Annotated in this window: 48 protein-coding genes, 1 tRNA gene and 4 pseudogenes (1 of these 53 running past the window's edge); 24 read left to right on the forward strand and 29 right to left on the reverse strand. The window is 45.8% G+C overall.

The window, feature by feature from the left end; all coding sequences use genetic code 11:
* The 8 genes and pseudogenes from QUA01_RS27425 to QUA01_RS13870 form a co-directional block, all read right to left on the reverse strand.
* A partial coding sequence (locus tag QUA01_RS27425) for a transposase (protein WP_442922021.1) occupies positions 1 to 289 on the reverse strand: 289 nt, incomplete at its 3' end.
* A pseudogene (locus tag QUA01_RS13840) lies at positions 270 to 1,498 on the reverse strand (ISAzo13 family transposase). The pseudogene QUA01_RS13840 and the gene QUA01_RS27425, both read right to left, overlap by 20 nt.
* Positions 1,499 to 2,321: 823 nt before the next feature.
* Complete coding sequence (locus QUA01_RS13845; protein ID WP_333093037.1) at positions 2,322 to 2,522, reverse strand: hypothetical protein; 201 nt, start codon at positions 2,520 to 2,522, stop codon at positions 2,322 to 2,324.
* A 324-nt stretch (positions 2,523 to 2,846) separates the two neighbouring features.
* On the reverse strand, positions 2,847 to 3,308 hold the full coding sequence (locus tag QUA01_RS13850; RefSeq protein ID WP_333093036.1) for an ABC transporter substrate-binding protein: 462 nt from the start codon (positions 3,306 to 3,308) through the stop codon (positions 2,847 to 2,849).
* Positions 3,305 to 3,670: a hypothetical protein gene (locus tag QUA01_RS13855; protein WP_333093035.1), complete on the reverse strand. Its 366-nt coding sequence runs from the start codon at positions 3,668 to 3,670 to the stop codon at positions 3,305 to 3,307. The genes QUA01_RS13850 and QUA01_RS13855 overlap by 4 nt, the downstream gene beginning before the upstream one ends.
* 33 nt (positions 3,671 to 3,703) lie before the next feature.
* Entirely contained in the window at positions 3,704 to 4,267 is a 564-nt protein-coding gene (locus QUA01_RS13860) for a protein kinase domain-containing protein (protein ID WP_333093034.1), read from the reverse strand.
* 50 nt (positions 4,268 to 4,317) lie between these two features.
* Positions 4,318 to 4,611 (reverse strand): protein kinase domain-containing protein, encoded by a 294-nt coding sequence (locus QUA01_RS13865; protein ID WP_333093033.1) that lies wholly within the window; start codon positions 4,609 to 4,611, stop codon positions 4,318 to 4,320.
* A gap of 967 nt (positions 4,612 to 5,578) precedes the next feature.
* Complete coding sequence (locus QUA01_RS13870; protein WP_333093032.1) at positions 5,579 to 6,817, reverse strand: HetZ-related protein; 1,239 nt, start codon at positions 6,815 to 6,817, stop codon at positions 5,579 to 5,581.
* 137 nt (positions 6,818 to 6,954) lie between these two features.
* Between QUA01_RS13870 and QUA01_RS13875 the strand changes: the two genes are divergently transcribed.
* Positions 6,955 to 7,155, forward strand: a complete 201-nt coding sequence (locus tag QUA01_RS13875; RefSeq protein WP_333093031.1) for a hypothetical protein — start codon at positions 6,955 to 6,957, stop codon at positions 7,153 to 7,155.
* 331 nt (positions 7,156 to 7,486) lie between these two features.
* On the opposite strand, the gene QUA01_RS13880 is transcribed toward QUA01_RS13875, so the two are convergent.
* From QUA01_RS13880 to QUA01_RS13905, 6 genes and pseudogenes are all read right to left on the reverse strand, one after another.
* Positions 7,487 to 11,590 carry an AAA domain-containing protein gene (locus tag QUA01_RS13880; protein ID WP_333093030.1) on the reverse strand — a complete coding sequence of 1,368 codons (4,104 nt, stop codon included), beginning with the start codon at positions 11,588 to 11,590 and terminating at the stop codon, positions 7,487 to 7,489.
* A gap of 147 nt (positions 11,591 to 11,737) precedes the next feature.
* Positions 11,738 to 12,208: a D-aminoacyl-tRNA deacylase gene (gene dtd, locus QUA01_RS13885; protein ID WP_333093029.1), complete on the reverse strand. Its 471-nt coding sequence runs from the start codon at positions 12,206 to 12,208 to the stop codon at positions 11,738 to 11,740.
* Positions 12,209 to 12,460: 252 nt separating this feature from the next.
* Positions 12,461 to 13,615 carry a CobW family GTP-binding protein gene (locus QUA01_RS13890; protein ID WP_333093028.1) on the reverse strand — a complete coding sequence of 385 codons (1,155 nt, stop codon included), beginning with the start codon at positions 13,613 to 13,615 and terminating at the stop codon, positions 12,461 to 12,463.
* Between the two features lie 124 nt (positions 13,616 to 13,739).
* Positions 13,740 to 14,093 (reverse strand): annotated as a pseudogene (locus tag QUA01_RS13895) (glycosyl transferase group 1); the annotation flags it as partial.
* A 15-nt stretch (positions 14,094 to 14,108) separates the two neighbouring features.
* Positions 14,109 to 14,903 (reverse strand): hypothetical protein, encoded by a 795-nt coding sequence (locus tag QUA01_RS13900; RefSeq protein ID WP_333093026.1) that lies wholly within the window; start codon positions 14,901 to 14,903, stop codon positions 14,109 to 14,111.
* A gap of 454 nt (positions 14,904 to 15,357) precedes the next feature.
* Positions 15,358 to 15,759: a fasciclin domain-containing protein gene (locus QUA01_RS13905; protein WP_194070943.1), complete on the reverse strand. Its 402-nt coding sequence runs from the start codon at positions 15,757 to 15,759 to the stop codon at positions 15,358 to 15,360.
* Positions 15,760 to 16,255: 496 nt separating this feature from the next.
* On the opposite strand from QUA01_RS13905, the gene QUA01_RS13910 reads away from it, so the two are divergent.
* Positions 16,256 to 17,293 carry an aldo/keto reductase gene (locus QUA01_RS13910; protein ID WP_333093025.1) on the forward strand — a complete coding sequence of 346 codons (1,038 nt, stop codon included), beginning with the start codon at positions 16,256 to 16,258 and terminating at the stop codon, positions 17,291 to 17,293.
* A 292-nt stretch (positions 17,294 to 17,585) separates the two neighbouring features.
* Here QUA01_RS13910 and QUA01_RS13915 read toward each other — a convergent pair.
* Positions 17,586 to 18,435, reverse strand: a pseudogene (locus QUA01_RS13915) (IS630 family transposase).
* 575 nt (positions 18,436 to 19,010) lie between these two features.
* Here QUA01_RS13915 and QUA01_RS13920 point away from each other — a divergent pair.
* The 4 genes from QUA01_RS13920 (at position 19,011) to QUA01_RS13935 (ending at position 21,214) form a co-directional block, all read left to right on the forward strand.
* Positions 19,011 to 19,271 carry a ParB N-terminal domain-containing protein gene (locus tag QUA01_RS13920; RefSeq protein WP_194069975.1) on the forward strand — a complete coding sequence of 87 codons (261 nt, stop codon included), beginning with the start codon at positions 19,011 to 19,013 and terminating at the stop codon, positions 19,269 to 19,271.
* A gap of 95 nt (positions 19,272 to 19,366) precedes the next feature.
* Complete coding sequence (gene dps, locus QUA01_RS13925) at positions 19,367 to 19,918, forward strand: DNA starvation/stationary phase protection protein Dps (RefSeq protein ID WP_194069977.1); 552 nt, start codon at positions 19,367 to 19,369, stop codon at positions 19,916 to 19,918.
* Between the two features lie 164 nt (positions 19,919 to 20,082).
* Positions 20,083 to 20,670 (forward strand): helix-turn-helix domain-containing protein, encoded by a 588-nt coding sequence (locus QUA01_RS13930; RefSeq protein WP_228050239.1) that lies wholly within the window; start codon positions 20,083 to 20,085, stop codon positions 20,668 to 20,670.
* Between the two features lie 217 nt (positions 20,671 to 20,887).
* Positions 20,888 to 21,214 carry an STAS domain-containing protein gene (locus tag QUA01_RS13935; RefSeq protein WP_194011010.1) on the forward strand — a complete coding sequence of 109 codons (327 nt, stop codon included), beginning with the start codon at positions 20,888 to 20,890 and terminating at the stop codon, positions 21,212 to 21,214.
* Between the two features lie 56 nt (positions 21,215 to 21,270).
* On the opposite strand, the gene QUA01_RS13940 is transcribed toward QUA01_RS13935, so the two are convergent.
* Complete coding sequence (locus QUA01_RS13940; RefSeq protein WP_194011011.1) at positions 21,271 to 22,407, reverse strand: PP2C family protein-serine/threonine phosphatase; 1,137 nt, start codon at positions 22,405 to 22,407, stop codon at positions 21,271 to 21,273.
* A gap of 528 nt (positions 22,408 to 22,935) precedes the next feature.
* On the opposite strand from QUA01_RS13940, the gene QUA01_RS13945 reads away from it, so the two are divergent.
* Positions 22,936 to 23,445: an ATP-binding protein gene (locus tag QUA01_RS13945; RefSeq protein WP_333093024.1), complete on the forward strand. Its 510-nt coding sequence runs from the start codon at positions 22,936 to 22,938 to the stop codon at positions 23,443 to 23,445.
* Positions 23,446 to 23,461: 16 nt separating this feature from the next.
* Here the strand turns inward: QUA01_RS13945 and QUA01_RS13950 are convergent, their stop codons facing one another.
* Positions 23,462 to 24,229, reverse strand: coding sequence for a DUF1350 family protein (locus tag QUA01_RS13950; protein ID WP_333093039.1), 768 nt, complete (start codon positions 24,227 to 24,229; stop codon positions 23,462 to 23,464).
* 278 nt (positions 24,230 to 24,507) lie between these two features.
* A complete protein-coding gene (locus tag QUA01_RS13955) occupies positions 24,508 to 25,509 on the reverse strand; it encodes a glycosyltransferase family 2 protein (protein ID WP_333093023.1) in 1,002 nt (333 codons plus the stop codon).
* An 846-nt stretch (positions 25,510 to 26,355) separates the two neighbouring features.
* Here QUA01_RS13955 and ggt point away from each other — a divergent pair.
* Both ggt and QUA01_RS13965 read left to right on the forward strand, forming a co-directional pair.
* The gene (ggt, locus tag QUA01_RS13960; RefSeq protein WP_333093022.1) at positions 26,356 to 28,083 is read left to right on the forward strand and encodes a gamma-glutamyltransferase; all 1,728 of its coding nucleotides are present in this window, start codon (positions 26,356 to 26,358) and stop codon (positions 28,081 to 28,083) included.
* Between the two features lie 301 nt (positions 28,084 to 28,384).
* The gene (locus QUA01_RS13965) at positions 28,385 to 29,242 is read left to right on the forward strand and encodes a choice-of-anchor L family PEP-CTERM protein (protein ID WP_333093021.1); all 858 of its coding nucleotides are present in this window, start codon (positions 28,385 to 28,387) and stop codon (positions 29,240 to 29,242) included.
* A gap of 264 nt (positions 29,243 to 29,506) precedes the next feature.
* On the opposite strand, the gene QUA01_RS13970 is transcribed toward QUA01_RS13965, so the two are convergent.
* From QUA01_RS13970 to QUA01_RS13985, 4 genes are all read right to left on the reverse strand, one after another.
* Complete coding sequence (locus QUA01_RS13970) at positions 29,507 to 30,649, reverse strand: pentapeptide repeat-containing protein (RefSeq protein WP_333093020.1); 1,143 nt, start codon at positions 30,647 to 30,649, stop codon at positions 29,507 to 29,509.
* Positions 30,650 to 30,757: 108 nt separating this feature from the next.
* Positions 30,758 to 31,606: an alpha/beta fold hydrolase gene (locus QUA01_RS13975; RefSeq protein WP_194069995.1), complete on the reverse strand. Its 849-nt coding sequence runs from the start codon at positions 31,604 to 31,606 to the stop codon at positions 30,758 to 30,760.
* A 490-nt stretch (positions 31,607 to 32,096) separates the two neighbouring features.
* Positions 32,097 to 32,822, reverse strand: coding sequence for a DUF3120 domain-containing protein (locus QUA01_RS13980; RefSeq protein ID WP_333093019.1), 726 nt, complete (start codon positions 32,820 to 32,822; stop codon positions 32,097 to 32,099).
* Entirely contained in the window at positions 32,815 to 33,399 is a 585-nt protein-coding gene (locus QUA01_RS13985) for a hypothetical protein (protein ID WP_333093018.1), read from the reverse strand. The genes QUA01_RS13980 and QUA01_RS13985 overlap by 8 nt, the downstream gene beginning before the upstream one ends.
* 338 nt (positions 33,400 to 33,737) lie before the next feature.
* On the opposite strand from QUA01_RS13985, the gene QUA01_RS13990 reads away from it, so the two are divergent.
* From QUA01_RS13990 to QUA01_RS14010, 5 genes are all read left to right on the forward strand, one after another.
* The gene (locus QUA01_RS13990) at positions 33,738 to 34,931 is read left to right on the forward strand and encodes a ferrochelatase (RefSeq protein WP_333093017.1); all 1,194 of its coding nucleotides are present in this window, start codon (positions 33,738 to 33,740) and stop codon (positions 34,929 to 34,931) included.
* 320 nt (positions 34,932 to 35,251) lie between these two features.
* Positions 35,252 to 35,377 (forward strand): hypothetical protein, encoded by a 126-nt coding sequence (locus tag QUA01_RS13995; protein WP_333093016.1) that lies wholly within the window; start codon positions 35,252 to 35,254, stop codon positions 35,375 to 35,377.
* Between the two features lie 26 nt (positions 35,378 to 35,403).
* Positions 35,404 to 35,715, forward strand: a complete 312-nt coding sequence (locus QUA01_RS14000) for a DUF433 domain-containing protein (RefSeq protein ID WP_194063589.1) — start codon at positions 35,404 to 35,406, stop codon at positions 35,713 to 35,715.
* Between the two features lie 6 nt (positions 35,716 to 35,721).
* A complete protein-coding gene (locus QUA01_RS14005; RefSeq protein WP_333093014.1) occupies positions 35,722 to 35,850 on the forward strand; it encodes a hypothetical protein in 129 nt (42 codons plus the stop codon).
* 26 nt (positions 35,851 to 35,876) lie between these two features.
* Positions 35,877 to 36,110 carry a hypothetical protein gene (locus tag QUA01_RS14010; RefSeq protein WP_333093013.1) on the forward strand — a complete coding sequence of 78 codons (234 nt, stop codon included), beginning with the start codon at positions 35,877 to 35,879 and terminating at the stop codon, positions 36,108 to 36,110.
* Between the two features lie 123 nt (positions 36,111 to 36,233).
* Here the strand turns inward: QUA01_RS14010 and QUA01_RS14015 are convergent, their stop codons facing one another.
* Positions 36,234 to 37,385 carry an aminotransferase class V-fold PLP-dependent enzyme gene (locus QUA01_RS14015; RefSeq protein WP_333093012.1) on the reverse strand — a complete coding sequence of 384 codons (1,152 nt, stop codon included), beginning with the start codon at positions 37,383 to 37,385 and terminating at the stop codon, positions 36,234 to 36,236.
* A gap of 224 nt (positions 37,386 to 37,609) precedes the next feature.
* On the opposite strand from QUA01_RS14015, the gene QUA01_RS14020 reads away from it, so the two are divergent.
* The 5 genes from QUA01_RS14020 to QUA01_RS14040 all read left to right on the forward strand — a co-directional run bounded on the left by QUA01_RS14020 (position 37,610) and on the right by QUA01_RS14040 (position 42,258).
* Positions 37,610 to 39,469, forward strand: coding sequence for a TM0106 family RecB-like putative nuclease (locus QUA01_RS14020; RefSeq protein ID WP_333093011.1), 1,860 nt, complete (start codon positions 37,610 to 37,612; stop codon positions 39,467 to 39,469).
* Between the two features lie 66 nt (positions 39,470 to 39,535).
* Complete coding sequence (locus QUA01_RS14025) at positions 39,536 to 40,663, forward strand: esterase-like activity of phytase family protein (protein WP_333093010.1); 1,128 nt, start codon at positions 39,536 to 39,538, stop codon at positions 40,661 to 40,663.
* A 56-nt stretch (positions 40,664 to 40,719) separates the two neighbouring features.
* Positions 40,720 to 40,793 (forward strand) — tRNA-Asp (locus QUA01_RS14030).
* A gap of 162 nt (positions 40,794 to 40,955) precedes the next feature.
* On the forward strand, positions 40,956 to 41,621 hold the full coding sequence (locus tag QUA01_RS14035) for a Uma2 family endonuclease (protein WP_333195097.1): 666 nt from the start codon (positions 40,956 to 40,958) through the stop codon (positions 41,619 to 41,621).
* 43 nt (positions 41,622 to 41,664) lie between these two features.
* Positions 41,665 to 42,258, forward strand: coding sequence for a nucleotidyltransferase family protein (locus QUA01_RS14040; protein WP_333093008.1), 594 nt, complete (start codon positions 41,665 to 41,667; stop codon positions 42,256 to 42,258).
* A 152-nt stretch (positions 42,259 to 42,410) separates the two neighbouring features.
* On the opposite strand, the gene QUA01_RS14045 is transcribed toward QUA01_RS14040, so the two are convergent.
* Positions 42,411 to 42,620, reverse strand: a complete 210-nt coding sequence (locus QUA01_RS14045) for a hypothetical protein (RefSeq protein ID WP_333093007.1) — start codon at positions 42,618 to 42,620, stop codon at positions 42,411 to 42,413.
* Positions 42,621 to 42,739: 119 nt separating this feature from the next.
* Entirely contained in the window at positions 42,740 to 43,216 is a 477-nt protein-coding gene (locus QUA01_RS14050; RefSeq protein ID WP_333093006.1) for a thiol-disulfide oxidoreductase DCC family protein, read from the reverse strand.
* 324 nt (positions 43,217 to 43,540) lie between these two features.
* On the opposite strand from QUA01_RS14050, the pseudogene gltX reads away from it, so the two are divergent.
* Positions 43,541 to 44,962: pseudogene (gene gltX, locus QUA01_RS14055) on the forward strand (glutamate--tRNA ligase); the annotation flags it as partial.
* A gap of 366 nt (positions 44,963 to 45,328) precedes the next feature.
* Entirely contained in the window at positions 45,329 to 45,763 is a 435-nt protein-coding gene (locus QUA01_RS14060; RefSeq protein WP_333093038.1) for a CAAD domain-containing protein, read from the forward strand.
* A 470-nt stretch (positions 45,764 to 46,233) separates the two neighbouring features.
* Here QUA01_RS14060 and QUA01_RS14065 read toward each other — a convergent pair whose 3' ends face one another.
* Positions 46,234 to 49,872, reverse strand: a complete 3,639-nt coding sequence (locus tag QUA01_RS14065; protein WP_333093069.1) for a CHAT domain-containing protein — start codon at positions 49,870 to 49,872, stop codon at positions 46,234 to 46,236.
* A 478-nt stretch (positions 49,873 to 50,350) separates the two neighbouring features.
* Positions 50,351 to 51,622 (reverse strand): aspartate aminotransferase family protein, encoded by a 1,272-nt coding sequence (locus QUA01_RS14070; RefSeq protein ID WP_333093068.1) that lies wholly within the window; start codon positions 51,620 to 51,622, stop codon positions 50,351 to 50,353.
* Positions 51,623 to 51,842: 220 nt separating this feature from the next.
* On the opposite strand from QUA01_RS14070, the gene QUA01_RS14075 reads away from it, so the two are divergent.
* On the forward strand, positions 51,843 to 53,111 hold the full coding sequence (locus tag QUA01_RS14075) for a ribulose bisphosphate carboxylase small subunit (protein ID WP_333093067.1): 1,269 nt from the start codon (positions 51,843 to 51,845) through the stop codon (positions 53,109 to 53,111).
* A 366-nt stretch (positions 53,112 to 53,477) separates the two neighbouring features.
* On the opposite strand, the gene QUA01_RS14080 is transcribed toward QUA01_RS14075, so the two are convergent.
* Together QUA01_RS14080 and QUA01_RS14085 are read right to left on the reverse strand one after the other, a co-directional pair.
* Positions 53,478 to 54,065 carry a hypothetical protein gene (locus tag QUA01_RS14080; RefSeq protein ID WP_333093066.1) on the reverse strand — a complete coding sequence of 196 codons (588 nt, stop codon included), beginning with the start codon at positions 54,063 to 54,065 and terminating at the stop codon, positions 53,478 to 53,480.
* A gap of 241 nt (positions 54,066 to 54,306) precedes the next feature.
* A complete protein-coding gene (locus QUA01_RS14085) occupies positions 54,307 to 54,696 on the reverse strand; it encodes a DUF1830 domain-containing protein (protein WP_333093065.1) in 390 nt (129 codons plus the stop codon).
* 471 nt (positions 54,697 to 55,167) lie between these two features.
* Between QUA01_RS14085 and QUA01_RS14090 the strand changes: the two genes are divergently transcribed.
* Both QUA01_RS14090 and QUA01_RS14095 read left to right on the forward strand, forming a co-directional pair.
* Positions 55,168 to 56,739, forward strand: coding sequence for a photosystem II high light acclimation radical SAM protein (locus QUA01_RS14090; RefSeq protein WP_333093064.1), 1,572 nt, complete (start codon positions 55,168 to 55,170; stop codon positions 56,737 to 56,739).
* 809 nt (positions 56,740 to 57,548) lie between these two features.
* Positions 57,549 to 57,671 carry the 5' end (the start) of a hypothetical protein gene (locus tag QUA01_RS14095; RefSeq protein WP_333093063.1) on the forward strand. Its footprint extends 327 nt past the window's final position, so the window shows 123 of its 450 coding nt (coding positions 1–123); its start codon is at positions 57,549 to 57,551; the stop codon falls past the right edge of the window.

Here is a 57,671-nt window from a genome sequence, read left to right on the forward strand (position 1 = left end):
TCATTCTTTGTCCATGTTTCCGTGGTCTGCCGCGACCACTATAGGCTGGTGGTGCTGACCACAAGCAGGCATTGCTTCGGACTCTCATTAAACAATCAGCTTGAATTTCCGATGGAGCTAATACCCAACTTGCATTGCCATATTCTCGGTCTAAGACTGCTAAGACTGGATTGATGCTCTGTTCACAAACAAATTTGAGTTGGGAAGCTGCTTGAAGTATCGCTGAAGACCCACTATTAGGGACTACCAAATAAAAAACTCGTCCAAAATCAAGCAGTACTGTAAACAATATCTATAAACCACTTACCGAGATTGGGGAGGCTATCCCCAACAGGTTGGGACAGACGCTGAATCTGAGTTTCAACTTCAGCCATTTCCCGAGTTGTGAGCTTAACCCCAGTTTGATAAGTCAAGGTCACGAGTTTGACTATCGGATGTTTACCCTTCCAAGTCATCGTTTCAGCCAAATGCAGCATGGTGGTAATATCATCAAGGATATTACCGTTCCAGTGGTTTTCCAACACTCCCTTTCGTCCGCTCAATAGCATTGTATTTACTGTGGTATGGCGGGTAGTAGGCTAAACGCAGATTCAACTGGTGCTTACTGACAAACTCCACAAGACGTTTCATCAATTGAGTTCGTCGGGAATGGTTCTCAGGTCCGTTGTCTTGATTGAGTAGTAAGGTGCGGATATGAGTAAAACGGTGACGGTTACTCTCCCACCACGATTCCAAAATATCAACGATGAAGTCGCTAGTCACCTTTGATGTGGTGAAATATAAAAACAACTCATCTAATTGGGGCAAAAAAATTCCATAGGGAGTCAACTTGGCTTTTGGGGCGAAGTCGTGATCACAGGCAAAAGTTGGCACCCGGTTCTTACCTCCTCTGGAGAAGAGACCAATTTTCACCGTGGCTTTGGCATCAAGTGAGAGTCGGAGAGTTGTCGGGTCATTATCAGCTTGCTGATTAACTTGACTCAACTGCTCAAATATGGCATCGGTTTCGGGAATTTTTTTTGAGGCTGAGTCTTCGCTACCTTGGCCGGGCGTTATCCCAACTGATTCAACCGCTGACGGATGGTTTCGTTGCTGGGTAGTTCAGCTTCCTGGTAGTGCTTTTGTTCTACCAGTTGTTGCCTGACTTTGGCGGTACTCACTCGTGTATACAAACGAGTGCTTTTGAAGCTCGGGTCGGTCTGACTTTGACTATCCACGATGGCTTTGATGTCTTCACTTAGAGTCGGCAACTTGCTTTCCACTGGTTTTCGGCCCCTGGCAAAAGAAGGCATCGATACAACGAGAGCCCTGTTTCTAGCTCTCGTTGTCCTTTTCTGATGGTATCTCGACACCACCCCAGTTCTGTTTGAGCTTGGCGTTGACCTCCTGTGCCTAATTCTTGGACTATCTGGGGCATAAATCTTCGCCGCTGTGTACCTTTGAGCGTTTTCGCTGTTTGCCACAGACAAGCTTTGAGGGTTTCAGTTAGTTCTAGCACGTTGAGTTTTTTTGTGCGTTAGCCTTACTTAATTCAGTTTACCCTCTCCGGGGACTGGAAGAGTTTATTTCTTGGATGTCCCTTAATTCGTTCATGTAGTAGGGGTAGGGTCCAACTTCCTTGAGATTCGGGTATCCACGCAAGGGTACTGTACCCTTGTCCAATAATTACGCCTCCCTGATATTCATGGGTTCTGTCTTTTAATGTTTTGGCATCTGGTCTCCGCCATGCAGTATGATCGATTGCAACTAATATGTGTTCCGTTGGGGGTGCTTCCTCCTGTAATTGCTCCAGATACAGCAACATCAGTTTTTTCCGGTCTGGCCTACAGTCTTGCAATGCCTCGTAGACGCTTGACCATTGACGATGGAATAATGGATTGAGCGAAAATTCCGCCAAACAAGCCGCATTCGGGCGTGGTCATCACTGCATCCATGAGCTCGAATGTTGCATAGGAGAGCTTTCACCAATAACTTGTATGCTGCTTGACGAAAGTCCTTTAATCTTCACTGTTCATTTAAGGAGTGGAGGGGTTTATTTTTCACCCTCATTCTCTCCTGGCGCGGTGGCTCTAGTTCTTCTGAAAGCCACCGTTCTCATCTTTATTTAGTCTAAACTCCAGTTATAATAATCGACCAGAAATGATCTGACTAATGACAGATGACTACCCTTCGACTTCGCTCTTCGGGCAAGATGACTAATGACTTCTTGTTTATCAATTCAATCGCACTTTAAACCTGCCGCTGCGGCTGTGGGAAATTCGATCGGTACAAAGGTAAGGCTAAATTGTTTTTTAGCACAGGGTACAATATGCGCCAATGCTTTAGGAGAGTTTTTTCCGATTTCCAGTCTTCGACTCAAATTCAATTATACCCGTAGCTCCCTCGGCTTTAAAGTTAGGATCGGCCATAGTTTTTTGCATTCCTTCGCGGCTGGGTTCCGGCTGCATTTCTATAGCTTTAATCAGCGTTTTTGCTGCATCGTAGGTTAAGGCAGAGCGAGTATTTACCGGGCCTCTCCACAATTTTTGTGCGTTTACCGGAAATTTTTTATCAAAACTGATTAACGGATGCCAAAATACAGATACGCGGAGTTTTTTAACAGACTTTAGTTATGTTGCTAGTTTTAGCGTTCTCTGCTCGTACAGCGTCCAAGACCCGACAATCCAATTGCGATCGCCGTTAGCTTTAATCATCTCGATCGCATTTTCCAGCGAATTAGTGACTTGACCGTCGGGAACTACAAGTAAGGCGGTTTTGGGAAATTTTTCAACTTCTGCGATCGCAGCTTTGGTGTCTAAATTATCTTTAGATAAATCGTAATAATTACTGCTCCTAAAAGTCGTTCCTCATCGGGATTCAAATTGCTTTTTAAATTCTTCCCACAAAGAAGCGCTGAAGGGAATGTTGGGATTGTAAAAAGCGGCAACTCGTTTTTGCCCTACTTTCAATAGTTGATTTACCAAAGCTTCAGCTTCGATGCTAGTTGTCGGAGCCGTCCGAAAGAAATATTTTCGAGGTTTGCGCGTCAGTTCTTCTGTGGTGCTTCCCGGAGAAATTGCGACGAGTTTATTTCGATTGTAAATATCTACTGTTTCTACGGTCATGTCGCTGGTGTAGTGTCCGATGACTGCGAGAATATCTGGCTGAGCGACTAGGTAATTTGCCGTTTGTTTGGCGTATGATTTGATATTTCCGTCATCAGCAATGATGACTTTTAGACCTTTTTTTATAATAGCTTGTGGTTGCAGAAAGCCTTGACCTGGAAAATCTCGATTGGTGTCAGTTGCAGGGAGGATACCTAAATTCACTTCGGTTTGAGCTTGGCGATACCTCGCAGCAGTTCTTCTGCTAAGTTGGCGTTGAGAATGCTCCCATCTAGATTTCTGCGGATGGGCACAACGATCGCGATCGTGTAATATTCTGCATTGATAGCTTTTAGCAGAGCATTGTTGATGTAAATTAAAGTTTCGGGGTCTCTGCGGTCTTCTCGCCAGGACTGTTTGAGCAATTTTAAAGCTTCGGGGTAATTTGAGTCGGCAAATTCATTAATACCCCTTTGTTTTGACCACAGGGCGGAGGTTTGGACTAGGAGTTTTTCGCCAGAACTTACACCATCTGCTGGAAGCGTTTGTCGCGGCAAAATTTTGGGGATTAAAAGTACGATCGCCAATCCGATCGCAATTCCAGCAAAGCCTAACAGCGGCTAGGGAAAGCGCGATCGCTTTTGAGGAGCAATTTTGCGTACAGGCGGCGGTGCGATCGCATCCAAGTCTTCTAAAACCTCAGTAACAGATTGGTAGCGTTCAATAAAATGGAAACGCACCATCTTACTAACAATATTTTTTAGACTGTCGCTAACTTGTAAAATCTGTTTATTGTGCGTCGAGTAATCCCAGACAATTTCACAAGTTTGGGGGTCTTGCGGGAGATTCGTAGGAAGCTTACCGGTGAGGGCTTGAATCACAATGATTCCTAAAGCATAAATATCGTTATAAGGTTGCGGGACAGACCTCGGATTGTATTGTTCCGCCGGCATATAACCGATTGTACCGATCGCCTGCGATGTTAATATTTCACCCGTAGAGTTAGCCGTAAAGGTGCTGATTTCTTTAACAGCCCCAAAATCTATCAAAACAATTTTACCATCCTTGGAGCGCCGAATTAAGTTAGCCGGTGTAAGATCGCGGTGAATAATATTTGCTTGGTGTACAAAATTTAAAATTCTAGAATTTCTCGTAAAAAGGCGATCGTCTGTGATTCCGTCCACTGCTGACCTGCCGGCAAAAATTCCTGACTTAGGGGTGTTCCTTCAATATATTATTGAACTAGATAAAAATGTTTTTTTTCTTCAAAGCGATCGAACAATTTGGGAATGCGCGAGTGATTTCCGAGAGTCTGCAAAGCCCTAACTTCCCTTTGAAATCGCTCCCGGCATTTTTCCAATACCCGGAGTTCGTCGCATTCAGGAAAAGGAATTTCCTTAATCGCGCAGGGAGGATTTTCGGATTTTTTTATATCTTGAGCCTTGTAGGTTCTAGCAAATCCTCCCTGTCCTAATTGATCAATAATTCTGTAGCGTTCAGCCAGTATATCTCCGGGATTGAGACACATAAATTTTATAGTTCATCTTGGGCTTCGACCGTTGATGTTGATTATAATACAAAATCTGGGTTCACTACTTCATGGATGGGATTTAGCGGTTGCAACTTATCTCAAATATAAAAAATAATCCTAGATATTGGATAGTCCCCTAAATCGCCTTTGACAAGGGGGACTTAAAATTAAGTGTTGTTCCCCCTTTTTTGAAAGCTTGTCATTACCCACATCTCCTAAAAGCGCTCGCGTGACGCGCGATACCGCCAGGGAATAAATTCCCTGACTAATAGCTTAAGTCAGTTAAAACTGACTAATTTATTAGTGTGTTTAGTGATTTGTTAAGTGAATGCAAACTCGCTTCCCCTAGGTTGGAACAAAAGCAGGACTCTTAGGTAAATGAAAAGTTTAAAAACCGGGAAATTACCAGCTTTTGAATAGGTAATAGAAAGCAATAATTCGGGGAATTTCTGCCATTTGTAGCAAATATTTAGATAATTGATATCGTGTCCAATAAATTGACCTTTGTCGAATTGGTTCGCAAATTGGAGCGTATGCAAGTTCGCATTAACCTTGCTGATTGCGGTCAATCGACAGGATATGATATCAAATGCGGTAGCATTGGAATGATGTTGACTGTTGACTGTTGACTGTTGGCTGTTGACTGTTAACGGTTGACTGTTGGCTGTTGACTGTTGACTGTTGATTTACTATTCCGATGTTAACGGATTTGATATTCTTTTTAATAACGAGAATCTTCCAAATTCCTAACAAAAAAAATCCCAGGTTGTTCCTGGGAATCATAAATATTAAGAAAAATTAGTGCTATTTTAATATATTTAATTAGCTCAAAAGCTGTCATAATCCAGCATTCCCAGTTGGAGAGTTGAGAGCGGAAAGCGGGGCGGGCGTTCCCGTGCAGATGCCGCACCCGATCGCATTTTCCAGTCTCCAGAAAACAGTTGCATTCATTTTGCATCACCCGTTAAGCTTGGTTGCTGTTGCGAGTCTGGCTTGCCAGCTCCAACAGTTGTGCCCAGCGTTTTTGGACTTGTTTGGGAGTGCAGTTAAGTGCTGTGGCGATCGCCTTGTCGCTTTCTTGATTCTGCTTCATTTCCAACAATTCCAGCATTTGGGGAGACAGCCCTGCGCGAAATGCTTCCCATTTGTCGGAAGTCATTCCCAGCTTTTGATCCACATCAGCACCCAGCCATTCGTGTACGAGTTTCCAGTTTTGAGTGCGGGCAAATTTTTCGACGTGGTACTTAAACCGTTGTTGCAAGTAGTCGCGCTGGCGGGAAGACAAACCGAGAACGCGATCGATTTCCGAAGCCGAAAGGTCTTGCAATTTCAACATTAAGTAGTTCACGCATTCGGGCTGATTTTGAGCTTCCAGATAAGCGATCAATTCAGCGACTACTCGATCGCGCAGCACAGCATCAGCCGGATCGACAGTTTCCGAAACCATTTGTTCGCGCACTTGTTGCAGCGCCGGAGAACGGCTGTACATTTCGGCATCTTCTCCCTTGCCGGACTCTACAGCCATTTCAATGTCGATCGCAGTTTCGGGAGGCTGGCCCTTGGCAAATCCTTGAGCGCGAAGCACGATCAGGCGCTGGCGGTTGCGGCCGGGCAAACCGATTTGGCGCTTGGCGTAGTGTTCGGTAAAAGCCATGTACTCAGCCAATTCAATTTGCGTGCGGGGAGTGTAGTTGAGATCGAGTTGGTGTTCGCGGCGGAAAGCTCGCAAAGCTTCGATGTAAAAGCCTTGCAAAAAGTCTTCAATCATGTTGTAACGAGCTTGGAAGTTCAAGTTCGAGCGGAAAGATGCAACATGGCGGTAAATCATCGATGCGAGGTGAGAGTGCAGTTCGACGCGGCCGCTTTTGGAACCGAGGCGGTAGAATTGCAGAGTTTTTTGCAACCGGTGTTCGGCCAAGGTGATTTGCCAAGCTTCTACTTCGCCGGAAACTTGGATGCGATCGCTTTTTTGGCAAATCCGTTCAACTTCCTTAGCAATCCGCATCGCCACTGCTTGAGCGCTGCGGCTGGGAGCTTTCATGGAGGCTTGCAATTCTTTCAGGGCGAATTCAGCCAAAGCCAGAACATCGATGCTGGGAGCAGTATTGATTTCGGCGGTTTGTGCGCCTGCTGCAGCAGGAATGAAGTTGAGGCCAGAAGCGGTGTTGCAGTTGACGGCGTTGGTGGCAGTTTTGACAGTCATGGCGTTTATCTCGTGGTAGCGCACAGCGTGCGAGGACATTTGTCAGGGAGCGAGGCGGCAGTTGCTGGCGGTTTCGCTTGCTGTGCTGATTCAACTCTCTATACATTGAATATAGGGAAATAGAGATAATCGCAGTGATGCCACTGTTCCACTCTCTCATGCAACAGTTTTTGGCTGCTGAATCTGATTCTAAGCGCTGGCTGTGGGAGATTGGTTTTATTGCCCTTAAAGCCTTATTGTACAAGCATTCTGAGCTGTTATGCGGGTGTGGCGATCGCTCCTTTGACAGACGGTGTTCTGGGGCCTCTGAGTGGACAATTTACCAACTGGCCTTTTGAGGGGGTTTTCGGCGTTGGAGATTGTGGAATCAAGAGTCGGCAGAGTGTAGCGAACTTCACTATCTTCAAAACCTACGCCACAGAAGTTAGGAAACCCGGTGAATTTAGAAATTTGCTCTGATGGCAGAAGGCAGGTTTATTGACCGAAGCCAGATTTCTGGCTCCAAAGCGAGGCCCGAAGCGATGTATTTTATTAAATCAGCCCGGTTGGTTTGATGACGGCAGGTAAGTCCTTACAGAAGTTTAGACCCGCAAATTGACAACAGCGATGCTGAGTCGATCGAATTAAATATTAAAGGTGATAATTCCTCTCAAGCTGAAATATGCAATTTTAAGTACGCGACAGGTTTTCGAGAATATCGGGTGGTGGCTTAAAAAATTGTACCTGATGCCCATCCACAATCTCAGTACCGATGAGCTGCGAACACACAGCTCGTAAAGACTTCCAAAGCATTGTCTCCTCGTAATGTTCTAATTCGGCTGGAATGTGATCTAGCAGAGTTTGAGAGCAGACCACAATCAGTTGTTTCTGAGCCCGAGAAAAAGCCACATTAGACCGATTGAGGTCTAAGATAAATTCCACATTTTTACTAATTGCTGAGGGGTCGCTGGCTGTTGCCGACACAATGATATAAGGTCGCTCGTCACCTTGTAAGCTTTCAACAGTATCAATTACATCGATCAGGTCGCCGGAGTCCTTCAAATAACTTTTAAGCAGTGTGCGCTGCGCTCTGTGTGGAGTGACAATAGCTACAGAGTTGTTTTCTATTGCTCTTCTATTTTTTGCAGCAGCAATAATTTTCTCAATAATCCGCACCTCAAGCATATTGCTGCGTTTTGACAGGCGCTCAGAATGAAGAACAAGAATTAGACCTTTTGACTCCTCCTGCAAAAGACTATTTGAATCGGGCAACCTTCCTTTTAGTTCAATATTATCCAGTTGGTAAATACGAGAAATTAAATTACAAATCAGCGGTGGCAAACGGAAAGTAAAACTCAACGCAGAACTCATAATGGCTGAATCTGAAACTCCTGTAATTTTAATATTTTTAACCGCATCATATGCACTCACATAAGGCTTGTAAAATTGACTTGGCGGACGGTCTTCCTGCTCCCAATTATGAGCAACAATTGGTGAGAGCTGCCGATGATCTCCGGCAAGCATGATTTCTCCGTCACTTTTTACTAATGTAGCCAGTGACAAAAAGTGTGGAAACACCATCATGCTTGCTTCATCAACGATTAGTGTAGGTACTTGGATACCTTTCATTTCCAGCGATAATTTCAAAAGAGCACTGGTTGTGCCGCCGATGACCACGACAGCATTTGAACGCATTTTATTCAACCGGGCTGCACAAGACTTAGAGGCAAAACATTCAATATTTTTTTCGATATACAACTCACCCTGTTTCGGGTCAACTCGGCTAAGTTGTATCGGGGGTACTGTTAATCCCGATTTATCTGCCTGTTGCTGAAGGATTGGTAAGAGGCTATCGAGGCGCAAAAGCAAGTTGTTTACAGCAGTATGGGTAGGCGCTGCGATGAGAACGATATCTCCGATCAAACAACGCGCCAAAATTCTTAAAAAAGTAGCGATCGCAGTTGTCTGTGTCTTGCCAGTTCCTGGGGGCCCCTGTAAAAGTTGAATTCTAGCGGTTAAGCCACTGACAGCAGCAGCTACTTGATCGGCATCCAACTTCTGCGCGTTAGGCAATTTTAGAGACTCTAGCAAATTCTGGTATTGTTCTAACTTGTCTGTGGCTGGAGACTGTTGCAGAGGGATCTGAGGACGCTCGGGATCGAACCATTGACATACATGACTTCCCAAACCACTTATTAGTCTATTGTCAACCTTTCCGGCTACAAAATTAGAAATAGTTTCATCTAAAGTAGCATGGGAAAAAATGTTTTCATTTTGCTTATTATAAAACCGACTGAGGAGTTTATAGCCGTCTCGTTCCTTTGTTAGTATTACTGAAAGCTCAATTTGTCCGGTCTCCCAGTCAATATTATCCACAACACACGTACTTCCACCGCGTAGAAGTTGAGCTAATGTTTGACCGCGATGCGGATCGTTAAAACAGGGGCTAAGCCTTACAAAGTTGCCTTTTTCGATCGTGCAGTTAGTCTCGAAAACTTCATAATTAATACCGTACCCATCAAGGTTGATAGTGGCTGTCAGCCTATTATTGCCGTGGGAGACAACATCACTAATAGGAATAGTGCGCCCTAGAGGGACGCGATAGACAGGCGGGACTAGGTGAGTAGCAATCCAGTTTGTCACTTTAACGTGATGATCCAGCCGGAGATAGTCAATCCCCGCCTGAGCTGCATTATCTACCCCAAGCGTGAATTCCAGCAACTTAGCGATGACAAGAGATGGTTTTACTATATCTGGGTTCTTAAACCGAATGCTTTCTTCAACCCATCGCAGCGCGTGTACGCGGGCGCGAAAATAATCCTTGAGATAGTTAAGTTTCCCGGCGCTGTTGTAACGCTCAATTGCCTTAGCAACTGCTGGCGATAGATTTGGGTCTTTTGGATCTGGCAATTTTCGCCAGTAGGCGCGCCAGTAGGGTGCTGTTAAGGAATCAAAAAAGCGACTGCGGATTTCAAACTTGTGCTTGCTGGCTTGCTCAGAAGGTTTAGCTGCCCACTTCCCCTGAGCATCTAAATCCAAATCAGTCTTAAAATCGAAGATATCCTGTGTAAAAGCTTGCTCGAGATCGACCTCGGCACCAGACACCCGTCGCCGCCAGTGATAACGCCTCCCAAACCACGACAGAGAAGTAACCACAGCTAAGCCTCTCCCTGTCCATCCCAAAGCAAAGCGCTGATCGACTTCATCGTGCAAGCAAGAATAGATGAGTTGCTCTAAACTCTCGCGGCATCCTAGCAGTTCCCGGAGGTGGCCGAGCAACTGCGAGCTGACGCGCGAGCATCCTTCGACCAACTGATCCATCTCGGATCGAGACCAGACATAAAAGTGAATAGGAGCGGTTTCGGCCTCGGCTACCTCATCAATAGCCTCAACCAGCTTCATTAGAAACCCTTGAATTAGCTGTTTCTCAGCGCCTGTGTCTTCTCTGTATTCCCCCGTCCACGGGGAGGTTTGAAACTCAATAACTTCTCTACCTTGGAGGGAACGCTCTTCATAGACTGGGCGATTATTTTGATCGCGCCCTACCTCCCACCGTTCCTTTACCGTGGGGTCTGGCTGCCAGTGTCCATTTACCTGCGTGAAGCTTGTATGTAATTTTCCTTCGCTCTTGGTCACATGAGCTGCGAGCGCTCCTATCCTGTTTTCTACATAGTCGTAATCCACAGAAAGGTAAACGCGAATCAGCCGTTCACCATTAATTATGTGCTCTGGAAGTTGACCTTGACCTGCATAAGGTAGCGACTCTACTTCATAGGAATCTGGGTTAATATTCCCGCCTGGAAGTGTACGCCTCCGAGTTTTTGCTTTTAACTGGATAAGTTCTAGGTTATCGCTAAAGCTTGGATCTTGCCGCACTTTAACTGCCTGCTGTCCGGCTAAGTCGAGTTCAGCCAAGTCATCGATTTTGTGAATCCCTGCCTCTCGCAAAACTCGTACTGCTGATGGATCTAAGCCTATTAGTTCAAGGCGACGCAATCTGGCACTTTCTGATAGGCAATGAATATTGAAAACACAGCCATCACACTTCGGATCGATTTGATAGTCTAAATCAGCTAAATCAGCCTGAACTACGCGGTTTAGTGTGCCCTCAGATGCCAGAAGGCGATTAATGTCAGCTTCTTCTGTATCTAGCTTAAACGGTTTTAGATCGAGGATGAGCTGACTTTTATTTGTACTTTCATCAATCCTAGCGACCACGCATTCGATATCTTCTGGTCTGAGTTCTACGCCACAGATTGCCACTGGACTCGCTTGGATAAGCAGCCGTACTAGCATCCGGTATAGAGCAACCTGCACGCGGTGGTAGGTACGGTCTCGACGACTGGCTTTGCATTCAACAATTCGCAGCTTTGGTCGATTGTCTTCCCACAGGATTAGTACAAAGTCAATTTGGCCTTTGATCTGGAAAGCTCCCTCGTCTGCTTCGACGGAAATTTCGCGTCCATATGCTCTTTGTCCTGAGCTTATACCTTGCAATTGTGCGACAAAGGTAGTCCAGGGTGTCTTCTTTTCATCAGCAGACTTTTGGCTGTACAAAGTGAGGTCAATGAGACCATTTTTTTGGAGAGAAGTTTCCCATTCGTTCTCCCTCAATCGCCCCGCCTCTTGGAGAACTGGATCTAAGGAGTTGAAGAGGCGTTCTGCAAAGGGAAGCTCTCGGGCAAGCTTTCGGTTATTATGCTCTAGCTTAAAGCGGCGATCGCAAGATTGATAATGGATGTACTCGCCGATTTCGGTAACTCGGACAGATGGTTTAGTTACTGGGGTTAACATAAATTTAAAAATAAAATGTTTAAATTAGTCAGACTGGCATAAACTCTGCAAATCGACTAAATTTGAGTAATCATCTCACAATTAACTTAGCGGTTACATGACAATAATCACCTTTAATTGTGACACTACTCACTGCAACTATTTTTATTATAAATTCATAACTCGCCCCGATTCTCTCTCCAATACCAAAGTCACAGGCCCGTCATTCTCTATCAAGACTTGCATCTGAGCTCCAAACACGCCTGTTTTGATTTTTAAGCCGCTCTGGCGCAACTTTTCGACAAATTTATCATAAAAAATTTCGGCTCGTTCAGGAGCTGCCGATCGGTCAAAGGAAGGTCGCCGACCTTTGCTGCAGTCCCCGTAGAGGGTAAACTGACTGACCACCAGCAACTCGCCGCCGATGTCTTGTACGGACTTGTCCCAGCGGCCGCCCTCGCTGGCTGAGTCGGGAAACAAACGCAGTTCCAGGCATTTGCGAGCCATCCAGTCGAGTTCTGCTTCGGTGTCGGTGTCTGCAATAGCGACAAGCAAGTTAAGTCCGCGGCCTATTTTGCCGACAATTTTACCGTTAACTTCGACTTGAGATGATTTGACTCGCTGGATGATGACTCGCATTTGAGATTAGAAATATTTAAAGCAAAAACTCAAAATCAAAAAGTAAACTTCCGTTTTCAACAGTCCTGGACGCATCAATACTAAAGAAACCGGGTTTTTAACCAGCATTAAAAGCATTGATGCCGTTTTTTGGTTAAAAACCCGGTTTCTCGCCACCCGTGCGTAAGTGTTTTTTTCCTGAGTAAAAGCGACGCAGAGCCTCTAGACATCGGTTCCCAGGCTCTTGGCCGGGGAACCAGTAATATTTTACTGTTAGTTTTTCCCAAAACCTTTGCCGCGATTGGTTGAAGGCATACAAAGACAGTTTTCGATTTGCGATCGCAAAGTCTCGCTATCCAAACCCTGACCGATCAAAACAAGCTGGTTTTTGCGATCGTCGCCTTTCCACTCGTCGTCGTCCATCGAAAATCGCTTGCCGCTCAAATGGAAAATATGCCGTTTCGGACTTTCTTCAAACCACATAATCCCTTTCGCACGAAACACGTTTGTTGGCAGTTGGTTGTCTAAGAAATATTGAAATTTTCTCAGAGAAAACGGCTTGTCGCTTTGGAAAGAAATTGAAGTAAATCCGTCATTTTCTAAATGGTCGGAGTGGTCGTGATGGTCGTGGTCGTGATGGTCGTGGTCGTGGTCGTGATGGTCGTGGCCGTGGTCGTGATGGTCGTGGCCGTGGTCGTGATGGTCGTGGCCGTGGTCGTGATGGCCGTGGTCGTGATGTTCGTGACTGCTAGCAGTTTCCTCAGATTGGAAATATTTGTCCGACTCAAACAACCCGACACTGAGGACTAGCGGTAGGGGAACTTGCGATTTTACTGTTCGCAAAATTCTAGCACCTTCTTTGATATCGCGAATCTTAACTTCCAACAAATCTAAATCTGCTTCTTCAACCAAATCTGTTTTGTTGAGGATAATTATATCGCCGTAAGCTATTTGACTGTAAGCTGCTTCTGAGTTAAACAAATCTAAGCTATAGTTAGCTGCGTCTACTACTGTCACTATCGAATCTAGACGGGTCAGGTCGCGCAATTCTGTGCTTAAAAAAGTTAGAGCAACTGGCAGGGGGTCGGCGAGTCCGGTTGTTTCTACTACTAGATAATCGAGGTTTTCTTGACGTTCTAAAACTTTGTAAACTGCATTTACCAAGTCTTCATTAATTGTGCAGCAAATGCAGCCGTTGTTCAGCTCAACCATGTTGTCGTCGGTGGTGACAATCAGTTCGTTGTCGATGCCGATTTCGCCAAATTCATTGACTAAAACTGCTGTTTTCAAACCTTGCTGGTTGGTCAGGATGTGGTTGAGCAGGGTTGTTTTGCCACTACCGAGAAATCCTGTAATGATGGTAACGGGCAAGCCGTGTTTGGGAGCGTCCATCGCCTGCTCTGTCTCGGACTGAGTTGTAGATTGCATAGCTTGAATGTCAAATAACGTCTGAAGCTTAAACTTGTTGTCCTATTGTATCTTATATTAATTCCGAACAGCGCATTACAAGTGCTAATTATCGGAAATTGCTAAGTGTTCGATCGCACCCTGTTTAATTTGGCGATCGAATACTTGGCAAAAGTACCTCTAGGAGTTGGTCTGCAACGTGTTTCCAGGTAAACCCAGCCGCTACAAAATTGGGGCCTGCTTCGCGAGAGCGATCGCACAACTCCGGCTGTTCTATAATGTTTTTCATTAAGGCGATCGAATGTTCTAAATCTGGCATCAGGCGAAATATCGGCATACCGTTAGAAGTACCTTCTTGAAACGTGCTTTCGACGTGCCAAGCAAAATCTGGAGTTGTAAAATCATCCGTCGGGCCGCCTTTAGTGCAGATTAGCGGCAAGCCACAAGCAATTGCTTCTAGTGCTGGCAAATTGAACCCTTCTGCTAAATAAAGAGATACGTAGGCATCGGCGGCTTAATAAAGTTGAGCCATTTTTTCAAAAGGCAGTGTTTCTCCTATATAAGCCATGCGCGGCAAAACTTGTTCTGCTTCGTCAAAGGTTAATTCGTCTATGTTTTGAGCGATCAGAGAATCCGACTCATATATTGATTCTTCTCCTTTCAATACTAATCTGGCTTCGGGATAACTTTCAACTACAACTGCGAAAGCTTTTAACAATAAATCGATGCCTTTATTGGGAGATCCTGCACCGATATTCAAAAATACAAATCCTTCCCATCCTAGCTGTTTTCGCAAAGCTTCGCGTTCCGATTTTGTTAAAGGTTTGTATATATTCGGATCGATGCCGCAAGGTATGACAATTGTGCGATCGGGATTCGCACCGCTGCGGATAAATCCGGTTTTCGACCAATGGGAAGGCGTAATAATAATTATATCAGAGTTGCTGTGTCCTTCGCGGAGGGAAGCTGCGCCCGTTATTCTAAAGTTTTCGTTGTGCAGAATTCCCCATTCTGTTGTGGCAAACAAGCACGTCCGTTTTGTATTTGAGGGTGCAAAATTGTAAGGTACTGAGATCCGTAACGTAGCGTCTGCTTTTAGAGACGCGGAAGGGTGAGGAATATTTTTTATTGCTGCTTCAGCATTTGCGTCTAACAAACCGATTGCTGGCTGCCAATTTTCGTCTAGATATGGGATATCTTTGTGGAAAATTTCTAAGTTGGGATATTTCAGCATTTCTAGTAGCTGAAATTGATTGGCGATGGCGTAGGAGTGTGGCAAAAAGCGCCAGCCTTCAACAATTATACGCATTTATTTGTTACTTGTTAATTCTTAATTAATTAAACGCTGCAAAACGCAACCATGTAAACGATTGTTCGGACTGAGTTGTAGATTGCATAGCTTAACTATCAAATAATGTCGATCGCACTTTTATTGTGTTTCTTATTGTATCTTATTTAGAACAAGCCCCGATCGACCCGGTTTCTGGGAGAATTTTTGGGTGCGGCAGCACAGCACCTACCCGCGAGCCCGCAATCAACTCCAGAGTACAACGGCACTTGTTGGCTTGTCACCTGTTTTCCCAGTAAATCCAGCCGCGAAAAAATTGGGGCAGACTTTCGCCAGTGCGATCGGTCCATTTCCCCTGCTCTACAATAGTTTTAATTATTAATCTGCGTAAAATATTTAAACTTCAACTAAAACAGGGCGGTGGCTAAAAATAGCCACCGCCCTCAAGATAATATCGAGTTATCTAAATCTGTGCTTACGCAGGAAGCAAGACTGAATCGATAATGTGAATGACACCATTGTCAGCAGCAACATCGGGTGTAGTAACGGTAGAATCATTAATTTTGACGCCATTGGAAGCATCAATTTTAACTTCTGAGCCTTCAACTGTCTTCGCAGATTTCAGTTTGACCACATCAGCGGCCATAACTTTGCCAGAAACGACGTGATAAGTCAAGATTTTTTTGAGCTTAGGGATGTCCTTAAGCAGTGATTCTACAGTACCTGCGGGAAGCTTAGCAAAAGCTTCGTCTGTAGGAGCGAAAACTGTGAAGGGCCCAGCGCCTTTGAGAGTATCTACTAAACCAGCAGCTTTGACGGCAGCAACTAGAGTTGTAAAAGAGCCTGCCGCAACGGCGGTATCAACGATATCAGCCAAGTGAGTCACCTAGGTTTTGTATTCTGTATATCAATATAGCGCTAAAAAGTTAATTTAGCTACCTAATTTTTCTCGATCTCAATCAGATTTGCTGATGATTAATATAGCATTTTTTTTATTTAACTATTTTCGCAAAATACCTATCTAAAGGTAGATAATATTTTTAGTAATTTACTGTATTTTAAATTAGCAATGTGATTATAAATACATAGGTAAGAGGCTCGCCCCAGCGCCGTGTTGAAAGTCAAAAGCACTTTTTTTGTGATAGTGCGAACTCCCGTAGATTCTGCAGGTTATATATTTAGCAAGCGGGGACAGCACTACAAAAGCAAAACTAAGATCCTGCCGATCGGCATTTTGACTTAATTAACAAAACATTCAATATCCAGCACAGCCCTAACCCACCCTCAAGCCAGCCACCGCAGACTAATGGCAACAGTTGAGCAAATCCCGATCTAAACTGTTAAAAGCAATTAGCTAGCTAAAAAAAGCCGACATGAGATACAAATTACTAGGTAACAGCGGACTTCGCGTTTCAGAAATCTGCCTCGGAACCATGACTTTTGGCGAAGAGTGGGGTTCAGGCGCTTCCTACGAAGAAAGCCGCAAAATGTTCGACGCATTTGCAGCAGCAGGCGGCAATTTCATTGATACGGCGAATCTCTACACCAACGGTACAAGCGAAAAATATATCGGCGATTTTATCGCAGCCGATCGCGAAAAATGGGTAGTTGCCACCAAATACAGCCTCAACACCAAGAATGGCGAAATCAACGGTTTCGGCAACCACCGCAAAAATATGGTGCAAGCAGTAGAAGCAAGTTTGAAGCGACTGCAAATTGAATATATAGATTTGCTGTGGCTGCACGCTTGGGATTTTACCACACCAGTCGAAGAAGTAATGCGCGCCTTTGACGATTTGGTTCGCGCCGGCAAAGTTCTTTATATCGGCATTTCCGATACACCCGCTTGGATTGTTTCTCAAGCAAATACGATCGCCCAAATGCGCGGTTGGACACCATTTATCGGCCTGCAAATCGAGTATTCTTTAAAAGAGCGAACACCAGAACGGGATTTGCTCCCGATGGCAAAAGCCTTAAACATTGGCGTGACAGCTTGGAGTCCCCTAGCAGGCGGCTTGCTAACAGGAAAATACAACACTTCAGAAACCGCCAGCGAAACTAAACGGCTTGATTCGCCTGAATCGGGAAAAATTAGCGAACGAAACCTCAATATTGCTCGCGAAGTTAGCTCCATAGCAGCCGAAATTGGCAAACCAGCCTCTCAAGTAGCCCTGAATTGGCTGCGACAACAGTCAGTCAAAGTTATTCCGATTGTGGGTTCCCGCAAACTCTCGCAACTGCAGGAAAATCTCGCTTGTTTAGAGTTTCAATTAACTCCCGAACAAATGCAGCAGTTAGAGAAAGTAAGTGCAATTGAATTGGGTTTTCCCCACGATTTCTTAAAGAGTTCGATGGTGCAAGATTTTGGATTTGGAGGGGGAATCGCTAAAATAGACAGCCGCCGACTTTAAAGTTGCTGCTATCTTCTAGTGGCGGGTTAACGCGGATATGGGCGAACCCGCCCTCAGAGGAATAATTGAGATTGGTACTGTCTCGCGTGACTTTAACCTCGTACCCCAGCACCAATATCATCACCATAAAATCCTAGGCTTCTCATCGCTCTTACCTGGTTTCCGCGATATTGTCGAGCGGGTATAAGATGTGGGTTAAACCCGGCTTCATAAACTGTTATTTATGAATCTATCGCAAGTTATAAATTTTGGTTAATCTTTATATATAGTCATTTCAAATAAAAAAGAGACACTATTGAGCGCAGTAGTCACAGATGAGTTCATCTAAAGATGTCCCAGGAGGAGCATACATTCTGGCTCGCTTTAAGGCACTAAAATCGTGTTCAATATCGTTCAGGTCGGGAGAATATTTTGGGAGAAAAAGAACTTGATGTTCCGTTTCCTCTACCAGTTCTCGGATGGCTGTTTTTCGATGAATCGGTGCATTATCCATGATTAATATAGATGGCTCTGTCAGAGAGGGTAATAAATATAAAGATAACCACCCTTCAACACCTTCTGCATTGAGGCTGTCCGTAAAAACCATTGGGGCAATTAAGTCCTTTTTCCCTTTCAGTCGAACCGCTACTAGATTTTCTCTTTTCCCCCGTTTTCCTGACTTTTCGCCCCAGATTTTTTTTCCTCTTTAAGACCCGCCATAAGCACCATCTTGAAACTCTTCAAATCCTGACTCATCAATAAAGACCCGACTTTGACTTCCCGATACTTTAATCAATTCTCTCAGATATCTGTAGTATTTCATTCTTGCTTCTCGGTTTCTCTCCTGGTAACCCCGTTCTTTTTTTTTTCGAGTAATTTTCATTTCTTTAAGAGCATAAGATATGGCACTTGGTCTTACCCCAAACTTCTTTGCTCTATCGATTAATCTGGTATCTGGATTTTCTTTTACATCCTTTTCTAAGGCTTGCCAATCTAGTTTTCTCTTACGCCTTTTTACCTGTGTGGCCAATACGGTCGGTCCGACCCAGCCACCGATATATCGTTGCCCTTCCTACCTTAAAACGTCCGGCCGCTTGAGCGATATGACCGCCATTTTCTACATAATCCACTACTCTTTTTCTCAAATCAATACTGTAAGACATTTTCCTAGTGGCTTGACTATTTTTATTCATTTTACCTCATTTTTAAATAGTCTCATACTTATTTGAAATGACTATATATGAGGATACAAACGTTACTTAGCAGCGATCGGATAAGCTTAAAAGAGGTGAAGTTTGTCAAATTAAATGGCAACAAAAAGTAGAACGCAAATTTTCTCTATTATACAAAATAAAAGACTAAAAGGTCGATGCAGAATTTGCGGGTAGCCTCTAAGAAGTTTGCAAGGCGTGGCTAGCTAGGAGAGAGTGGGAATATTTGTATGGTACGGATACATCGACAATCCCTACATTCAAGTTTTTTAAGGGATTTTTAACGGCGACGCACCCGCGCGATCGCTATTGTATGGTTTTTGAGAATTTTTATTACAGGATGGTTAAATAAACAAGCCCAAAAATTGTTAACAGGCGAATTGAAATATCAAAAACCATAAATCGAACTCTTGCTGCAGTCGCACGATCGATCGCACCTCCCCCAATCTAAATATTCCCTGACATTTGCTTGCCAAGTCGAAGTCATTACGAGTATGATTTAAATAAGAGTAAAACAGACAGGCGCCATGAGGATTGCAGAAATACCCCTCAACCAGATTCGCCGCCCCTTGCCGCGAGTCAACGACCAAACGAAAGTAGCCGCCCTGATGGAATCGATCCGCGAGGTAGGTTTAAACGAACCCATCGATGTGCTAGAAGTAGAGGGTCAGTATTACGGATTTTCCGGCTGCCACCGGTACGAAGCTTGCCAGCGTCTCGGTTTAGAAACCATCCGCTGCAAAGTCCGCCGAGCTCCCCGTGCCGTGTTGCAGATGCACTTGGCCTGAGCCTCTCAACAGCAATTGACGACAGGCTTTCGTTCGATCGCCCAAACCTTTCTCAGATATTCGATCGACAATCACTAAAAACAAGGTACAAATTTATGACTGCCAACAACCACAAACAACATCTTTACCCGACGCGGATCGATATGTCAGCCGGCACCCGCACTCAAGTAGTCGGGCTGCTCAACGGGACGCTGGCTACGACTCTGGACTTAAAAACTCAAGTCAAGCAAGCTCACTGGAACGTCAAAGGCATGGACTTCTATCAGTTGCACTTGCTCTTCGATGAAATGGCGGGAGAACTTGAAGAATACATTGATATGGTTGCCGAACGAATCACAGCGTTGGGCGGTTTGGCTGTAGGAACAGCCCGCAGCGCCGCCGCCGATTCGATCCTGCCAGAATTTCCTTTTGACATTGTAGAGGGCAAACAATTCGTGACTGCTTTGGCCGATCGCTATGCACCCTACGCCAAACACCTACGCGCGGCGATCGACAAAACATCGGAACTCGGTGATGCTGACACCTCCGACTTGTACACCGAAATTTCCCGAGTAATTGACAAGCGCTTGTGGTTCCTAGAAGCCCACTTGCAAGGTTCTGCGACAACAGGAACAACAGTCGCACCCGAAAAAGTGGCCGCAAGATAGCTAATTGGCGTTGTGGGGCCGGCACTTTTACCAGTAGGCCCCAAAGATGTATTGTCCTTAAGACTCGGGACAGTTTACGATCGAGAATATGTCCATTTATCAATTTGGATGACTTTTTCGTGGCAGCTAATATTCCTGATTATGCTCCTCAACTTCAGCGTCTGATGCAAGAAGCGGGGCTTTCGAGCGATCGAGAACTCAGCCAAAAAGCAGGAGTTCCCGAAATTCAGCTAAGCCGCCTGCGTCGCGGCTTAGCTTTCAAAACCCGAGCCGACATCCTGCTCAAAATCAGTCAAGCTTTGGAAATTTCCTTAAATGAACTGCTCGCAACCTTTGCCCCCGAGCTTGTAGAGTTAGAACCTGCGCCGCCGAGTGCCCTAGAGCGAGAATATCAGCGCCTGCAAGCTACCATCGAACAGCAGCGAGAATCTTTGCTGCAGGAATTTCAGCTTTCTAGCGTGCAAATTTTAGAATCTTGGATGTTGCAGTGGCCGACTGCGGCGAGCAAGGCTGAGGAAAATCACAACTTGCGGGCCCAGAAACTGCTGCCGTTGTTGCGGCCAGTCGAGCAGTTATTGGAGCATTGGGGAATAGAGTCGATCGCCCCAGTCGGAGCCGAACTTCCCTACAACCCGCAACAGCACCAGCTCATCGAAGGAAAAGCCGAGCCGGGAGAATTAGTTAAAGTTCGCTACACAGGCTACAAACAAGGCGACAAACTCCTCTACCGCGCCAAAGTTAGCTTGGTTTGAGCGATCGCCCAAGGCATTCGGTACAATAAAGATTTTCCAGTTCAAAAATAACTCGCCCCCTGTGCGCCGATAGTCCGATCGCCATCTCTGGCACTCAAAACCCTTGGGGCGCTGCGGGGTTCTGGCGCTTTTTCCCTCTGTTATTTGGATCGGAGTCCATCTCGCAGCTATACTAACCCTAGTCTGGCTAGAAATTCTGACATTCCCACCGCAAAATATGAGTCCTGTAGTTAAAATTATTCAACCCTCTGGCATTTTAGACGGCACCAAGGCAAGTCAATTCCGCCAAGAGATTAGTGACCTAGTGGAAGCGGGAGCCGATGTGGTATTGATCGACTTCCAAGATGTGACATTTATGGATAGTTCTGGTTTGGGCGCTTTAGTCTTGGCGCTCAAAACAGTCCGGGCCGCTGGAAGTCAATTAGTTGTCTGTTCTATCAACGAGCAAATCCGCATCTTATTTGAACTCACCAGCATGGATCGAGTTTTCGAGATATTTTCCACCCGCGATGCTTTTAATAGCAAAATTCTCTCAACTAACTAAATCCAGTGGCTGCTGTATTCTTGCTATTTGGTTGCAGATGTGCTGCCATAACTCAGCTAGCCAAAGTTTACCTTGAGTAAAGACCAATCATCATCAAAAACTGCCTTGGCGTTCAACTTTTGAGTGTATTTCAAAACTTGCTCTAACTGGTCGGCACTTGCATCGTTGTAAGCTGCTAGCAGGTCGATGAATGGGTCAAGCCCCCAGATATTGCCGTCAGGTTGGTGGATCTCGTATACCCCGTCGCTAAAGATGTACAGAGTGCTAAAAGCCTCCACATCGCAACAATTATCGACATAGGGGGCATCGGGGAACATCCCGACGGGCATTCCGGGGGTTTTTAATCGCTGGATTTTAGCCGTGCTTGTCGGCGACTGGGAAATCAACACTGCCGGGGGATGGCCGGCGCTGGCGTAAACTAGCTGGCGAGAAATGCGGTTGTAAACGCCGTACCAGATGGTGAAATACTTGTCATTTTGGTAGCTCATCTGGAAGGTGGTGTTGAGGGCGCGCAAAACGTCGCTGGGTTTGTAGTAGTCAATGTTGGGCAGCGCGCGCGATCGCAACAAATTTAGCACGGCGACAGAAGGCAGCGCCGCCCGCAAACCGTGACCGGCTACGTCTAGCAAGTAAATCGCCAAAGAATCGGCATCCAGCCAGTTGTAGTCGAAGCAATCTCCCCCCAACTGCCGGGAGGGAATGAATTTTGCCTCGATGCTGACAGGTTCCGTCATCGGATCTGGCAGCAGCGATTGCACGTACTCGGCTGCCTCGGCTAACTCGGCTTCGAGGTTTTGCATCGCAATTTTCAAGTCTCGGCCGAGTTGGTGCAGCCGCAATCCGGCGCGTACTCTCGCCTGTAACTCGTTAAGTTCGATCGGCTTGGAGATAAAATCGTCGGCACCTGCGTCGAGCCCTTTGACTCGATCGGCGATCGATCCCAAAGAAGTCAACAAAAAGAATTGTGTAGTTGACAGATCCGGATCGGCCTTAACTCGAAGGCAAACATCAATGCCGGTCAAGCGCGGCATGATCCAATCGCAAATGATCAGCGCCGGACGTATTTTTTGCGCTTGGGCTACGCCGTCTTCGCCATTACTTGCTACTGTCACTTCGTAACCCTGTTTTTTCAGGGTTCTCCTCAGCAGTTCTTGAACAGCAGTATCATCGTCAATAACCAGAATTTGAAACATGGGCACTCAGGTACTACAAGTCTTTCAAGGTCTGGGGGTCATTAAAAATATATTCTGTCAGCGCGGTAGTCTGAGATTGAGTATAGTCTAATAACATCGCTTTCCAGGTAAATGCTTTTGCCTGCCAGCCATCAAGTTCAATTTACCTTTAAATTTGAGCAAAATTTTGGCGAAGTCGAACTTACCCAGTTTATACTCAAAATATAAACTTTTATAGACTTTTTTGGGCGGCGGGCGTGAATTGACATCCGGGTGACACTTCTGGTATAATGAAGAGCTAATTACTCGATTTGACATTTATTTTCCTAGCAGCAAAAGCTAGTACGATCGAACTCCCATTCAAATTTGCCTAATTTTACAGGGCAAAAGAGTTGACAAGGTGGAAAATGACTCGGCTGGTGAATTACTGCGATGGGCGATCGTGGCGCTAGCAGTTGCCCGCCTTTTGGGAAAAAAGTTAAAAACGTAAAGTACAGGCAATACCATATTTGTCTATATTTTATGGAACTATAATTTCAGTGGCAGAGCGTGATTGAATTCAAAGGTTCCGAACAGTTGCAAGTCCTAAAGAAAGCGGATCTTCAAGTCAATACTGGTCTGAGTGCTTTAGAAAAAGTTTTATCGTGGTTTGCACAATTATACGACCCGCGAATTCCCACAAGTGTGTGGATACGCTGTCAATTAGCTTTGGCTGAGGGTTTTACAAATGCGGTGCGTCACGCCCACGAGGGTAAACCGCCGGATTTGCCGGTGGAGATTCAGGTGGCGGTGTGCAGTGAATCTTTAGAGATAGACATTTGGGATTCGGGCGCTGCGTTTGATTTAGAGCAAAAAATTAAAGATATGTCGGAAAAAATCGATTGTGAAGCTTCGGGGGGGCGGGGCCTAAAGTTGATGAAAGACATCGCAGACAGTCTCAGTTACAAGAGAATGGCTGATGGACGGAACTGTTTGTCGATCGTCAAAAATTATACTCCAATCTCGCAGGCGGACGATGAAAATGAGAGTTTGCAATTACCAGAGGAACTTTCTGATTGAGGAACAACCGCAGCTTTTAAAGGCGGGAGAGAGGATTTAGCCACAGCAGAATTGTCCGTTTTAATTCATTTAATTCTCGATACACTTCTTGTTTGACCCATTGTCCGATCGCGTCGAAGGGTGTAAAAATTTGACCCATAGGCCAGCTAACATCTTGACCTAATGGCGTTTGATGGTTGCCGGCCAGGGTTTGAACTGTAATCATGTCGGGAAATCTCGGTTTGAGCAGATTTGTCAACAGCAAGGTTTGGTCGATGTTGTCGCCGTTAAATTTGACTAAAAGATTGCGCCGGATTTGATAGCTATCTTGCACTAGGCGATTGGTGTCTTGCGGGGAAGGGGTAAACTCGACTTTAAAGACGGGGGAAATTTGCTCGACGATGGGAATGGCTTCGGAGGCTGCATAATTGTTGAAAGAAATCAGAATATTGCCTGCCCTTTCTATGTCAAATACAGAACCGATCAGCAAGTGCAGTTTGCATCCCATGCTGTGCCCTATCCCGTAGATGGGGAGATAGGAAGATTTGAGCAATTTAGTGGCGCGCAGGCGATCGAGGGCATTTTCAAATTTGTTGAGGACATCGCGGGCGATCGCAATATGATCCAAAGTATTGACAAACGGCGTTGCTACTACAACATATCCTTGATTTCCCAAAGCTTCTAACAGCCAGCGATAGGTTAGTTGCGGCGCACTCGCCACAAATGCACCGCCGAGAAAGTGTACGATCGCGATCGGTTTAGAAGGAATTAATACCCAGTTGCCGGAAACTTCTTGCCAGTCCATAAATTTCATCAAGTTTAAACTAAAAAGGCGATCGTCCTCAGAAAAGCAGAAAGTACAAAACAGAATTTTTTCTAAATCTTTGCTTTTAACTTTCTGCCTAAAAAAGGGGTTTAATATCATGTCCGGTCTACGATCGTAACAAAAAAAAGGTTCGTAGTGCGGACGACCGTCTGCAGAATCAAAGCGGACTCGCATTGGGCCGGCGCGAACCAATCTTATTGCGGTCAATTGACCGGACACGATCTTCTCTAGGATTTCCTGCCGATTTGGGACGATTGCTAAGAGTTCAATTCTACCGAATCACTGGTGTCTTCTACAGTTAAATCGCCCAACGGATCGTGAGCCTTTATCCATTTCCATTTGTTCACAGCACCTTTCGGAGACAACACTGTGGTAGCAATGCCGTACATTAGAGTCTGCAACACTTCCCGATTTAACCAGCTTTGTCCTAGCTTTCTCATGTAGTGCAGTGCCAAAAGTTCTCGAAATTTGTTAAATTTTTTCAACCGTGGCAAATTATTAAAACATACCTGTTCGTACTCGTTGAGCGATAACTCTTGTTCTCCCCGCAAGCGTCGCAGTTGGTTTTCCTTGACACAATCAGCAGCTATGCGCTTTTTCAGCCAGTGTTTGTCTGTCAGAGAGTTCCCTCTAATTCGATAATTTCCTAAAGGTGTCTTCGTTGCTAACAAGCCGTGCTTTTGAGCAATTTTGGTAAATAATTCTGTATCTTCTCCTACCTGCCAATCTTCTGCAAAGCCACCTTCTTGGAGTAGAATAGAGCGATCGACTACCACAGAAGACGGAAAAACCCAAGGACTTTCACCTGTCTCCTTAATCGCCTGCATTTCTGCTTTAGTTGTAGGATAGGTGGCAATATAGCCCAACTTGTTGCCGTGCTTGTCTAAATATCGCAAAGCATGAGCCACAGCTTTGACTTCGGGATTGTCTTCGAGCATTTTCAAACACACTTCTAGCTTGTTTGCTTCCCAGGTATCGTCGCTGTCTAGAAACGCTACATACTTGCCCGTTGCTCGATTTATCATTAAATTTCTAGCCTTAGAAACTCCAAAATTTTCGCAATTTCGGAAGTATTGAATTCGGGAATCTTGCTCGGTAAGTTTAGTAGCAATTTGGGCTGTAGCGTCTGTAGAGAAGTCATCAATAATTAAAATTTCTAAATGCTTGTGAGTACCGTTGACTGCGGAAACAACTGTTTCGGTTAGAGTATCTGCTGCATTAAATGCAGGAATAATTATACTGACTTTTTCGTTGTTCATGAATTGAATTAGCTAGAGTTTGGTAGTTATTATTTTAAGTATGGTTTTCGCCACTTAGGAATGAAGCTTCCATGAAAATACTTAGAAAGTAGGAGTTTTATACATAAACTGCAAATTGCAGGCTTTGAAAGCCACGAAGTGCGATCGAGTACGATTTCCAAGGCTTTGTTTGAGCTGTTAACTTTCCAGCCAGAATGTTGTTATCGTTTCGATCGTTCCAGCTTTTTTCCACTGCCTCGCGTTTAGGCACGTACAGAAATAGGATGCTATTAGGAGCATCTGTGTTTTACTTTAACGCTTGCAAGTCTTAAAAAAATGCTTTTTTAAAGTCGAAAATGCTCCCATGCTATTTTTGTACGATCGTATTTTGTACGCACTGTTAACAAGACTCTAGTTCCACCATTATATAACCTTGTTAATTTTTTGAGACTAAATTCATTGAATTAACTTTTGATATCATCATAGTCGGCACAGTTTTTAATCGCCAACGGTAGAATTATTGTTATTGCCCATTTCTGGTGAAACCCTCACGCGCGCGATACCGCTCTTAGTCAGGGAATTTATTCTAAGAGCGGTATCGCGGTGAGGGTTTTTAGGAGATTTAGGTAACGATAATCGGTATGATTAGGGTGGGATATTCTCCATTCTGTGAAATATTAACGGTAGAATGCGGGTTTTGGTCGCCACCTCAAAAAGTGTCGGGAGTATTGTAATTAAACTATCGGACTAATTGAAATAGTAACTTTGTAGCTATTAATTATTGTATTTTAATTGAGATTTAATCTATATCTTTAGGATGATGTTATTCAAATTATGCTGTAAAATGAACTGAAAAATGGGGGGCGAATGTTTTTTAAGTTAAGCGGTAAAGTGCGAATTTATACTTGTTTCCTAACGGTTTTGCTGTTCGGCGGCTGCCAGCAGCAACTACAGCCAAAGTTGCAGCAGCGCAGCAAACAGGGCATGGTAGTTTCGGCTCACCCTCTGGCGAGTGCTGCGGGGTTGAGGGTGTTGCAAGAGGGTGGCAATGCGGTGGATGCGGCGGCTGCTACGGCTTTGGCGATTTCGGTGGTGGAACCTTTTTCGGCGGGTATCGGGGGCGGGGGTTTTTTGCTGCTGCGGCGGGCCGAAACGGGGACTGTGCAAGCGCTGGATTTCCGGGAACGAGCTCCGAAACGGGCGGGGCGGGATATGTACCTCGACAAGCAAGGCAAGGTGCGCCCTAGGGCGAGTCGGGACGGGCATTTGGCTGCGGGTATTCCGGGTACGGTGGCTGGACTTTATACGGTGCAACGCGAGTACGGGAAGTTGCCTTGGGCGCAGGTGGTGGCGCAGGCGATCGCCCTGGCGGAAAATGGCTTTCCGGTGAGTTCGCGCTTCACAAAGGCTGTTGGGGGGCGAGTGGATGCGATCGAAAAAAACCGGGCGGCACGGGATGTTTTTACTCGTGGCGGCATTTTATACCAACCGGGAGAACTTTTGGTGCAGCGGGATTTGGCGCGGACTTTGCGGCAAATTTCTCAAAACCCGCAAAGTTTTTATCGCGGGGATATTGCGCGGGCGATCGCCAGCGACATGGCTAAAAACGGCGGCATCATGACTCTCGAAGATTTGAAAAACTATACGCCGATTTGGCGCAATCCGGTTTGCGGTAACTTTCGCGCTTACCAAATTTGTGCGATGTCGCCTCCTTCTTCCGGCGGCGTTCATTTATTGCAAATCTTAAATATCCTCGGAGATACGGATCTCAAAAGGTTGGGGAGGAAAAGTCCAGATACGCTACATTTACTGGCGGAGTCGATGCGAATTGCTTATGCTGACAGGGCTGAGTATTTGGGCGATCCCGATTTTGTGAGTGTACCGGTTAAAGCTTTGACTAGCAAGAATTATGGCAAATTTCGCCGATCGCAAATCGACATGACAACAGCCAAACCCTCGACGGAGGTAAAAGCTGTTGATGCTAAAACTTTGAGCCGTTTTGTGCGCGAGTCGCCGGAAACTACTCACCTGACGGTAGTTGACTCGGATCGGAATGTGGTGAGTTTGACGTTTACGGTGAATGGCGGTTTTGGGGCTGCGGTGGTGGCGGCGGGTACGGGAATTTTGCTCAACAACGAGATGGACGATTTTGCCGCTGCGCCGGGAGTGCCGAATTTGTCGTCTGGTTTGGTGGGCGGTGAAGCAAATTCGATCGCCCCTGGAAAAACTCCTTTATCCAGCATGACACCGATGATTGTCACAGAAAATGGCAAATTTCGCCTCGCTGCCGGTGCTCCCGGAGGTAGTACGATTATTACCACGGTGTTGCAAATTGTGCTGAACGTGTTGGTTTACGACATGAATGTCAGCGAGGCTGTATCTGCACCGAGAATTCACCACCAGTGGCAGCCCGATCGCCTGATGGTGGAACGCGGAGGTTTTGATGCTGCGACGCTATCGGAGTTGCGCCGCCGGGGACACCAGATTGTCGAACGTGACGGCTGGGGAAATGCTAATGCGATCGTCCTGACACCTGATGGTTGGTTGGAAGGGGCTGCCGATCCGCGCGGGGAAGGAGAAGCAAAAGGGTTTTAGTCATCCACGATCTGTCATTAGTAATTGTGGCGATCGCCAACCGTATACAAACTCGTTTTAATTGCTATCGAGTGTGTAAGTCTGGAAATTATTCATTTGTCTGCGTGTATTTCGGACTCAATATTTTTGCACTGAGCTTTATTGACTGACTAACCACCAAAAAATATCCATACAATTTTCCACAAAAACCGTAAATATACGGAGATGTGAAGTCATTGTAAAGGCCCTAGACATTGATACTTATATAATGTGAAAATGAAGTTACGTAATGAATCAGCTTAACAATTATCACACAAAAACTATGATAAATCTTAACACACTTGTTAGCTTAACTGCTGCTCTGAGCTTGTTGGCCGCCCCAGCAATGGCATTTTCGGTAGGAGAAACTAACAACACTGAGACTTTGAAAAAAGAATTATTGGGAAATAATACAGCCGGACTGAGTGATTTTTCAGTTTCAATTAGCGGGAATTCTGCTGCTTTTGGTACTTTTATGAATGACCCCTTTGGTTTGACATCAGGTGTTGTTCTCAGTACCGGTAAAGTCACAGACATACCGGGTCAGAATCAGAAAGATAACGTAATCACCAACAGCAGCGATTTAAACACGGACTTTGGGCCAAAGGACGAAGAAGGAGATTTGACTCAGCTCAACCTCAGTTTTTTTGCTAATTCCACGGTTGAAAAGTTGGTTTTTCAATATGTATTTGCTTCTGAGGAGTTTCCTGAGTTCGGCAGCTCTAAATTTAATGACGATTTTGAACTGCTGCTAAACGGCACTAATTTAGCCAAATTGAGCGACGGGGAAACAGTTACAATTAATAATCTTGTTCCCGATCCGTATAATCGCTCTCAAGATCACCCAGACTATATTGACAACCCAAGTTTTACAGGTATTGCTGCTAGCATCGTTAGGCTGGACGGTTTTACTAAAATTTTAGGTTTTGAGGGTTTGCTCAAGCAAAATCAGACGAATGTTTTGAGCATCCGCATTAAAGATGTGGGTGACGGTAATTTAGATTCTGCTGTATTTATTAAAGGCGGTTCTGTGGGAACGGTTAAAGCGGAGCCAGTTCCCGAACCGATGACTGTGGCGGGTTTGATGGCGGGAGGCGCGATGCTGGCTGCTGGACGAAAGTTGCGCGGGCGGAAGAATTAGTATTAAATTCGATCGACCTCAATGAAGCCAGTAACGGGGTTTTATATGATGTCCGGTGGATTGACCGCGATAAGTAAATATCGCTTAGTTGCGTACTAAAGTCCGCAATTTAAGAACGGATTGAACTCCGCGCTACGAACTGCAACTTAAGAACAAACTCGCATTCCGCGCTACGAACTCATTTTATTGCTGTTGTTCTCAGGGGCATAATATAAGTTTGGAGCGGAAATTTACTAAAATCAGATTTTTGCAAAACTCAATCATTCAGTTATGAACACTACCGTCGGGTAATATTGCACCTGTTAATCTAGCTCCCGTAAGTTTGACCATTACCCGATCGCCATAACCGATTTTAGCACCCGTTAAATCCGCACCGCTCAAGTCTGCACCGCTCAAATCTGCTCCGATTAAATTAGTTTCTCTCAAATTAGCATTGATCAAACAAGCCCCTAACAAGTTTGCTCTAAACAAGTTAGCTTTTTGCAAATTCGCACCTGTAAGGTTGATATTGTGCAGAAAAGTATCGCTTAAGTCAGCTTCGCTCAGGTTTGCATTGCTCAAGTTTCTCCCTGAAAAATCTTTTTCTTTCAAGGAAGCTCCTTTAAAGTTAGAACCGCTCAAATCGGGAGCTTGCGGCGCAGCAGGGCGGTAAGGTTGAGATGGCTGCGGCGGTGGCGATTGGTAGCGGGAAGCATCAGAATAGGGCCCGGTAGGATTTCCCGCATAGTTTCCAGCATAATTTCCCGCATAATTTCCCCCATATTTTCCTGAAGAGGGTTCGGGAGAGTAGCGGGGTTCTTTTGGCGTTGCTGGTGACGGCTGGGTGTTTTGTGGCTGAGTGTTTTGTGGCTGAGTGTTTTGATACTGAGTGTTTTGATACTGAGTGTTTTGATACTGAGTGTTTTGTTGCTGAGTATTTCTGTACTGAGTGTTTTGATACTGAGTGTTTTGATACTGAGTGTTTTGTTGCTGAGTGTTTTGTTGCTGAGTTTGTTTTCGCTGGGTGTTTTGTTGCTGAGCTTGTTTTTGCTGGGTGTATTGCTGCTGGGTATTTTGTTGCTGAGTTTGTTTTTGCTGGGTGTATTGCTGCTGGGTGTATTGCTGCTGGGTGTATTGCTGCTGAGTTTGTTTGTATTGGGTATTTTGTTGCTGAGCTTGTTTGTACTGAGTATTTTTGTGCTGAGCGTTCTGATTCTGACCTCTTACCTGAATCGATCGCAATTGTTCGCGAGCTTGATTAATTTGCTTAATCTTTTCTTCCGCTTTCTGCAATAATCTGGGATTGTCTTTGGGGATGCGATCGGGATGCCAAATGAACGCTAAATCCTTGTAGGCTTGAGTAATTTCTTCTCGGGAAGCTCCCGGCAGCAGATCCAGGACTTTATAGTATTGGTCGAGGTCGCTCATATTACCACCTTTCGCTTTAAGAAATTACGAATTAAAAATTAAGATCGGAATAAAGACAGCGTTAAAAGCTGGCTTTTCCGATCGTACATTAAACCAACAACAACTCAACTAAACCGCTGCAGGCAAAAAGTCTCGGATTCGCTGCAAATATGTTGCGGCATCCTCCAACATCGGAAAATGAGCCGTATTGGGAATTATAACAAATTCTACTTTTTTGCTGAGGGAGGCTGCTTGTTCTCCCATGACGGCGGGAATAATTCGATCGAATTCTCCTGCTACAAGCAGCGTGGGAACGCTCAACCGTGCGAATTCTTCGGGCATTTCCTCGGCAGCTCTTTTGCTGACGGCCGTCACCATTGTACCAATAGCAGCTTCTTCGTCTGCCATTAAAAAATCCTTGAGAAACGCCAGACTGACCTCTGTAGGGAGAGATTGGCGCAAAAACCGGGCCATAAAGATGCGATCGGCAAACGGGATAGAAGCCAGCCAAGACGGCCGAAATTTCACGACATAACCGCCGAATTTATGAAAAGTTGTAAAGGCTTTCTCGTCGTATTCAAAAATCCCGCTGCAAGTAAGAATTGCTTTTTCTACTTTTTCGGGATAAAGGTTGAGAAATAAAGTCGCAATAGATGCGCCTGTAGAGTGAGCGTTGAGAAAGACGCGGGGTAAATTCAAAGCTTCTAATAATTCGGCCAAGTCGCGGGCGTAGGTTTCGAGTTCGTAGCTAGACTCAGGTGGTGATGGCGGCAAGGGCGATCGACCAAAACCTCTCATATCGTACAGCAAACAATCAAAATCATCAGCCATAGCCCGCGCCGTGCTTTCCCAGTAGCGCGCCGAGCCGGCCCAGCCGTGGAGAAATACCATTACTGGTTTGCCGCTGGGTTGGGCGCTGTTGTCTGCGGTTATCCACTCGTAATAATGTTCTACACCACCAATTGAAATGAAAGCCATGAGCTTAATTTTAGATTTTAGATTTTAGATTTTAGATTTTAACTCATCGTTCTGCCTGACAGGGCATATCCAGACGTTCTGCCGACCTTTTTGCCTGGTAGCGAGTAGTCCTACAAATCACTTAAAGATTGCTTTAGGAGCGATCGGGCGATCGCCTCTGAGGCGAGCATAACTCATATCATGCAAGCAGGAAAAGATTAAAAGAAAATTTACTGTCAAAAAAATCAATAAATTAGAAGCAGTTAGATTAGCTGGTGGACTGTAAAAATCAGCGGTTAATCGGGAATCCAAGCAATCCCGATCAAACTGTGACTTCGATCGAGCGAACAGTCAACATCGGTTCGTAGTGAATCGACCGGACACGATATCGATCCACCCACATCTGCGGTCAAAAATACCCAAAAATCTCAAGTCAAAATTAATAGACAAACCAGACAAACGAACTATCAAAAAATCAGCGTCAATCCGCCCTAATCAGCGGTCAAAAATCTCAAACAGCAGAAGCAGCCAGCCAAAACAAACCATCCACCAAAAGCGTGCTCAAAACAGCACCGCTGAAGGCGCGCCAGTGCAATTGTGCGTCGCGCAAACTCAGCAAACCTACGGTTAGCAACACAGCAATTAAAAGTAGAGCGCAACCTATGCCCCAAGGAGTGTCAATTTGCCCGATCGCACTTTGAAAAATCGGCATAGCGAATTCCGGTTCCGCGTACATAACTTTCCGCCAGTAAGGCATCAACCCAGTCAAATAAAAATATAAATCAGTAATTGCAGTACCAAATAGCGAACCCAGGTAAAAATAGCTGCCCACTTTTCCCCAAGATTTGTTCAAGCACCAAATAGCAAAAGGCAACCCAATTGCTTCTATAGGTAGATGTAAAATAGGTTCCCATCTAAACCAGCCCCAATAGATGGAACCCGCCAGCCAACATCCGGCAAATCCTAATAATAAATCTCCCCAGAGTTGGGTTTTGGGGCGAAAAATTAGCACTAAACTGAGGACGAACCAGGGAATTGTGGAAAGCAAGCTGATGGTTGGATACAAGCGAACTAAGGGTGCTTGCACGAAGACGGGAATTGAGACTAAAAATGCTGAGGCACAAAATATTAGCCACTGTTTGATGCTGTTTTTTCTGTCTGAAGAAAGAGGATTTTCTAGACTAGAAACAGTGACAATAGGTGGGATAGCCGATGATACTAAATTAAAATTAAACAACTGATTGGACTCCGTACTGTTTCAATAGGTGGACTAAAAATTTGGCTGCGGTTGTGGGTTTTGCGGTTTCAATACCGGCTCGGTTTTGGCTGAGGTGCCAGCCTTTGGCGGTTTGGGGATCTTGCCATAAATCTAAATGTGCGAGCGCCGGATCTGCATAAAAGCTGTCTCCACCGCTGCCGAGAATGGCTGAACTCCAGTGCGTGAAGCGATCGTGGCTGAGCCTGTGGATGGGAAAATTGCCCCCTAGGGGTACTCCCCAGCCGTCTAGGGCAAAAAATGCCCCGACTTGGCCGCCTAGTTGCTGCCACATCAAAGCCGCCCCGATCGCCCCGGCTACTCCTGCCGAAAAGCTCACAAATACTAAACTTTCTCCGGTCAACTCTTGACTGCATAAAAAGTGAAAAATGTCAAGCGCTGAAAAAGGCGGGTGTTTATGAGCGGGAAAAATCTTGACAGGGTAAGATGTTTGGGTATTTTGCCGAGGATTGTCTGGTTCCCACACCTCCGAAAGTCCCGCTAGGAAGCGATCGGTTAGTTTTGGGTCGTGAACTCCCGGACAAATTACCAGTCTCATCGTGCTTCACTAAAATTAATTATCAGCTTAACATAACTTTACTTAATTGTACACCCTAACTAATTATATGCTATCCAGGGGGATAGGGTGTTAAACTAATAACAGAGTCGAGTTTGAAGAGTATCCCCCCACAATAAACGCTGGGAACGCTCCGAAACACCGAAATTGGAGGCAAGGTGAGGAAGTCTTAAGAAAACATAAAACTTAACGCTAGCCGAAACCCCTGGCGGACTACGGGATAATGGGGATATCCGGGCAGTCGAGAAACCAGATTTTTTTCGCAATTCTGGTTCATCCTTGCTGCGACTCTTAAAAAAATTCAAATTGAGGAATACAAAGTGGTTGCTTCTCCAGAAAAAATTGAGTTAAAAACATCTGCTGCACCCGCAAGTAACGATCGCGTTGCTGTATTGCTGATGGGTTACGGCGAAGTCGAAAGCTACGACGATTTTGCCAACTACAACGAACAAGCTTTAAATTTACTTACCGCCAAATTCGCGCCGGTACCGACTTGGATTTATCCGCCGCTGGCGAAGATTTTAGCAATTTTTGACTTGCACGAGTGGAGTCACCAACACGGTCAATTTGTTTCGCCGCACAATGCTATTTTTGAACAGCAGCGCGCCGGAATTGAAAAGAATTTGCAGGAAAAATGGGGCGATAAAGTAAAAGTTTTCAAAGCTTTTAACTTTTGCGCGCCGTTTTTGCCGGAACAAGTAATTGCAGAAATTAAATCGGAAGGATTTGATAAAATCCTGATTTATCCGCTGTTGGTAGTTGATTCTATTTTCACTAGCGGTATTGCAGTGGAACAGGTGAATAATGCTTTAGTCAAAACCACTGACGGCGGCGAACATTGGGTAAAAGGACAGCGCTACATTCCTTCTTTTTACGATGAACCGGCTTACATTCAGCTAATGGCTGATATGGTGGAAGAGGAAATTAAGAACGATTTGGCTGTGGCGCATTTGCCTTCTCAGATTGGGATTGTGCTGATGAATCACGGTTGTCCGCATAAGGCGAAGGGTTTTACTTCAGGAATTGTGGAAAGTCAGGCTTTGTACGATCGCGTGCGGGAACGTTTGATGTATCGCTATCCTTTGATTTCGGTGGGTTGGCTGAACCATGACACGCCGCTGATTGAATGGACTCAGCCGGATGCGACGTTGGCTGCGAAGAATTTGATTGATTTGGGTGCAACTGCGATCGTGTTTATGCCGATCGGATTTGCGACGGAAAATCACGAAACTTTGTTAGATGTTGATCATGTTATTGAGTCTTTGCAGAAGCAGCGTCAAGGAGTAACTTACCGCAAATTGCCTTGCGTGAACGATCGTCCTGAGTTCTTGAAAATGGCGGCGGAGTGGGCAAATCCGCAGATTGAAGCGTTATTGAGTGAGACGGCTGTGGCGGTGAATCCGAGTTTGTCTGCACACGGCGAGCACAGTCATTCTCATGGAGATCACGGTCATTCTCATGGGGGCCATTCTCACGGGCACGGACATTCTCACGATCACGGCCATTCTCATTAATTAGGATCTGAGAAACCGGGTTTTTGCGAGAATACTGCGTTGAAGACGACAGATTAAGTAAAAACCCGGTTTCTTTTGTTTGAGTGGGTAAATCGAGATTGATTTAGGTGAAAATGGCGATCGACTTTTGGTGTTTTTGGCTGAAATGGCGATCGGCTTTTTTATCAGCAGGTGTCAATTCTTAGAAATCACGCAACATCCCGCAGAGATATTGCGCTAAAATACAAACTAAAGTTTTACCAAAATTTTAAAAATCGAGAAAAGCTTAAACTTAACTACCGGCCAATCTGCAATTCTCTTAGAAAACGGAACTTGTATTAATGACATCCCACACCTTAAACTTACCCCTTCAGCTACAACAAGAAGCTGAAAAATTGGCGGCACTCCAAAGCATTTCCCTCGATCGATTTATTCTCTGGGCTGTACCGGAAAAAGTCGCTGTCTAAACGGCTATTGCATCGGGATATCGATTATGACCCTCAAAGAACAACTTCTCCAAACCATTGAAACACTGCCTGATGACTTGCTAGCACAAACGCTGCAATTCGTCCAAACCCTTCAACATCCCATTCACAAAACTCCAGGAATTTGTGGCGGTGCAGCGCGAATTCGCGATACTCGCATTCCCGTCTGGACGATTATCGCCTACCAACAACAGGGCGCAACTGAAGCCGAACTTCTTTATAATTATCCAGGAATTACCCTTCAAGATTTACAAGCGGTTGCGAATTATTACGATCGCAACCGAGAAGAAATCGAGCTGTGGCTTGCTGAAAATGAATAACTGCTAATGCTAAAGTTTTACTCAAATGAAAATTTTCCGATCGCAACAGTGGATTTACTGCGATCGCGTGGCTATGATGTTTTGACATCCTATGAAGCCAGACAAGCCAAAAAAATCCAGACGATCGAGTCTTGAAGTACGCGACAAATGTAGGGCCCATAGTGATTGCAGAAAATCGTCAAGATTTTATCAATCTCCACTTGACAACCTCAAATCATGCAGGAATTGTAATTTGTAAAGCCGATCGAGATTATGCAGGCAAAGTGCAGGTACTCCACGACTTTTTCACTCAAGAGAAACAGCCAATGGACAATCGTCTGCTTCGGGTGATGAAACAGAATCTTAAAGGTAGACTCCAGACATTTATACTTCAGGAATACCCAAAATCTTCTTAATAATAATTGTTCAAGCCACAGCATAACCAATATACGGACTTAAGGGCGATCGGCTCAACCACTTTGTATTGTGCGTTGCTGTGAGATTTTTCAACTATTTGAAATAGCTAAGGGCGAGACACCCTACAGTATCGCGATCGCCCCAACCAACTTATCAATCTCCGCCTCAGTTGTAAAATAGTGAACGCAAGCCCGCACGCAATCAGGATTCAGAATTGTCCTCACCATAATTCCCTGTTTCTCCAACAAATCAACTAACTGCTTGTGCGGCATCTTATTCATCAATCTAAACGAAACTAAACCAGCTTCCGGTGCAGATGTTCGCAAGCATTCCACATCGGGAAGTTCCGACAAACATTCCCAGAGATACTTGCTCAAACGGCAAATTTCTGCATACCTTTCCTCAACAGTTCCCCATTCATGCTGAAGGGCGATCGCACTCCGCAAACCCCCATACAAAGGATAAGCCGAAGTCGCAATCTCGTAGCGCTGCGATCCAGACTTCCATCCAAGCACTTTAGCATTAGCATCCGTCACAATTCCCCGCCAACCGATAAACACCGGATGCAAATCTGCCAAAGCTTCCGCACTCACATAAAGCCCCCCCAAACCTTCCGGGCCGCACCACCATTTATGACCGGTAAAAGCATAAAAGTCAACCCCAGAGTCAATCAAATTCAAAGGCAAAACCCCCACAGATTGAGCCGCATCAACTAATACTTTGACTTTTGTTTGATGACATACTTTCACAATCTCAGCCAGAGGCAAAACTTGGCCAGTATTCCACAAAATGTGACTGATAACCAACAAGCGAGTATTTGGCCGCAAACTATCAGCAATCACCGCCACCGGATCACCTTCATTCAAAGTTGCCGCCAACGGACAAATCGAAACCTCAATGTTGAAACGGCGCTGAAGTTCCATTACACTAGCTACAATGCCCGGATGTTCGCAATCAGAAATCAGCAAATGGTCGCCTGCTTTCCAATCAATGCCCCACAGCGCAATATTGCAGCCGACGGTGACATCCTCAGTCATGGCGATGGTTTCAGGAGGTACTGTCAACTCAGATGCGATCGCCCGTCGCGTCAGCATCGCCTCCTGAACCACCCAAGCCCCCACCTCCCCCGAAAACGGCCCTCCAAGCTGCACCCGCTTGTAAGCCTCATAAATCGCCTCTAAAGCAGACTCAGGCAGTGGCCCTTGTCCGCCGTAGTTAAAATAAGCTTTATTGGCCAAAGCTGGAAATTGTTGTCGGTGATTGTCCTTTGTCATTTTTTCTGGGGAATTATTGATAGCGTTAATATTGAATAAGTAGGTGGGAACAAATAAACATTCGATGGGTTGGGCTTATTTTGCCTCGATCAACAGGCTGCTACTATAGATTTTCAGCTAAACCCGCCCCTACAATACTATATTGTTTTTTTGGCAATGAACTACAACTGAACCCGTGAGTTCTATACCTTTTCCCTAATACTCTATGCCCTTGCGAATACTAAATGTTAATAACTGACAAACTGCTACTTTCCTATCAACGATGCAATCTCCGAGCGTTTTTAGACACCTGCGGAGACTGGAAACAACTAGATCCCCCCAGCGACTTTTTGCTGAAACTGATGCGCGACAGCGCCGCATACCAGCAGCAGGTTTTGGAACACGAGACTTACCAACAACCATATTATCCTAGAGGGGATTGGGAAGCTGGCGCGGCCGCTACATTGAGTTTAATGCAGCAAGGGGTCGATCGCATTTACCGAGGAGTTCTAATCCAAGGCGAATTGGGCCAAACCAACGGTAAATTAACTTCTCTGGTAGGAATTGACGGTCAATATTTCTCAGATATGGGGGAAGTTTCCCAAACTAATATTCATCTTTCATCCTCCACTCCGCAGTCTTCAAATATTACCCTCGTCAGCCGCCCGCATTTATTAATCAAACAGCCAGGACAATCCAAATTTGGCGATTGGAGTTACGTTACTGCCGATATTTGGCTCAGCAAGCGACCAAAACTAGACTATCAAATTATTGCAGCTTTTCACGCCCGAATATTAGCTACCGTGCAGGGAAAAACCCCCCAATCTGCGTGGCTAATGCTGCGAAAAAAAGGGTTTTGGGAAGTGAATCTCGATCAGCGAAATCCTCAGATGTTCGAGATATTAGATCACTGCATTCAGATGATAGAAAATCGGGATAAACCAGAGGTGTTCATTTCCCGGCAAAAGTGCAATCTTTGCGGTTGGTATACTACTTGTCATGGGGAAGCAGAATCTATTAAACATCTTTCGCTATTACCCGGAGTTACTGCCGGACGCTATGCTAGACTAAAAACTCTCGAAATTACTGATGTAGAAGCTCTCGCTAATGCTAGTTCCGCACTGCTTGCTGAGTATCCCGAATTCCCCGACAGAGTTGCTTTTGATGTGGTGCAGCAAGCTCGATCTCACTTGCTAAATCAACCGCTGTTGCGGGAAGAAGGAAGTTCGGCAACGAGCAATGTACGGGATGTAACGGATGTCAGGAAGAAGGAAGAAGGAAGAAGGGAAGAAGGAAGAAGGGAAGAAGGAAGGCACGACACGGATTTTGACACGGATACACGGATTAACGATCGAGAAGAAGGTAGAAGTGAGAATTCAGAAGAACTTAACTCATCTGAAATAGTACCAGATATTGTAGACAATATCTTGAATGACATCGCGGTTGAGGAAGTAAAAATTAGAGAAAATAAACCTGCCACATCTTCTATACCTGCGCCAATTCTCCGCAATAAACCAATTCCCTATTCCCAATCTGTCTTTTTGCCGATCGCCCCAATCGAACTCTACTTTGACATTGAAGCGGAACCCGAGTTAAACTTGGATTACCTCCACGGAGTCTTAGTTGTCGATAGGTACAATAAAACTGAAAAATTCCACGGTTTTCTGGCAGAATCAGCAGCAGAGGAAGGTGCAATTTGGGAGCAATTTTTAGAATTAATGTGGGCTTATCCTATTGCTCCGATTTTCCACTTTTGCGATTACGAAGTCAAGACTTTTAAACGCCTAGCTAAACTTTACAATACTCCAGCTTATTTGTGGAAACCAGTGCTGAAACGGTTTGTAGATATTCACAAACAAGTGACGCAACAAGCTATTATGCCGGTGGAAAGTTACGCACTCAAACCAATAGCCCGCTGGTTGGGTTTTGACTGGCGGGATGCTAAGGCTAATGGGGCTCAGTGTGTCTGTTGGTACGATGATTGGCTCAAAACTGGCGATCGATCGCTCTTGGAGGCGATCGTCCGCTACAATGAGGACGACTGTCGCGCTACTTATGTGGTTAAAGATTGGTTGACTAATTTTTTGCTAAATCAGAAACAGTGATTTTATGATTAAACGAACCGCGAAGGCGCAAAGGGCGCGAAGTCAGAAAGAGAAGAAGATAGTAAGATGCGAAAGTCAGCAAAAATAATTATATTTATTTCCTGTTTTTTGATAGCAGCAATTGTGGCAATTTTGATAAATCTGTCAGTTCAATCTTTCGCCCTTACCAAAATAGATTTTATTGGTAGAGCAATATTTCCTACTGGTTCTCCGTTTCAGGGGACGGAGATGGGCGGACTTTCGGGGATTACTTACGATGCCGAAAAACAAGTTTATTATGCCATTTCGGATGACCGCAGCAGCAAGAGTCCGGCTCGCTTTTATTCTCTCAAAATAAATTTGAAATCGGGTAAATTGGAAAAAGACAACATTGAATTTACTGGTGTCACTACTTTATTAGATGAAAAGGGCGAAAGTTTTCCGAGTTTAAGTTTAGATCCAGAGGGGATAGCTTTTGCGGGCAATAGCGTGTTTGTTTCTTCGGAGGGAGATGTCGATCGCCAAATCAATCCTTTCATCAAAGAATTCTCCCTCGACGGTAAACTGCTCAAAACGCTGCCAATTCCCGATCTATTTTTGCCCGATGACAAAGGCACTAAAGGCATCCGCAACAATCGATCGTTTGAAAGTTTAACTTTAACGCCCGATCGCCAATATCTATTCACCGCCACCGAAAACGCTATGGTACAGGATGGCGATGTACCTTCTCTGGAAAAAGGCAGTCCGTGCCGGATTTTGCGCTACGATGCGTTAAGCGGCAATCCAGATGCCTCCTTTGCCTACATCACCGAACCGCTACCCCCTGGTGCAAATCCTGTGGGAAAATTCACTACCAACGGTTTAGCGGATTTGTTGGCGATCGACGACAAGCGCTTGCTGAGTTTAGAGCGTGCTTTCTCCCTGGAAACCGGCGTTACTGTTAGGCTATTTGAGGTTTCTTTGGAAAAGGCCGATCGCACAGAAGGGATAGAAAGCCTCAAAAGCAGTCTGGGCGAGGTTTCTCCCGCTCAAAAACGGCTGTTGCTGGATTTGGAAACCCTAAAAATTCCCCTAGACAACATTGAGGGGTTGACATTCGGCCCCGAGTTGGCAGATGGTAGCAGAGGTCTGATTTTGGTCAGCGACAACAACTTCAGTCCCCTACAAGAGACTCAGATTTTGGGCTTCCAAATAAAAGTTCAAAAAACCTCTTGACAAAAGGTGAAGTTATAAGCATAATAGAAATTGTGCCTGAAAAAACGGCAAAACGAGGGACAGTAGTTCAATTGGTTAGAGCACCGCCCTGTCACGGCGGAAGTTGCGGGTTCGAGCCCCGTCTGTCCCGTTCTCTCGTAAATCGCAAGTTTAAGGCTTTAATAAACCTGTTTGTGGATTAAGTTCGTTTGTAGTAAGGACTTTACTCCTCAAAAATGTAAACAAGGACTAAAGTCCTGAGTGCGAACTTATGATAGTTAAATAACCGGACATGATTAAGGAGTGGGAAAATATGCTCGTTACGCCCATTAAGCCCTCACCGGAAAAAACTACACAACGGGTAGTATTATCTAATATCAGTTGGCAGACTTACGAAAGCTTATTAGCAGAAGCGGGGGACAAGAGATCCTCGCGATTTTCTTATTCTCAAGGAGTCTTAGAAATTATCATGCCATCAGACTTGCATGAAACTATTAACTGTTTGCTAAAACAGTTTGTGACTACTTTAAGTGACGAATTAAAATTGAAACGTAAGGGATTTGGTTCTACGACTCTCAATCGTGAAGATTTAAAACAAGGTGCAGAACCAGATTCGTGTTTTTATATCCAAAATGTCGATCGCATTCGCGGCAGAAGAATTAACTTATCAACTGACCCGCCACCAGATTTAATCATTGAAGTAGATCTCACCAGTCCATCTACTAATCGGTTTGTTATCTACAAAAGCCTTGGAGTTCCTGAAATATGGAGATATCTTGGAGAGACTGTACAATTTGTTCAACTTCAGAATGGAGAATATGTAATCTGTGAATACAGCAATACTTTTCCGATTGTTTCTGCGGAGATAATCAATCAATTTTTGCAGATGGCGCAGACGGAGGATGATATGACGATAATTGATGCTTTGCGAGTATGGGTGAGAGAGAAATTGCGATCGCCCGAAGCAACTGAGCAATAATACTTAACTAAATTTAACTAATTTTAATTGAGGAATCTGCTAAATGTTAGACACAAGCGTTATTTTACAGGAAGTTGAACTTTTTTTTATGCAGCAAGGTAAGGTGTATGAAGCACTCCAAAACATTACTCAAAGTTTGTCGAGAGCAGGCATTGACTATGCAGTAATTGGTGGCATGGCCCTTGTGATTCACGGCTATATCAGAACTACTCAAGACGTAGATTTGTTACTGACACCACAAGGGTTGGATTCCTTTCGATCGATTTTGCTCGGTCGTGGATTTGTGCCTGCCTTTGCTGGTGCTACTAAAATGTTTAAGGATGTGAAGACAGGAGTGTCTGTTGAGATTATCACAACCGGAGAGTTCCCTGGAGATGGGAAACCTAAATCAGTTAGTTTCCCTAACCCGGCAGCCGTAGCTGTTGAAAAAGACGGCATTAAAGTCGTTCGATTGGTTACACTGATTGAACTGAAGTTGTCATCAGGTTTGAGCGGTCGCGGTCGATTGAAAGATTTGGCGGATGTACAAGAATTGATTAAAGCTCTGAGTTTGCCTGCGGAATTAGCACAGGAGCTCGATCGCTCTGTCCAAGAAGAATATTCCCGATTGTGGCTCGATGTTCAGCCTGATGGTTGAGATTAATTGAGTTTCTATTGATATCGTTTCCGGTAGCGTCGGAATGATTTAACCACAGAGAGCGCAGAGAACGCAGAGGGAGAGAATACAGAGATGAATAATTCCGATGCTACCGGATTTGATATGATTGGACGATCGACTCCAAGCAGCGCTCAAAGGTGTGGAATAATAAAAGGTCGGGCGATCTGATATGTCAAAACCAGGACGATCGGCACTAGGATCGGAATAGCAACCAACAATCCCCATTTGCCAAATCTCAACTTTTGGCCGTCCGATTTGAACAGGACAATCACAGCGATAATTCCCATGACTACCCAGAGGCCGCCAAAGCCCATGAAGACTGTATATCCTGCATCTTGCATTGTTTTTACCTGCTTTCGATCAATTAATCTTTAATGTTAGTTGCAGTTGGTTCCTGCTGAAATCTGCAAATCGGTCGATCGCACTTACTAATATCGCACTTACTAATAATGACTCATTTTCAGTTAGAACGGCAGCGGCCTTGAACTTCGCACTCAACCCGCGCAGTTCGATCGCTCATAATACTTGCTAAATCCTGCCTTCCCGTCAACCTCAGCCGCCAATCTGCCCAAATTCCGTACAGCCAATTAGCGATCGCCCCAAAAACCGGTAATTTAGTAACAGCATAAATCCATCCCATTCCCAAAATCTCATAAATACGGCGAAAAACCTCCACATTTTTAACCGTCGTACCGTCGGGTAACACCGCGTGAATCCGGCCCATCGCCGTTTCGTAGTCAACTCCGCCGTGGGCTTCCGGGTTGTAGCCATCCTCCGCGATATCCACAAACGACACCAAACCTCGCCCTGCATCCCGTTTCTTCAAAAAATTCACCTCTCGCACGCACAGCGGGCATTCAGCGTCGTACAGCAACTCGATTTGCCAAGAGGGCTTAACCTCAACAGATTCGGAAAACTCGGTTTTAGCAGCAGACATAGGGAAATATGTTTTAAGAGCGATCGCACCCAAACATTTTACAAGAATTTTCTGGTAGCCCTACGACATTTATTATTTGTGCTTTGAAAATAGTCCCAAAGGTGAATTCAGTCTAGGCCGCCCGCAATGCTAATATCATCAAGATGCCCTTTGCCCAGTTGCCGGAGACTTTCGCCGACAGTCGAATATCAAACAATTCCAGGCCGAGCACCAGCCAAGCACAACTGTTAATTCGGCAACAAAATATAATAAAATTTTAAAGTCTCAAACATCCGCGATTCCCCCAACCAGCAAATCAACCCCAATCTAAAAGCAAAAATATACATGAATGTCAGAGTCCGTCTAGCCCCCAGTCCCACCGGAAACCTCCACATCGGTACCGCCAGAACCGCCGTATTTAACTGGCTGTTTGCCCGCAACCAAGGCGGCCAATTCATCCTGCGGGTAGAAGACACAGATGTCGAACGCTCTAAAAGCGAATACACCGATAACATCCTCGAAGGACTGACATGGCTGGGGATGAACTGGGATGAAGGCCCGAGTTTTCAGTCCGAGCGTCTGGAAATATACCGCCAAGCAGTCCAAACCCTTCTAGACAATGGACTCGCCTACCGCTGCTACACCACGTCGGAAGAACTCGACGAAATGCGGGAAGCACAAAAAGCCAACAAACAAGCCCCCCGCTACGACAACCGCCACCGCAACTTGACAAGCAAAGAGCGCGCAGCTTTTGAAGGCGAAGGGCGACAAGCTGTGATTCGGTTTATCATTGACGACGATCGCACAATTTCTTGGAACGACATGGTGCGCGACACCGTAACCTGGAAAGGTAGCGACCTCGGCGGCGACATGGTAATTGCCAGAGCATCCAGCGGCGGCGTCATCGGCCAACCACTCTACAACCTCGCCGTAGTTGTCGATGACATCGACATGGCCATCACCCACGTCATCCGCGGCGAAGATCACATCGGCAATACTCCCAAACAAATATTGCTCTACGAAGCTTTGGGCGCGACAATCCCAGAATTTGCCCACACGCCGCTGATTTTAAACTCCCAAGGGCAAAAGCTTTCTAAACGCGACGGCGTAACCTCGATTTCTGACTTCAAAGATATGGGCTACCTCCCCGAAGCTTTAGTCAATTACATGACTTTGCTCGGTTGGACTCCGCCGGATTCAACGCAGGAAATATTTACACTGTCCGAAGCTGCAGAATTATTTACATTCTATCGAGTCAACAAAGCTGGTGCAAAATTTGACTGGGACAAACTCAACTGGCTCAACAGTCAATATCTCCACAAAATGCCAGTACCGCAATTGACAGATTTGCTGATACCTTATTGGCAGAAAGCCGGTTATGAGTTTGACACCGAGGCAGACCGCCCCTGGCTCGAACAAATAGCTGCTTTAATCGGCCCTAGTCTCGTTCGCTTAACCGATGCTGTCGATATGTGCAAGTTGTTCTTCTCTCCCACTGTGGAATACGAAGAAGAAGCACTCGCACAGTTGCAGCAGCCAGGGGCTGCAGAGGCTTTACAAGCAGTTCTAGAAGTTCTGGAAAGTCATGCCACCCTGCAGTCAGCCGAAGCTCAGAAAATCACTAAAAAGCTCAGTAAAGAGAAAAATCTGAACAAAGGGCTAATTATGCGATCGCTCAGAGCCGCTCTGACAGGTGCAATGCACGGCCCCGACCTGATAGAATCTTGGGTAATCCTTCACCAGCGCGGGACAGCGAAAACCCGCTTGCTTGAGGCCATTAGCAACTTGAATTTGCCCGCTGTTGGTGTCGCGGCCGAAACTCCTACCCCAGAACAACCAAACGCAGAAACAGTCGCCGAAACTTCTGTCGCACAACACCCAGCAGCGGAAGTTTCACCAGCCGAAATACCGACTTCAGCACCAGAGGTTTCAGCAGTCGAAATATCGGCTCCTGAAGCAGTGGCGGCAGAAGTTACAGCAGTCGAAATACCGACTTCAGAAACAGGCGAAGTGTCGGCTCTAGAACCAACCGACGGGGAGGTTGCAGCAGTCGAAATACCGGCTCTTGAAACAGTCGCAGCAGCAGTTGAAATACCTGCCGCCAACCAGCAAAAAACTATTGCGAGTGGAGAAATGACTTCATCAAACGAACCAGAAAAAACAATTATCATCACCGAAATTCCTGCTGAAAATGAAGCAGACAGTTCGAGCGGTACCACACAAGTCATAATTACCGAAGAACCGCCAAGTCAGACCCAGCAGATCAAAGAACAAATTATCTCAATTTTGTCGGAGTTTCCCGCTTACATCGGTAGCTTTTACGAGCAGTACAAAAGCCCCCTGACAGTTGTCGGTGTAATTTTAGCCTCGATTGTTTCTTTGAAAGTGCTTTTGGGCATAGTAGACGAACTCAATGACATCCCCCTGCTAGCACCCACATTTGAGCTAATCGGTATCGGATACACCGCATGGTTTGTCTACCGCTATTTGTTGCGCTCTTCCAACCGCCAACAATTAGGTCAAGAAATTCAAGCTTTGAAAGAACAAATTTTTGGCAAAAAGTCCTAAACTTTTGCTGGTAATTTGTTGAATTTGTGCCCGACATTGACAACTTTTTATGAGTTGTTAGTGTCGGATTTTTTCATGACTGTTAACTGTTGACTGTTCACTAATAACTGTTGACTGTTGACTGTTAACTGTTGACTGTTAACTGTTGACTGTTGACTGTTGACTGTTGACTGTTGACTAATGCTTTCGGGCCAACTAACAACTGAGGGCCCGCACGCACCATCCACCGCCCCTACCAACTAACAACTAACAACTAACAACTAACAACTAATATCGTTTCCGCTTGCATCGGAATGATTTAACCGGCGCTAGAACACAGAGTACACAGAGTCCGAGAATATATATCTGAATCATTCCGATGCAACCGGATTTGATATAACAACTCACAACTCACAACTCACAACTCACAACTCACAACTCACAACTCACAACTCACAACTCACAACTCACAACTCACAACTTACAACTGACTAAACTCCAGCAGCCGTAAAAGCAGCCCAGTGATAGGGATTAGCAAAAGGACAGGGTTTGCGGTTGCGAATTTGCTGCAGAGATCCCTCTGCAATCAGGCGAGAACTTTGGGAAAGCCGATCGAACGTTTGCGAAATTTGAGGTTGAAAATCCGCCAGCAACACCTCCAATTCCTCGCTAGTCAAATCCCGCAGCCACCTTTGAGCGTCAATCAGCGCCATCGCCACATCCCCCACCTGCAACCGAGGAAACCGCCCCAGATTTTCATAAAACTTGCTTGTCAGCAGCAGCGTCGAAATATCGTTCACCGTCCACAGACTGCTGACCGCACTAGACGTACCAGCATACAACAAACCCGCCGACAAACCGACAAAATCTTCACCGGCGCTAGGGAAACCGCCGGCAATTTCGCAAGCCGATAAAGTAACTAAAAAGTATTGCCGAAAATCCAAATTAAAAATTTCTTCTAAACTCAGAGAATCATTCCTCAACAACACAGCAGATTTCATCGATTCCGCCAAATTTAGCACACTCAAACAAGCAAAGTGAGCGCATTTTTTTTGCTGCAACTGCCCTGTTTTTTGGGAAAAAGCCTGTTGAATAGCCGGCTTTTGACGCAAAATTTCTGCACTGGAAAAATGTTCGGAAATAGTGCCGATTTCCAGGTTGCTGTAGAGTGAACTTCTGGTGAAAGTAGGAACTGCTAAAAGGTGCTGCAAACGCGGTCTGTACCGGCCAATAGCTACGCCGCGCGCGCTTTGTCTCAACCGCAATAACTCGCAGCTAGGAGCATAGCGAATTCCTCCAGCAAATCGATCGATCAAATAACCAGCAGCCTCTGAAACATCGCCAAAATTCGAACTTCGAGCAAAAACATCAGAACTGCTGTGCGCCTCCCCCTCAAAACCGCTGCTCGAATTCCACCCTGATTTGAAAATTCCCCCGCCCTCCTCAAGCCCCTCTGTCACCCCCAGAGGCAAAGCGTGGAGCGGTAAAGCGTGCAAAAATCGGTGCGGCACAAAAATTAGCCGATCGCAATTTTGGGGAATCAGCGCCACCAGTCGATCGATTTCCAGCAGCGCGGCCAAGCGTTTGAGCCGAGCCGGGAGATGATTGATCCAGCGACCTTTTTGCTCAGAATAAGCGCTGAGGTACTCCCTGGCCCAACTTTCGACAGCCAAAGCATTTTCCGGCGAACACAGGTGAACGGCGGGATATTGCACGTCAGCAACCACCACAAAAGCCACCAGCAAATCCTCAAAACTCGCCCACACCACAGCAGCGGAATTAGCATCAGGCAACAATTGGCGAATTTGCTCGAAAGCGATGGGTTCAACCTTGTGAGCTAAGCTGAAAAAAGGGTCGTTTGCCTGCACCGATCGAGCAATCAACCCATCAAACTGCCGCCACAATTGATTTAAGTTGATAAAATCCGAACTCGGCAGCAGAGAACCGCTGTTCAAACTAGCGCTGTCGCCCTCAGAAATTAAGGTAGCGCTCGACTCTGCCTCTGACTGTTCTTCGTGTCGCTGTGCCCTGGCTATTTCCAGTTGCAGCGATTTCAACGAGCCAAGCACCTCGGCAGAAAAGTCTCCTTTGGGAGTCAGATCGCATTTCAGCAGCAGTTCTACCAAATTCCGATTTTTGTGGCGTTCGGCATATTCCAAAGCCTTAGCGCGATATGCGGGTTGGGTGTTGCCGAGTTCCAGACAAACTTGTACCAGCCCTTTATAGAGTCCAGTCGAGATGCTGGCTAATTTGACTTTTGCCGTACCGATCCGATCGCCCAAATCCACCGCATCAAGCCCAGCTTCAGGGCGCAATAATTCCACAGTATCGACAGCAGCAGCAAACACGCTGCAGGCGCGAAGCAACTCGCCGCGAACTCGGTAAGCTTGACCCAAATAAAAGACAATTTGCAGCCAGTGGTGGGGATAGGTTTCGCGAGTGTAGACTTGGCAAGCAGCGAGATAGCAGCCGATCGCGCGATCGAGGTGAGACAAGTTTTCCCCCTCCGTCAGTTTCGCAAAAGCCCGCCCAAGATCGATTTGCAGCATCGCCCAGCGTTCGGGGGCTGCCTGTTTGGTGTATACTCTCGCCGCATTTTGATAGCAGGCGATCGCGCTTTTGAGGTTACGGTTTTTTTCCCCTTTCAGGTGTTGGCTGAAAGCGCGGCCGAGATTGGTACACAGCATGGCCCAGCGTTCGGGAGTTTTGGGACGGTTGCAAAAGAGCAAAGCATTTTGATAGCAGGCGATCGCAATTTCGATATTTTCGGCTTTGTCCCCTTTCACCCGCATGGTGTAGATTCTGCCGAGGTAAGTTTGGATCGAAGCCCAGAGTTCGGGAAATTTGATGCGGGTGTAGACTTGTAGAGCATTTTGAAAACACGAGATCGCCATTTCCAGATTTTCCACCGGATCGCCTTTAGCGCGATCGATAAACACCCGGCCTAAATTCTTTTGAGTCGTCGCCCACTGCTGCGGAAAAGCTTCCTTAGTCCGCACTTGCAAAGCTCTCTGATAGCACGTTACCGCGTATTCGAGATTTTCGGCTCGGTTGCCCCGCAGTTGCTCGCAGTAAGCATTTGCCAAATTATTTTGAGTCGTGGCCCAGCGGCGGGGAAACACCTTGCGGTTGTAGACTTGCAAAGCATTGTGGTAGCAAGCGACTGCCAGTTCTAGATTTTGGGCTTTGTCGCCCTGCAGCCTGCGGGTGTAAGCGCGGCCGAGATTGTTTTGAGTGCTCGCCCAATCTACCCCGAAAGCTTCGCGGGTGCGAACTTTTAGGGCGTTTTGATAGCAGGCGATCGCCTGTTCTAAATTTTCTGCCGGATCTCCCCGGAGGCGATCGCTGTAAGCGCTTCCCAGATTGTTTTGCAGCGTCGCCCACTGGGATGGGTACTCTTCGGGAGTCTGCACTTCTAGGGCATTGACAAAGCAAGCGATCGCCAGTTCGATATTTTGAGCCTTATCGCCTTTCGGGCGATCGCTGTAAGCGTTGCCCAGATTATTTTGCATTGCCGCCCACTCTTGGGGAAAATCTTTGCGGGTAAAAACCTTAGCAACAGTTTCGTAACCTGCTATTTCGATTTCCAGGTTATTAGCCTTGGTGCCGAGAGGAAACCGCCCAATTTTGTTACTCAGATTGCCGATCAGGGCTGCCATGCGCCTAGTCTCGGATTGATTGGCAGCGGGTAGTACCAAAAGTGCCCAGCAGCGCAACAATTCTGCGAAATTATGGTCTAGTTTGTCTAAATGATTTCTCAGCAGCGAGTACAAATGCTGCGAGTCAGCGCTGCCCGCCACTGCTTGCAAAGCTTCTGCTAAAAAAATTAGATATGCTACCCCGGTTTGAGGATTGCCATTTGCAGATTCTAAGGGTGCGATCGCCCTTTGGAAAAATTTGGCAGCTTTGAGCAAACTGTCTGGCGTCAGTGCCGGCACTTCCAAGTAAAGCGTTTGCACGAACCCAAAGTCGATCGACTTTGAGTTGGTCTTCAAAATCAAATCTATTCCTGAGTCTACAGGATTTTCCAGCAGCGCTTGGAGCATATTCACATCAGTTTTGCGACGCTGTTCGTCCATCGTGCATTCCGCCGAACTATTAACCATACGATCGCTGCTTCTGTGCAGCAATTAAATCAGTTCCCGGTTTAAATTTCAATTCCCAATCGGAGGTAGGAGTCGCCGAGGGGAATTAAAGAAACCTGGTTTTTCCACCATACACATCGCTACAACCTATTCGCCCAAAAAAAACAGGTTTTCGGCCAAGTTTAAAACTTGATAAACCCGCCCCCACAGACTTGCAGCGGGGCGGGTTTATTTTTACCATGATAAATTTTAGACTTAAAAACCTGATTGCTTGGAAGCTATAACAATCCTCAAAGATTTGTGGGACTACTCGTTACCAGTTCGAGCGAAAGCAGGGCAGATCCGGAAGCGAGCATCTGAGTTTTGCATTTATTGGTTTACTCCCTTTACTCGTTTACTCGTTACCTGGCTCTGCTTGGTAACGCAGATAGGCGAGGCTCTACCTCCTTTTTTCGCAACCGAGGCACTTCCTATGGACATCGGTTCCCAGACAGAGCAAGGGAACCAGTTAAACTGAGTCGATTTAGTGTACCGCTTGAGAGTGCAGCGCCGTCTCCACCGCCTGCAAAGCCCGATCGACTTCTGCAGCAGAGACAATCAGAGGCGGCACAAACCTCAGCACTTTCGGGCCAGCGGGAACCAACAACACACCAGCAGCGATCGCCGATTTAACAATATCAGCCGATGTAAGTTCGATGTCAGCCTGCAATTCCAGCCCCACAATCAAACCCCAGCCGCGCACCTCAGCAATCAAATGCGGATATTCGGCCGCCAACTTGTTGAGGCCTGCTTTCAACTGTTCCCCGCGCTGCTGCACGTTTTCCAGAATGTTTTCCCGTTCTAAAGTTTCGCACACGCACAAAGCGACAGCGCAAACAAAAGGATTTCCGCCAAAAGTGCTGGCGTGACTTCCCGGTTCAAATACATCGCAGAAAGATTTGCACAGCATCGCGCCGATCGGGATACCGCCGCCCAACCCCTTCGCCGACGTAAAGATATCCGGTTCAATCCCCAGGTTTTCGTAGCCCCAATATTTGCCGCTGCGCCCCATCCCGACTTGCACTTCATCAAGAATCAGCAAAATGCCTTTTTCGTCGCAAATTTCGCGAATCCGCTGGAAGTAGGCGATATCTCCGGGGCGAACTCCCCCTTCACCTTGCAGCGCTTCCAGCATAATTGCTGCTACTTGACGTTCGTCTTTGTCGAGTTCTGCGATCGCCAGTTCGATCGCACTAATATCGTTATAAGGCACATAGTGAAATCCCGGAACCAACGGACTAAAACCCTTCTGATATTTAGGCTGTCCCGTCGCCGTAATTGTCGCCAAAGTCCGCCCGTGGAAACTAGCAACGGCGGTAATGATCGTCGGATTCGAGATATTTAATTTTTCGTGGCCGTACTTGCGCGCCAGTTTAATAGCCGCTTCATTAGCTTCAGCGCCGGAGTTGCAAAAGAAAGCTCTGTCCGCGCAAGAATGGTCTACAAGCCACTTCGCCAGCTCGCCCTGTACGGGGATGTAATAAAGGTTAGAAACGTGGTGTAAGGTCTGTATTTGCTTCGTTACCGCTGCAATCATCGCCGGATGGGCGTGTCCCAGAGTGCAGGTAGCAATACCCGCCACAAAATCCAGATATTCGCGGCCCTCGGTATCCCAAACGCGACAGCCCTGGCCCCGTTCTAGGGCGATCGCAAAACGCCCGTAAGTAGTCATTACATAGCTGTCGAAGCTTTCAGAACTGAACAAACTCGCTTCGGCTTGGACGCTTGGTTCTTTTAGTAAGGTTTCAGGACTCACGAACGGCTCCTTAACAGATAATATCTAGACCTCGATTGTACGGCAAAAATCCAGCTTCGCGGTGCAGCCTGTTACTTTTGTCATAAAATCATAACAGTAAGTAACCGCGCCCAATTAATTACACAAAGACTCTTGACGCTGTAAGGCTTTCAGGATGTATGCAATTGTGATTAATTTTGCCGGATTATTTAACAGCAATCAATCCCTCACAAATCTACTGATGAGTTATTATATTTCTCCTAGCTTTCTCGATCGAGTTGCAGTACACATCACTAAAAACTTTTTAAATTTGCCGGGGATAAGAGTTCCCTTAATTTTGGGAATTCACGGCCGCAAAGGAGAAGGCAAAACTTTTCAAACCGAACTGGTTTTTCGGCGGATGGGCTTTGAACCCGTGATGATATCTGGTGGAGAATTAGAAAGTCCAGATGCGGGAGATCCGGCGCGTTTAATTCGCTTGCGTTACCGGGAAGCTGCGGAGCAAATTCGGGTGCGGGGCCAGATGTGCGCCATTTTTATTAACGATTTGGATGCCGGTGCTGGCAGGTTCGATACTACTACTCAATATACCGTCAATACTCAGATGGTCAATGCCACTCTGATGAATATTGCCGACAATCCAACTAACGTGCAGTTACCGGGAAGTTATGACAGCACGCCACTGCACCGAGTACCGATTATTGTCACCGGAAATGACTTTTCAACGCTCTACGCGCCGCTGATTCGCGACGGACGGATGGAAAAGTTTTATTGGGAACCCAGCCACGATGATAAAATTGGGATTGTCGGCGGAATTTTTGATTCGGACAAATTGTCAAAAACCGAAATTGTCGCTTTGGTAGATAATTTTCCCGATCAGTCGATCGACTTTTTTAGCGCTTTGCGATCGCGCATTTATGACGAACAAGTCAGCAAATTCATTCACCAAATAGGAATCGAGCGAGTTTCCAAACGTTTGGTAAATACTACAGAAGCACCGCCCGATTTCCACAACCCTGATTTCAGCCTCGCTCGTTTATTAGAAATGGGCGGTTTGATGGTGGGTCAACAAAAGCGGATTCAGGAAATGCGCTTAGTGGATGAATACAACCAATCGCGACTGTTCAACGTTCAAGGAACCGCCAATGTTCCTGCAGCCGCGCCAACGCAAAATCAATTAAGCGACCCTAATTCCAAATATTATAAAGCTTACGTAGAGCAAACTTCTGCCGTGAGTAACGGTCAAGGGCGGCTGAGTTCCGAGGTGTTGGAACAAGTGCGACAATTGTTAGCACAGGGCAGCAAAATCGGCATGGAATATGCAGACACTCGCCGATTTAAGACTGGTTCTTGGCATAGTTGCACGATAATTCAAAACGGAAAAGAAAAAGATGTAATTGCATCTTTAGAAACTTGTTTGGCGGAACACGGTGGCGAATACGTGCGGCTGATTGGTATCGATCCAAAAGTCAAGCGGCGGGTAGTTGAAACAATTATTCAACGGCCATAATAGGGCGCACAATACCCATTGCGAAAATTCTAATAACGATCGCCTTTGGGTCGTGCCGCACCAGTAATATCAAATCCTGTCTTCATCGGAATAGTAAATTCACTGTTGACTGTTGACTGTTGACTGTTAACTGTTGACTGTTGACTGTTGACTGTTAAGAGGGCGGGCCCGCACCATCCACTGCCCCTACTGACTGTTGACTGTTGACTGTTGACTGTTAACAATTATCCCTCGTTACCAGGCTCTGCCTGGTAATGTAGATTCGGAGGCTCTACCTCCTTCTATCTCGCAACTTACAGGAGACAGGACTTTAGGAAGTGCTTAAGTTATTAAGTTTTCGAGCCTAAACAGACAACACAGATAATATTACAAATTGCCTTGAAGCCCGATCGCAGTTACAATCGTCCACGCATCCACCAACAACAGCAACAGCGTGCATCCCAGCAAAATCAGATACATCCAAGGCTGCGACAAAGGGCGAACATCCCTAGTATCAATACCGGTTTTTGCTTCCACCAAACCGACTAATTTATTAAATCCAGCCACCCGCATCGGTAGCAGATAACCTTCACCCGCATGACTCAGAAAATAGTAAACCAAGCCTCCTTGACCGGTCGATCGAGGTTTGAGAGCCTTCACCTCAGTCCAAGGTAGCGACCAACCCCTGCGAAACACGCGCGGAAACCACTTCGGATAGGTAACTTCAATCCCCTCCTCACTGAGAATTACCCGTTCGCTGAGCACGCCGTAGAGGCCTGCTGCGCCGACAATAATTGCCGCCCAGAGTGCGATCGGAGGAATTGGTGCTTTCGTGACTTCCGACAAAAACGGTAAGGGAATTGTGAGGGCTGCGTACAAGCTCAACAGGGTGATTCTAATCAGGGGAGAAAGTCGGAATACTGCTGGCTCAAATGCTGGGGCGGAAGATGGAGAAAGTGCGGATTCTGCTGACATAACTGAAATGAAAGAAGCTATTTAATGCTATTGTTACACAGTTGTTAATTCCGCGAACCAAACTCAAGAAAATCTCAAATATCAGACAATATTTGCTGTTTTGAGTTGCGATTTAAAATTCATTTCAAAAATTGTTATTTTTAAGTGTTGAGTTTTTATTTACCGCTTTGCAGAAGTTGGAATCTTGAGTGCGGAGTTATCAATTAACTGACAATTTATAACTCAAAACTCACAACTTCCATTAATCGACGGCGGTTAGGGCGGGTACTGTCAAAGATTCTGAAATTTCTCTGGCTTTCGGGCGGCCGGGGGTTGCTGCGCGATCGCCCTGAACTTCCCCTCGCGATCTGCTAGGATTGACGTTTGAATAGGGGCCTTCGTTAATCTGCAAGCGATCGCAAGGAATGGTGTCCGATAAAATTGCACTCGCCATCATCCCGGTGTGAATTTCCAATGCTGCGGCGGACATCGCTTCAAACACCAAACGCTGTCCGGGAAAAACCACTCGTTCAAAATACCAGTTAGGAATGTTGGAGATGCGAGCAATCTGAATCAGACTGGTGGCGTTGACGTAGCAGCACAGAATCTTGCTGTCGGTGTCTGAGGGTAGTGGGTCAAGAATTTGAGCCATAACTGCTGAGGGAGCCTTACCTAAAAGTTTTAGTTATCTTCTCAGGCTAACACTAGGCGATCCCGCCTACTGTAAAGCCGACTACCAACTCCAACGATTTTAGATTTTAGATTTTAGATTGGGGAATGACTTACTGAATCTGGATTTGGATCTTGCCTGCAGTTGCATTTTTTGTCTTAAAGCGTGTCAATAACATACCAGAGACCGATCGCCCTAAAATTTCTATTTACCCAGAAAAATACCTAATTGTTGACTCTTATCGGCAATTTTCCGTCAAAATCCGCTGTATTTGCTTACATATTCGCTTGTTTCGGCTGCTGTCGCCGACCCACACTCGCAAACTCAGCCTTAGACCGATCGGCAAAATTTTCAAATATTTAATATTAAATTGCCAAAATTAGAGAGATTGTAAAGTTATATTAAAAGAATATAAACATAGATCGAAAAGTCGCAGTTTAGGATATAACAATCATGGAAAACCGAGTTCTGTACGTTCGCCTCCCTTGTAATCCGATTTTCCCGATCGGAGTAGTGTACCTTTCCGATAGCGTACACAAGATGTTTCCCGATGTTCAACAGCGCATTTTTGACCTAGGCGCAGTACCCCCGCTGGATTACGCTAAAGGTTTAGATGCGATCGTCGATGAGTTTCAACCAACGCTGTTAGTTTTCTCTTGGCGGGACATTCAAATTTACGCGCCCGTGGGCGGTAGGGGCGGGAATCCCTTACAAAATGCCTTCGAGTTTTACTACGCCAAAAATCCGCTGACAAAATTCCGGGGAGCACTCGGAGGATTGCGTTTGGCCGCGTCTTACTACACCGAACTGTGGCGCAATCTGGGACTGGTTAAGCGCGGATTGAAGCGGGCCCGGAAATACCGCCCGGAAGCCCGCGCAGTGGTCGGTGGCGGTGCTGTGAGCGTGTTTTACGAGCAGTTGGGGCGCAGCTTACCGGCGGGGACTGTGGTTTCGGTGGGGGAAGGTGAAGCTTTGCTGGAGAAGCTGATTAAAGGCGAAGATTTGGCGCAGGAAAGGTGTTATGTAGTAGGAGAAACTGTGCCGCGCGCGAGGCTAATTCACGAAAAGCCAGCCAACATCGAGAAAACCGCCTGCGATTATAACTACATCGAAACCATTTGGCCGGAATTTTCCTATTATTTACAGGATATGGACTTCTACCTCGGAGTCCAAACTAAGCGCGGCTGTCCCCACAATTGCTGTTACTGCATTTATACGGTGATTGAAGGAAAACAAGTGCGGATCAATCCGGCGGATGAGGTGGTGGCGGAGATGCAGCAATTGTACGATCGAGGTATCCGCAATTTCTGGTTTACCGACGCTCAATTTATCCCGGCGCGCAAATTCATCGACGATGCGATCGAATTATTGCAAAAAATCATCCTCTCCGGTATGACAGACATCCACTGGGCTGCTTACATCCGTGCGGACAATCTCACACCCGAATTGTGCGATTTGATGGTAAAAACGGGCATGAACTACTTTGAAATCGGCATCACCAGTGGTTCCCAAGAATTGGTTAGGAAAATGCGAATGGGCTACAACTTGCGAGTAGTTTTGGAAAATTGCCGCGATTTAAAAGCAGCCGGTTACAACGATGTAGTTTCCGTCAATTACTCATTTAACGTGATTGACGAAACCTTTGAAACCATCCGACAAACAATTGCCTATCACCGAGAATTAGAGCGCATTTTCGGAGTCGATAAAGTAGAACCAGCGATTTTCTTTATCGGGTTGCAGCCGCACACAATTTTAGAAGAATACGCCTTTAAAAAGGATATTCTCAAACCGGATTATGACCCGATGAGTTTGATGCCTTGGACAGCCCGCAAATTGCTGTGGAATCCCGAACCTTTGGGTTCATTTTTCGGGCAAGTTTGTTTAGAAGCTTGGCAGCGAAATTCCAATGATTTCGGCCGTGAAGTGATGGCAATTCTGGAGGAAAAACTCGGCTGTGCGGAGTTGGAAGAAGCTTTGACTGCGCCAGTGGAAGTCAAAGACAAACAGTTAGCAGCAGTTAACTAACTATAGCAATCCTAAGTGATTTACTCGTTCTACTCGTTACCAGGCTCTGCCTGGTAACGCAGATCCGGAGGCTCTGCCTCCATTTTCGCAGGAGGCTCTTCAAAAGTGACATCGATTCCTAGGCTCTTAGTCTCTCAACCAGTTATTGAAAATGATTTAGGATTGCTATACCAGGTTCGCAGTCAGGAAAACCGTCCTTTAAAAAAAGGGGAAATGGGAGGAAAGATGTCTCTTCTGTTTCCCTATTTATTATTCAATAAATAGGTAAGGATCGAAAAATTAATAACTTAAACACCTCCTACAGTCTTCTCTCCTGTAAGTTGTTAGAAAGAAGGAGGCAGAGCCTCCGGATCTGCATTACCAGGCAGAGCCTGGTAACGAGCAAAACGAGCAAACGAGCAAGTCTTAGCCCCCCCTTAATAAGGGGGGGTTGGGGGGGTAATATCTAGCGCTACTTTATGAAATTAGTGTAACAGAGTCAGTTCGCGATCGCATGGGGGCGAGAAACCCGGTTTCTACGAAAATAAAAAGTTTAGTAACGAGAAATATATGAAGAAACCGGGTTTCTGAGATTTGCGCGCACAAGTCATAAGATCGTAAAACTGTTATAAATGCCAGCGCTTGTTTCCCTTCGATCGCATTGACATACTTTATGTATTTTCACTGATCTAGGGTTCGCAGTGTACACCTTACTTAAACCTAGGGTGTACCGTGTTTTCTGCAAACTCCACCTCTGACATTAAATATTATTAATATCAAACAAGTATCGCTTAAGATGTAATTATATAGTTAAAACTAGGAGTGACAAGATGTTTTATCAAGATAGAGTTAAGGGCATTAAAGAAGTAGGTCTAGTTATAGCTGGCCTTAGCGCGATTCCCTTCGGGATAGCTTCGCTTCACGGCATTTTGACTCCCCCAGCAGAAGCAACA

The sequence above is a fragment of the Microcoleus sp. S36a_B3 genome (genome assembly GCF_036700745.1).
Classification (GTDB): Bacteria; Cyanobacteriota; Cyanobacteriia; order Cyanobacteriales; family Microcoleaceae; genus Microcoleus.

Coding starts and splice junctions, on each gene's coding strand:
- QUA01_RS13865 (WP_333093033.1), bottom strand. CDS start 4,611: ATGTGTCTCAATCCCGGAGATATACTGGCTGAACGCTACAGAATTATT.
- QUA01_RS13870 (WP_333093032.1), bottom strand. CDS start 6,817: ATGACTGTCAAAACTGCCACCAACGCCGTCAACTGCAACACCGCTTCT.
- QUA01_RS13875 (WP_333093031.1), top strand. CDS start 6,955: ATGCCACTGTTCCACTCTCTCATGCAACAGTTTTTGGCTGCTGAATCT.
- QUA01_RS13880 (WP_333093030.1), bottom strand. CDS start 11,590: ATGTTAACCCCAGTAACTAAACCATCTGTCCGAGTTACCGAAATCGGC.
- dtd (WP_333093029.1), bottom strand. CDS start 12,208: ATGCGAGTCATCATCCAGCGAGTCAAATCATCTCAAGTCGAAGTTAAC.
- QUA01_RS13890 (WP_333093028.1), bottom strand. CDS start 13,615: ATGCAATCTACAACTCAGTCCGAGACAGAGCAGGCGATGGACGCTCCC.
- QUA01_RS13900 (WP_333093026.1), bottom strand. CDS start 14,903: ATGCGTATAATTGTTGAAGGCTGGCGCTTTTTGCCACACTCCTACGCC.
- QUA01_RS13910 (WP_333093025.1), top strand. CDS start 16,256: ATGAGATACAAATTACTAGGTAACAGCGGACTTCGCGTTTCAGAAATC.
- QUA01_RS13920 (WP_194069975.1), top strand. CDS start 19,011: ATGAGGATTGCAGAAATACCCCTCAACCAGATTCGCCGCCCCTTGCCG.
- dps (WP_194069977.1), top strand. CDS start 19,367: ATGACTGCCAACAACCACAAACAACATCTTTACCCGACGCGGATCGAT.
- QUA01_RS13930 (WP_228050239.1), top strand. CDS start 20,083: ATGCAAGAAGCGGGGCTTTCGAGCGATCGAGAACTCAGCCAAAAAGCA.
- QUA01_RS13935 (WP_194011010.1), top strand. CDS start 20,888: ATGAGTCCTGTAGTTAAAATTATTCAACCCTCTGGCATTTTAGACGGC.
- QUA01_RS13940 (WP_194011011.1), bottom strand. CDS start 22,407: ATGTTTCAAATTCTGGTTATTGACGATGATACTGCTGTTCAAGAACTG.
- QUA01_RS13950 (WP_333093039.1), bottom strand. CDS start 24,229: ATGGACTGGCAAGAAGTTTCCGGCAACTGGGTATTAATTCCTTCTAAA.
- QUA01_RS13955 (WP_333093023.1), bottom strand. CDS start 25,509: ATGAACAACGAAAAAGTCAGTATAATTATTCCTGCATTTAATGCAGCA.
- ggt (WP_333093022.1), top strand. CDS start 26,356: ATGTTTTTTAAGTTAAGCGGTAAAGTGCGAATTTATACTTGTTTCCTA.
- QUA01_RS13965 (WP_333093021.1), top strand. CDS start 28,385: ATGATAAATCTTAACACACTTGTTAGCTTAACTGCTGCTCTGAGCTTG.
- QUA01_RS13970 (WP_333093020.1), bottom strand. CDS start 30,649: ATGAGCGACCTCGACCAATACTATAAAGTCCTGGATCTGCTGCCGGGA.
- QUA01_RS13975 (WP_194069995.1), bottom strand. CDS start 31,606: ATGGCTTTCATTTCAATTGGTGGTGTAGAACATTATTACGAGTGGATA.
- QUA01_RS13985 (WP_333093018.1), bottom strand. CDS start 33,399: ATGAGACTGGTAATTTGTCCGGGAGTTCACGACCCAAAACTAACCGAT.
- QUA01_RS13995 (WP_333093016.1), top strand. CDS start 35,252: ATGACATCCCACACCTTAAACTTACCCCTTCAGCTACAACAAGAAGCT.
- QUA01_RS14000 (WP_194063589.1), top strand. CDS start 35,404: ATGACCCTCAAAGAACAACTTCTCCAAACCATTGAAACACTGCCTGAT.
- QUA01_RS14005 (WP_333093014.1), top strand. CDS start 35,722: ATGCTAAAGTTTTACTCAAATGAAAATTTTCCGATCGCAACAGTGGAT.
- QUA01_RS14015 (WP_333093012.1), bottom strand. CDS start 37,385: ATGACAAAGGACAATCACCGACAACAATTTCCAGCTTTGGCCAATAAA.
- QUA01_RS14020 (WP_333093011.1), top strand. CDS start 37,610: ATGTTAATAACTGACAAACTGCTACTTTCCTATCAACGATGCAATCTC.
- QUA01_RS14025 (WP_333093010.1), top strand. CDS start 39,536: ATGCGAAAGTCAGCAAAAATAATTATATTTATTTCCTGTTTTTTGATA.
- QUA01_RS14035 (WP_333195097.1), top strand. CDS start 40,956: ATGCTCGTTACGCCCATTAAGCCCTCACCGGAAAAAACTACACAACGG.
- QUA01_RS14040 (WP_333093008.1), top strand. CDS start 41,665: ATGTTAGACACAAGCGTTATTTTACAGGAAGTTGAACTTTTTTTTATG.
- QUA01_RS14045 (WP_333093007.1), bottom strand. CDS start 42,620: ATGCAAGATGCAGGATATACAGTCTTCATGGGCTTTGGCGGCCTCTGG.
- QUA01_RS14050 (WP_333093006.1), bottom strand. CDS start 43,216: ATGTCTGCTGCTAAAACCGAGTTTTCCGAATCTGTTGAGGTTAAGCCC.
- QUA01_RS14060 (WP_333093038.1), top strand. CDS start 45,329: ATGACTTCATCAAACGAACCAGAAAAAACAATTATCATCACCGAAATT.
- QUA01_RS14075 (WP_333093067.1), top strand. CDS start 51,843: ATGAGTTATTATATTTCTCCTAGCTTTCTCGATCGAGTTGCAGTACAC.
- QUA01_RS14080 (WP_333093066.1), bottom strand. CDS start 54,065: ATGTCAGCAGAATCCGCACTTTCTCCATCTTCCGCCCCAGCATTTGAG.
- QUA01_RS14085 (WP_333093065.1), bottom strand. CDS start 54,696: ATGGCTCAAATTCTTGACCCACTACCCTCAGACACCGACAGCAAGATT.
- QUA01_RS14090 (WP_333093064.1), top strand. CDS start 55,168: ATGGAAAACCGAGTTCTGTACGTTCGCCTCCCTTGTAATCCGATTTTC.